Annotated in this window: 60 protein-coding genes (2 of these 60 cut by a window edge); 37 read left to right on the top strand and 23 right to left on the bottom strand. The window is 58.3% G+C overall.

All coding sequences use genetic code 11. The features are described from left to right. The 4 genes in view from EO133_RS15815 to dnaQ are tightly spaced (at most 4 nt apart) and all read left to right on the top strand, a layout consistent with a single transcriptional unit that may run on beyond the window. Positions 1–580, top strand: partial view of a Maf family protein gene (locus EO133_RS15815; RefSeq protein ID WP_127073599.1) — the 3' portion only. The gene continues 50 nt to the left of window position 1, outside the view; the window shows 580 of its 630 coding nt (coding positions 51–630); its start codon lies off the left edge, out of view; it ends in the stop codon at positions 578–580. Then, entirely contained in the window at positions 577–1,404 is an 828-nt protein-coding gene (locus tag EO133_RS15810; protein ID WP_127073598.1) for a shikimate dehydrogenase, read from the top strand. The genes EO133_RS15815 and EO133_RS15810 overlap by 4 nt, the downstream gene beginning before the upstream one ends. Before the next feature lie 4 nt (positions 1,405–1,408). After that, positions 1,409–2,008, top strand: coding sequence for a dephospho-CoA kinase (gene coaE / locus EO133_RS15805; protein ID WP_127073597.1), 600 nt, complete (start codon positions 1,409–1,411; stop codon positions 2,006–2,008). Next, a complete protein-coding gene (gene dnaQ / locus EO133_RS15800; RefSeq protein WP_127073596.1) occupies positions 2,005–2,697 on the top strand; it encodes a DNA polymerase III subunit epsilon in 693 nt (230 codons plus the stop codon). The genes coaE and dnaQ overlap by 4 nt, the downstream gene beginning before the upstream one ends. A 58-nt stretch (positions 2,698–2,755) precedes the next feature. Here dnaQ and secB read toward each other — a convergent pair whose 3' ends face one another. Together secB and EO133_RS15790 are read right to left on the bottom strand one after the other, a co-directional pair. Next, entirely contained in the window at positions 2,756–3,319 is a 564-nt protein-coding gene (secB, locus tag EO133_RS15795) for a protein-export chaperone SecB (RefSeq protein WP_127073595.1), read from the bottom strand. 177 nt (positions 3,320–3,496) lie between these two features. Beyond that, positions 3,497–3,940, bottom strand: a complete 444-nt coding sequence (locus EO133_RS15790) for an FxsA family protein (protein ID WP_127073594.1) — start codon at positions 3,938–3,940, stop codon at positions 3,497–3,499. A 170-nt stretch (positions 3,941–4,110) separates the two neighbouring features. On the opposite strand from EO133_RS15790, the gene EO133_RS15785 reads away from it, so the two are divergent. From EO133_RS15785 to EO133_RS15775, 3 genes are read left to right on the top strand one after another with little or no spacing between them, the layout of a single operon-like run. After that, complete coding sequence (locus EO133_RS15785; RefSeq protein WP_127073593.1) at positions 4,111–4,830, top strand: Tim44/TimA family putative adaptor protein; 720 nt, start codon at positions 4,111–4,113, stop codon at positions 4,828–4,830. A 30-nt stretch (positions 4,831–4,860) separates the two neighbouring features. Beyond that, entirely contained in the window at positions 4,861–5,484 is a 624-nt protein-coding gene (locus EO133_RS15780) for a Smr/MutS family protein (RefSeq protein ID WP_127073592.1), read from the top strand. Positions 5,485–5,500: 16 nt separating this feature from the next. Further along, on the top strand, positions 5,501–5,872 hold the full coding sequence (locus tag EO133_RS15775) for a helix-turn-helix domain-containing protein (protein ID WP_127073591.1): 372 nt from the start codon (positions 5,501–5,503) through the stop codon (positions 5,870–5,872). Positions 5,873–6,046: 174 nt separating this feature from the next. Here the strand turns inward: EO133_RS15775 and hslU are convergent, their stop codons facing one another. Genes hslU through hslV form a run of 3 tightly spaced genes read right to left on the bottom strand, consistent with a single transcriptional unit; the run spans position 6,047 to position 8,396 of the window. Beyond that, on the bottom strand, positions 6,047–7,360 hold the full coding sequence (gene hslU / locus EO133_RS15770) for an ATP-dependent protease ATPase subunit HslU (RefSeq protein WP_127073590.1): 1,314 nt from the start codon (positions 7,358–7,360) through the stop codon (positions 6,047–6,049). Continuing rightward, positions 7,357–7,872 (bottom strand): GNAT family N-acetyltransferase, encoded by a 516-nt coding sequence (locus EO133_RS15765; RefSeq protein WP_127073589.1) that lies wholly within the window; start codon positions 7,870–7,872, stop codon positions 7,357–7,359. The genes hslU and EO133_RS15765 overlap by 4 nt, the downstream gene beginning before the upstream one ends. Then, positions 7,869–8,396, bottom strand: a complete 528-nt coding sequence (gene hslV, locus EO133_RS15760) for an ATP-dependent protease subunit HslV (protein ID WP_127073588.1) — start codon at positions 8,394–8,396, stop codon at positions 7,869–7,871. Before hslV ends, EO133_RS15765 begins: the two co-directional genes overlap by 4 nt. 157 nt (positions 8,397–8,553) lie before the next feature. Here hslV and hisB point away from each other — a divergent pair, with 157 nt between their 5' ends. The 8 genes from hisB to coaA are packed head-to-tail and all read left to right on the top strand — an operon-like array spanning position 8,554 to position 13,208. Further along, positions 8,554–9,141: an imidazoleglycerol-phosphate dehydratase HisB gene (gene hisB, locus EO133_RS15755; RefSeq protein ID WP_127073587.1), complete on the top strand. Its 588-nt coding sequence runs from the start codon at positions 8,554–8,556 to the stop codon at positions 9,139–9,141. A 29-nt stretch (positions 9,142–9,170) separates the two neighbouring features. Next, complete coding sequence (locus tag EO133_RS15750) at positions 9,171–9,539, top strand: DUF2628 domain-containing protein (protein ID WP_127073586.1); 369 nt, start codon at positions 9,171–9,173, stop codon at positions 9,537–9,539. Then, positions 9,536–10,183 (top strand): imidazole glycerol phosphate synthase subunit HisH, encoded by a 648-nt coding sequence (hisH, locus tag EO133_RS15745; RefSeq protein WP_127073585.1) that lies wholly within the window; start codon positions 9,536–9,538, stop codon positions 10,181–10,183. The genes EO133_RS15750 and hisH overlap by 4 nt, the downstream gene beginning before the upstream one ends. Continuing rightward, complete coding sequence (gene hisA, locus EO133_RS15740; RefSeq protein WP_127073584.1) at positions 10,180–10,914, top strand: 1-(5-phosphoribosyl)-5-[(5-phosphoribosylamino)methylideneamino]imidazole-4-carboxamide isomerase; 735 nt, start codon at positions 10,180–10,182, stop codon at positions 10,912–10,914. The genes hisH and hisA overlap by 4 nt, the downstream gene beginning before the upstream one ends. 8 nt (positions 10,915–10,922) lie before the next feature. Then, positions 10,923–11,147 carry a hypothetical protein gene (locus EO133_RS15735; protein WP_127073583.1) on the top strand — a complete coding sequence of 75 codons (225 nt, stop codon included), beginning with the start codon at positions 10,923–10,925 and terminating at the stop codon, positions 11,145–11,147. Beyond that, positions 11,144–11,908, top strand: a complete 765-nt coding sequence (gene hisF, locus EO133_RS15730; RefSeq protein WP_127073582.1) for an imidazole glycerol phosphate synthase subunit HisF — start codon at positions 11,144–11,146, stop codon at positions 11,906–11,908. Before EO133_RS15735 ends, hisF begins: the two co-directional genes overlap by 4 nt. Before the next feature lie 29 nt (positions 11,909–11,937). Further along, positions 11,938–12,261, top strand: a complete 324-nt coding sequence (locus tag EO133_RS15725) for a phosphoribosyl-ATP diphosphatase (RefSeq protein ID WP_127073581.1) — start codon at positions 11,938–11,940, stop codon at positions 12,259–12,261. Continuing rightward, positions 12,261–13,208, top strand: coding sequence for a type I pantothenate kinase (gene coaA, locus EO133_RS15720; RefSeq protein ID WP_127073580.1), 948 nt, complete (start codon positions 12,261–12,263; stop codon positions 13,206–13,208). The genes EO133_RS15725 and coaA overlap by 1 nt, the downstream gene beginning before the upstream one ends. 10 nt (positions 13,209–13,218) lie before the next feature. Here coaA and EO133_RS15715 read toward each other — a convergent pair whose 3' ends face one another. Continuing rightward, positions 13,219–14,220, bottom strand: coding sequence for an adenosine kinase (locus EO133_RS15715; RefSeq protein ID WP_127073579.1), 1,002 nt, complete (start codon positions 14,218–14,220; stop codon positions 13,219–13,221). Positions 14,221–14,311: 91 nt separating this feature from the next. Beyond that, positions 14,312–14,995: an endonuclease III gene (gene nth / locus EO133_RS15710; protein WP_127073578.1), complete on the bottom strand. Its 684-nt coding sequence runs from the start codon at positions 14,993–14,995 to the stop codon at positions 14,312–14,314. 80 nt (positions 14,996–15,075) lie between these two features. Between nth and EO133_RS15705 the strand changes: the two genes are divergently transcribed. The 3 genes from EO133_RS15705 (at position 15,076) to EO133_RS15695 (ending at position 17,620) form a co-directional block, all read left to right on the top strand. Further along, positions 15,076–15,561: a DUF2244 domain-containing protein gene (locus tag EO133_RS15705; RefSeq protein ID WP_127073577.1), complete on the top strand. Its 486-nt coding sequence runs from the start codon at positions 15,076–15,078 to the stop codon at positions 15,559–15,561. Between the two features lie 49 nt (positions 15,562–15,610). Continuing rightward, positions 15,611–16,525, top strand: a complete 915-nt coding sequence (locus EO133_RS15700) for a methylated-DNA--[protein]-cysteine S-methyltransferase (RefSeq protein ID WP_244640569.1) — start codon at positions 15,611–15,613, stop codon at positions 16,523–16,525. Between the two features lie 78 nt (positions 16,526–16,603). Then, on the top strand, positions 16,604–17,620 hold the full coding sequence (locus EO133_RS15695; protein ID WP_127073576.1) for an AI-2E family transporter: 1,017 nt from the start codon (positions 16,604–16,606) through the stop codon (positions 17,618–17,620). Between the two features lie 14 nt (positions 17,621–17,634). Here EO133_RS15695 and EO133_RS15690 read toward each other — a convergent pair whose 3' ends face one another. From EO133_RS15690 to dnaK, 6 genes are all read right to left on the bottom strand, one after another. Further along, positions 17,635–18,249, bottom strand: a complete 615-nt coding sequence (locus EO133_RS15690) for a 2,3-bisphosphoglycerate-dependent phosphoglycerate mutase (protein WP_127073575.1) — start codon at positions 18,247–18,249, stop codon at positions 17,635–17,637. Positions 18,250–18,288: 39 nt separating this feature from the next. Beyond that, positions 18,289–19,104 carry a 4-hydroxy-tetrahydrodipicolinate reductase gene (dapB, locus tag EO133_RS15685; RefSeq protein WP_127073574.1) on the bottom strand — a complete coding sequence of 272 codons (816 nt, stop codon included), beginning with the start codon at positions 19,102–19,104 and terminating at the stop codon, positions 18,289–18,291. Between the two features lie 14 nt (positions 19,105–19,118). Beyond that, positions 19,119–19,805, bottom strand: coding sequence for an orotidine-5'-phosphate decarboxylase (gene pyrF, locus EO133_RS15680; RefSeq protein WP_127073573.1), 687 nt, complete (start codon positions 19,803–19,805; stop codon positions 19,119–19,121). A gap of 71 nt (positions 19,806–19,876) precedes the next feature. Beyond that, complete coding sequence (locus EO133_RS15675; protein WP_127073572.1) at positions 19,877–20,428, bottom strand: NADPH-dependent FMN reductase; 552 nt, start codon at positions 20,426–20,428, stop codon at positions 19,877–19,879. Between the two features lie 20 nt (positions 20,429–20,448). Beyond that, positions 20,449–21,573 carry a molecular chaperone DnaJ gene (dnaJ, locus tag EO133_RS15670; RefSeq protein ID WP_127073571.1) on the bottom strand — a complete coding sequence of 375 codons (1,125 nt, stop codon included), beginning with the start codon at positions 21,571–21,573 and terminating at the stop codon, positions 20,449–20,451. A gap of 428 nt (positions 21,574–22,001) precedes the next feature. After that, positions 22,002–23,921 (bottom strand): molecular chaperone DnaK, encoded by a 1,920-nt coding sequence (gene dnaK, locus EO133_RS15665; protein WP_127073570.1) that lies wholly within the window; start codon positions 23,919–23,921, stop codon positions 22,002–22,004. 313 nt (positions 23,922–24,234) lie between these two features. On the opposite strand from dnaK, the gene EO133_RS15660 reads away from it, so the two are divergent. After that, complete coding sequence (locus EO133_RS15660) at positions 24,235–24,591, top strand: hypothetical protein (RefSeq protein ID WP_127073569.1); 357 nt, start codon at positions 24,235–24,237, stop codon at positions 24,589–24,591. A gap of 56 nt (positions 24,592–24,647) precedes the next feature. On the opposite strand, the gene grpE is transcribed toward EO133_RS15660, so the two are convergent. Together grpE and hrcA are read right to left on the bottom strand one after the other, a co-directional pair. After that, positions 24,648–25,310 carry a nucleotide exchange factor GrpE gene (gene grpE / locus EO133_RS15655; RefSeq protein WP_127073568.1) on the bottom strand — a complete coding sequence of 221 codons (663 nt, stop codon included), beginning with the start codon at positions 25,308–25,310 and terminating at the stop codon, positions 24,648–24,650. Between the two features lie 103 nt (positions 25,311–25,413). Continuing rightward, the gene (gene hrcA, locus EO133_RS15650) at positions 25,414–26,496 is read right to left on the bottom strand and encodes a heat-inducible transcriptional repressor HrcA (RefSeq protein ID WP_127073567.1); all 1,083 of its coding nucleotides are present in this window, start codon (positions 26,494–26,496) and stop codon (positions 25,414–25,416) included. A 151-nt stretch (positions 26,497–26,647) separates the two neighbouring features. Between hrcA and rph the strand changes: the two genes are divergently transcribed. The 7 genes from rph to EO133_RS15615 all read left to right on the top strand — a co-directional run bounded on the left by rph (position 26,648) and on the right by EO133_RS15615 (position 32,174). Next, positions 26,648–27,370, top strand: a complete 723-nt coding sequence (gene rph / locus EO133_RS15645) for a ribonuclease PH (RefSeq protein ID WP_127073566.1) — start codon at positions 26,648–26,650, stop codon at positions 27,368–27,370. After that, on the top strand, positions 27,367–28,002 hold the full coding sequence (gene rdgB, locus EO133_RS15640; RefSeq protein ID WP_127073565.1) for an RdgB/HAM1 family non-canonical purine NTP pyrophosphatase: 636 nt from the start codon (positions 27,367–27,369) through the stop codon (positions 28,000–28,002). The genes rph and rdgB overlap by 4 nt, the downstream gene beginning before the upstream one ends. Continuing rightward, complete coding sequence (gene hemW, locus EO133_RS15635) at positions 27,999–29,150, top strand: radical SAM family heme chaperone HemW (RefSeq protein WP_127073564.1); 1,152 nt, start codon at positions 27,999–28,001, stop codon at positions 29,148–29,150. Before rdgB ends, hemW begins: the two co-directional genes overlap by 4 nt. Before the next feature lie 37 nt (positions 29,151–29,187). After that, the gene (gene rsmI / locus EO133_RS15630) at positions 29,188–30,114 is read left to right on the top strand and encodes a 16S rRNA (cytidine(1402)-2'-O)-methyltransferase (RefSeq protein WP_244640571.1); all 927 of its coding nucleotides are present in this window, start codon (positions 29,188–29,190) and stop codon (positions 30,112–30,114) included. Next, positions 30,080–30,466 carry a YraN family protein gene (locus tag EO133_RS15625; RefSeq protein WP_164735041.1) on the top strand — a complete coding sequence of 129 codons (387 nt, stop codon included), beginning with the start codon at positions 30,080–30,082 and terminating at the stop codon, positions 30,464–30,466. The genes rsmI and EO133_RS15625 overlap by 35 nt, the downstream gene beginning before the upstream one ends. Positions 30,467–30,488: 22 nt before the next feature. Next, entirely contained in the window at positions 30,489–31,430 is a 942-nt protein-coding gene (gene gshB / locus EO133_RS15620; RefSeq protein ID WP_127073562.1) for a glutathione synthase, read from the top strand. Positions 31,431–31,547: 117 nt separating this feature from the next. Then, complete coding sequence (locus EO133_RS15615; RefSeq protein WP_127073561.1) at positions 31,548–32,174, top strand: MarC family protein; 627 nt, start codon at positions 31,548–31,550, stop codon at positions 32,172–32,174. Positions 32,175–32,212: 38 nt separating this feature from the next. Here the strand turns inward: EO133_RS15615 and EO133_RS15610 are convergent, their stop codons facing one another. Then, entirely contained in the window at positions 32,213–33,061 is an 849-nt protein-coding gene (locus EO133_RS15610; RefSeq protein WP_127073560.1) for a glycoside hydrolase family 25 protein, read from the bottom strand. 214 nt (positions 33,062–33,275) lie between these two features. Between EO133_RS15610 and EO133_RS15605 the strand changes: the two genes are divergently transcribed. The 4 genes from EO133_RS15605 to EO133_RS15590 all read left to right on the top strand — a co-directional run bounded on the left by EO133_RS15605 (position 33,276) and on the right by EO133_RS15590 (position 36,836). Next, positions 33,276–34,796 carry a YifB family Mg chelatase-like AAA ATPase gene (locus tag EO133_RS15605; RefSeq protein ID WP_127073559.1) on the top strand — a complete coding sequence of 507 codons (1,521 nt, stop codon included), beginning with the start codon at positions 33,276–33,278 and terminating at the stop codon, positions 34,794–34,796. A 1-nt stretch (position 34,797) separates the two neighbouring features. Continuing rightward, positions 34,798–35,214: a GNAT family N-acetyltransferase gene (locus EO133_RS15600; RefSeq protein ID WP_127073558.1), complete on the top strand. Its 417-nt coding sequence runs from the start codon at positions 34,798–34,800 to the stop codon at positions 35,212–35,214. Then, the gene (locus EO133_RS15595) at positions 35,211–35,774 is read left to right on the top strand and encodes a DinB family protein (RefSeq protein ID WP_127073557.1); all 564 of its coding nucleotides are present in this window, start codon (positions 35,211–35,213) and stop codon (positions 35,772–35,774) included. The genes EO133_RS15600 and EO133_RS15595 overlap by 4 nt, the downstream gene beginning before the upstream one ends. A 147-nt stretch (positions 35,775–35,921) precedes the next feature. After that, on the top strand, positions 35,922–36,836 hold the full coding sequence (locus EO133_RS15590) for a phosphotriesterase family protein (protein WP_127073556.1): 915 nt from the start codon (positions 35,922–35,924) through the stop codon (positions 36,834–36,836). A gap of 43 nt (positions 36,837–36,879) precedes the next feature. Here the strand turns inward: EO133_RS15590 and EO133_RS15585 are convergent, their stop codons facing one another. Further along, positions 36,880–38,559 carry a peptide chain release factor 3 gene (locus EO133_RS15585; protein ID WP_127073555.1) on the bottom strand — a complete coding sequence of 560 codons (1,680 nt, stop codon included), beginning with the start codon at positions 38,557–38,559 and terminating at the stop codon, positions 36,880–36,882. A gap of 69 nt (positions 38,560–38,628) precedes the next feature. On the opposite strand from EO133_RS15585, the gene EO133_RS15580 reads away from it, so the two are divergent. Beyond that, on the top strand, positions 38,629–40,044 hold the full coding sequence (locus EO133_RS15580; protein ID WP_127073554.1) for an MFS transporter: 1,416 nt from the start codon (positions 38,629–38,631) through the stop codon (positions 40,042–40,044). A 55-nt stretch (positions 40,045–40,099) separates the two neighbouring features. Here the strand turns inward: EO133_RS15580 and aceA are convergent, their stop codons facing one another. Next, entirely contained in the window at positions 40,100–41,395 is a 1,296-nt protein-coding gene (aceA, locus tag EO133_RS15575) for an isocitrate lyase (RefSeq protein ID WP_127073553.1), read from the bottom strand. A gap of 42 nt (positions 41,396–41,437) precedes the next feature. Beyond that, positions 41,438–41,659 (bottom strand): hypothetical protein, encoded by a 222-nt coding sequence (locus tag EO133_RS15570; protein ID WP_127073552.1) that lies wholly within the window; start codon positions 41,657–41,659, stop codon positions 41,438–41,440. A 174-nt stretch (positions 41,660–41,833) separates the two neighbouring features. Between EO133_RS15570 and EO133_RS15565 the strand changes: the two genes are divergently transcribed. Further along, positions 41,834–43,231, top strand: coding sequence for a helix-turn-helix domain-containing protein (locus tag EO133_RS15565; protein WP_127073551.1), 1,398 nt, complete (start codon positions 41,834–41,836; stop codon positions 43,229–43,231). Positions 43,232–43,314: 83 nt separating this feature from the next. Further along, positions 43,315–43,746 carry an organic hydroperoxide resistance protein gene (locus tag EO133_RS15560; RefSeq protein WP_127073550.1) on the top strand — a complete coding sequence of 144 codons (432 nt, stop codon included), beginning with the start codon at positions 43,315–43,317 and terminating at the stop codon, positions 43,744–43,746. 60 nt (positions 43,747–43,806) lie between these two features. On the opposite strand, the gene EO133_RS15555 is transcribed toward EO133_RS15560, so the two are convergent. The 4 genes from EO133_RS15555 to EO133_RS15540 all read right to left on the bottom strand — a co-directional run bounded on the left by EO133_RS15555 (position 43,807) and on the right by EO133_RS15540 (position 49,423). Beyond that, complete coding sequence (locus EO133_RS15555; protein WP_127073549.1) at positions 43,807–45,411, bottom strand: glycoside hydrolase family 43 protein; 1,605 nt, start codon at positions 45,409–45,411, stop codon at positions 43,807–43,809. Between the two features lie 98 nt (positions 45,412–45,509). Next, complete coding sequence (gene xylA / locus EO133_RS15550) at positions 45,510–46,817, bottom strand: xylose isomerase (RefSeq protein WP_127073548.1); 1,308 nt, start codon at positions 46,815–46,817, stop codon at positions 45,510–45,512. Further along, positions 46,814–48,277 carry a xylulokinase gene (gene xylB / locus EO133_RS15545; protein ID WP_127073547.1) on the bottom strand — a complete coding sequence of 488 codons (1,464 nt, stop codon included), beginning with the start codon at positions 48,275–48,277 and terminating at the stop codon, positions 46,814–46,816. Before xylB ends, xylA begins: the two co-directional genes overlap by 4 nt. 108 nt (positions 48,278–48,385) lie before the next feature. Next, complete coding sequence (locus EO133_RS15540) at positions 48,386–49,423, bottom strand: LacI family DNA-binding transcriptional regulator (RefSeq protein ID WP_164735040.1); 1,038 nt, start codon at positions 49,421–49,423, stop codon at positions 48,386–48,388. A 100-nt stretch (positions 49,424–49,523) separates the two neighbouring features. On the opposite strand from EO133_RS15540, the gene EO133_RS15535 reads away from it, so the two are divergent. The 4 genes from EO133_RS15535 to EO133_RS15520 all read left to right on the top strand — a co-directional run. Further along, a complete protein-coding gene (locus tag EO133_RS15535) occupies positions 49,524–50,534 on the top strand; it encodes an aldose epimerase family protein (RefSeq protein WP_127073545.1) in 1,011 nt (336 codons plus the stop codon). A 108-nt stretch (positions 50,535–50,642) separates the two neighbouring features. Further along, on the top strand, positions 50,643–51,509 hold the full coding sequence (locus tag EO133_RS15530) for a GNAT family N-acetyltransferase (RefSeq protein WP_164735039.1): 867 nt from the start codon (positions 50,643–50,645) through the stop codon (positions 51,507–51,509). 108 nt (positions 51,510–51,617) lie between these two features. Further along, entirely contained in the window at positions 51,618–54,326 is a 2,709-nt protein-coding gene (mutS, locus tag EO133_RS15525) for a DNA mismatch repair protein MutS (protein WP_248298009.1), read from the top strand. Further along, positions 54,307–54,905, top strand: the 5' end (the start) of a protein-coding gene (locus EO133_RS15520) for a [protein-PII] uridylyltransferase (RefSeq protein ID WP_127073543.1). It continues 2,197 nt past the right edge of the window; 599 of the gene's 2,796 nt are visible here — the first part of the coding sequence; its start codon is at positions 54,307–54,309; the stop codon falls past the right edge of the window. Before mutS ends, EO133_RS15520 begins: the two co-directional genes overlap by 20 nt.

Below are 54,905 nucleotides of genomic sequence, written 5' to 3'. Positions count from 1 at the left end.
TGTGGGATTGAATTTTCTGTGCCAGACCGCTTCGGTCGATGAGCGCGCGCTGGAATCGGAAACAAGAGCAACCGGTGGCGGCCCAAAAGAGGTGGCAATCGCCCTTTCGGTGGCAAAGGCAATGGCGGTAAGTACCTCAAATCCTGAGGCTTTTGTCATAGGGGCCGATCAGACCCTGCAATGCGGCACGCTTGAAATTCACAAGCCTTCAACACTTGCCGACGCAGCGCGCCAGCTTGAGGCCCTTTCGGGCAAGCCACATCAGCTGCATTCTGGTGTTGCATTGGTCAAAAACGGCGTTCCGCTTTTCCAGCATCTCGATTCGGCTGACCTTGAGCTCAAGCCCTATAGCAAGGAAAGGATTGAAGCCGTGCTTGCGCTTGAAGGCGATGCGGTTCTGTCGTCTGTCGGCGGTTATCGGCTGGAAGGACCATCGGCGCGCCTATTTCAGTCGGTCAAGGGCGATTACTTCACAATCCTGGGGCTACCGTTGCTTCCGCTCATCGAGGCACTGGAAATCCATGCGCCGCAGGTCTTCGGTCAAAAATCGATACAGGGTCAGGCAATGGGGAACCAATGAAAAAGGCTTTTGTTATCGGCCATCCGATTGCCCATTCGCTTTCCCCAAAGATCCATTCCTATTGGCTCGATCACTATGGAATAGCAGGCTCATACGAGGCAATCGATGTTGCACCCGATGAACTCGCGGCCTTTCTCGATAGGCTAAGGCTTGGCCAGTTCGTTGGCGGCAATGTCACGATCCCTCACAAGGAAGCGGTTATGTCGCTTTGCGACGTTGTCGATCCGCGTGCCGCGACCATCGGCGCGGTCAATACCCTGGTTGTAGGCGAAAGCGGCATTTCAGGCTCCAACACCGATGAACCTGGCTTTCTGGCTAATCTCGATCAGAATGCGCCAGGTTGGGATAGACATCTGGAGGTCGCTTTGGTTCTGGGCGCAGGCGGTGCCGCCCGCGCCATTATCGCTGGCCTTCATGTCCGCGGTGCCAGGCATATTCATGTTCTTAACCGGTCCCCGGAGCGTGCCGAGGCGCTGCGCGCGGAAATGGGGGATTTTATTGTCCCTGGCGCGCTCTCATCGTTCAATCTGTTGGCGCCTAGCGCCCAGATCGTTGTCAATACAAGCGCGGTCGGCATGAAAGGCAGTCGCTTTGACGGTCTCGACCTGACGAGACTGGAAAAATCGACACTGGTAACCGATGCGGTTTATACCCCGCTTATGACGCCGCTTCTTGCTGACGCGCAGGCAATAGGGCTTCACATTGTCGATGGGCTGGGTATGCTGCTTCATCAGGCGGTACCTGGATTTGAAGCCTGGTTCGGACATCGCCCGCAGGTTTCGCCTGCGCTGCGCAATCATATTCTCAGGGCTATGGGACAATAACCCGATGTTACGGATTGGATTGACCGGCTCGATGGCGACCGGAAAAACGACGGTTCTCAATCAATGCGCAAATATGGGTGTGCCGACCTATTCTGCCGACGAAGCCGTGCATGAGCTTTACCGGGGCGAAGCGGTTCCAATGGTTGAGGCGATGTTTCCCGGCACAGTCAGAGACGGCAAGGTCGACCGCCAGGCGCTTAGCGCGCAATTAGCCGAAAATCCTGAACGTATAAGCGAACTCGAAACGCTCATTCATCCCTTGGTATGGGAAAAAACTCTTGAATTTTTGGACGAGGCGCAGGCTCGCGGGATGGCCGTTGCAGTGGTGGAAATCCCTCTGCTCTTTGAAACCGGTGCCAATTATCCGCTCGATTGCATTATCGTGACCCATTGCAGCGACGAGATTCAGCGCCAGCGCGCACTCAAGCGCGCGGGCATGGATCCTGAGCGCCTCGATATGCTGCTTTCGCGCCAGATGAGTCAGGAGGAAAAAAAACAACGTGGTGATTTTCTGATCGATACATCGGGTGCGATCGAACAAACAAGGGCACGTACCGAAGAGATCATAAAAGAGCTTTGGGTCGAGCCGGAGAAGTGCGAATGACGCGCGAAATCGTTCTTGATACCGAAACCACAGGCCTGTCTCCGGCAGAAGGGCACAGACTTGTCGAAATTGGCTGTGTTGAGTTGATCAATCACATTCCGACCGGTGCGCATCACCATATCTATTTGAATCCAGAACGCGACATGCCTGAAGAAGCGTTCAAAGTTCACGGTCTTTCGGACGAGTTTTTGCGCGACAAACCGCTTTTCGCCCAATGTTTTCAGGGTTTTCTTGATTTTATTGGCGATGCGACGCTTGTGATTCATAATGCGCCATTCGATATGGGGTTCCTCAATGCGGAGCTTGAATGGGTTGGCCAGCCAGCGCTTTCCAACAGGGTGATCGATACGGTGGCGCTGGCGCGAAAGGTCCATCCTGGAGCGCGCGTCAGCCTTGATGCGCTTTGCCGCCATTACGGCATAGACAATTCCCGGCGCACGCTGCACGGAGCGCTACTCGACAGCGAAATTCTCGCCGAGGTCTATCTTGAACTGATCGGCGGTCGTCAGGTGGCACTGGCGCTCTCCGCTCAGGCGGAAAAAGAAGCCATGGAGGGCCAAAGAGAGCGGCCCACCGCCCGTATGCGCCCCAATGCTTTGGCCTCGAGATTGACCCAGGATGAACAGAAGGCCCATGACAGCTTTGTTGCGTCCATGGGTGAAAAGGCGCTCTGGTCGCAATACCAATAAAAAACCCCTCCAGCCGGAAAGGACTGGAAGGGGCTTTATGGCTGTAACGCCTAACTGCTTAGTTGACGGTCGAATTGGCAGGCGTTTCGCCTTCACCAGCAGAGGCCTGGGCCTGCTTTTGCTTTTCGGCCGCGGCAGCAAGATTGCGCCGGTAAAGGGCCAGGAAATCGACCGGTTCGAGCATCAGAGGCGCAAAACCGCCCGATTGTATGGTTGCGGCAAGAACCTGACGTGCAAAGGGGAAGATAAGCCGTGGTGCTTCGACCATCAGCAGCGCACCAAGCTGGTTTTCCGGAATGTTTTTTGCGCGAAACAGACCACCATAGACGAGTTCGACGGCATAAAGGACCTTGCTGTCGCGCTCGGTCTTGACCGTCAGGCCCAGTTCGACCGCGTAAACGTCATCGGCCTGTTTTTTGACCTGAACATTGATATTGACATTGGAGCCCGGCGCGCCCGATCCGGTTGCAGCCGCGCCGATGAGCGAGGCCGGAGCGTTTGGATTTTCAAAGCTGAGATCGCGAATATATTGGCCTACGATCCCGAATGCCGGAGCATTCTGCGGATCGGCTGCGGCCGCGTTGGCCTCGGGAGCGGTCTTGTTTTCGGTATCCTCAGCCATGATGGCGATCTTCCCTTTTCTCTGTGTTTTTTGCGTGTCTAAAGCCCAAGAAGCATAGCTGCGAGTTTCTTGGTCTGATGATGTTCAGCTTACCGGAAAGGCAGCCGGAAAATTCATTTTCGGGCCGCTGGCTAGCATTTTTGTGGCCTACCGGCAAGGCAAAGGCGGGTTTTGGCGCTAATCCTTGCGATATTCATCCGGATCCAGATCAATTGCCCGTGGGCTGGTCTCTGGCGCTCGTTGGTATCCTGGCTCATAATTTGTGACCACCACCATGCTCCGGCTCATGTGCTTGAAGATAAGGCTACGGACTGGCGGTATTAGAAGAATAAATCCTATGGCATCGCCTACAAAACCGGGAAGAATCAGGCAAAGGCCGGCAAAGGCGAGCATCATGGCTTCGGCAAACTGTTTTGCTGGTACTTCGCCGCGCGCCATCATGGCGCGGGAATCCATCAGCAGTCCCAATCCCTGCCAACGCAGAAGAATAAGCCCGATCAGAGCGGTGGCAATGGTTGCGGCAAGCGTGGAAAATATGCCGATATGGCCACCGACCCAGATAAAGACGGCAATTTCGATAAAGGGCGCCAAAAGCACCGCAACAAGGATCAAACGCCCCATGGATGTGCCATCCTTTGTTGATATGATCACATTGAGTTCAGCATTAACGCACGTGAGGTGGTTTGCACGAGGCGTTTGCTTATATATAGGTCATCATACATGCGGTTGCGAGGCAAAGAGCGCTTTGATCGCCGTCGATCACAGGTTGTTTCCGGAGGATACGGACACTCATGGGTGAATTTTTGGACTTCCCCACACTCATCGTCATCGTGGTAGCTGTCGTTGTGCTGCTGCGTCTGCGCTCGGTGCTTGGCACTCGAACAGGCAATGAGCGTCCGCCTAGTCCCCGATATGAAAATATTTCGCGCACAAAATCCGACAACGACGATACCGTTGTGCAGCTGCCGACCCGCAAGCCGCAGGTCAATGATGAAGAGGCCGAGCGTGCCCAGCGCAAGCTTGAGGCCGAGATCGAAAAACTCGCCAAGGGCAACAGTGAGATCGAACAGGGTCTACGCGATATCGTGGAAGCTGATGGTGGTTTCTCGCCCAAGCAATTTATCGAAGGCGCCAAGTCCGCTTACGAAATGATCGTTACGGCTTTTGCCGCCGGAGATCGCAAGACGCTCAAGATGCTGCTGGACAAGGATGTCTATGACAGTTTCGAGGCTGCCATTGCCGAACGCGAGAGCCAGGGCCAGACGGTCGATTTCACTTTTGTCGGTCTTTCCAACATCGAATTTGTCGAAGCCGAAATGGATCGTCGCAATGCTGTGCTGACCCTGCGGATCGATGCGGAAGTGGTTTCCGTTACGCGCGACAGCGCTGGTGAAGCCGTCGAAGGCACGCCAGGCCAGGTTGTTGCCATTGCTGACGAGTGGACATTTCTGCGCAATACCCGCTCGCGCGACCCCAACTGGAAGCTGGTTGCGACAAACGATCTCGAATAGTCCGCTCCGGGCAGCGGACGAGGTTGTGGCATGGGCAAAAAGGGTCCCGACAAACGGAAAAGGCCGGGACCCGTGCGCGATTGGGATTTGTGGCGAGAGGTCGGACGGACGATCGATCCCATCCTGAAACGCAAGAGCGCAGACCCCAAAGCCATGTTGGAGGCGCTCGAAGCTCAAGCGAGAAATGCCGAATCCGTGCCCGACAAGGCGGGTCGATCGTCCGGGCATTTTTCGACCCCTGCCATGCCGTCAAGTCGGCCGGTTATTGCTGCTGCAAATCGGAGCTCCGCCCAAAAGCCGAAAGAGACCCCGATTGAACCCGGTCTCAAAAGGCGCCTTGAACGCGGTCATGTTCCAATCGATGGCACACTCGATCTGCACGGGCTGACACAGGAACAGGCTTTTGCCGCCCTTAAGCGTTTTATTCCGGCCCGCGCAGCACGTGGTGACAGGACGGTCCTTGTCATTACCGGCAAGGGCTTGAAAAAGACCGGCTACCTGCAAATCGAACAGAAGGGCATCCTGCGCGCCATGCTGCCCTTATGGCTGGCAGACCGGGACGTTAAGCCTTTTGTTGCGGGTATCGATCAGGCCCATCAGAGTCATGGCGGTGAAGGTGCATTTTATGTCCGTCTCAAAAGGATACGGCCATGACAAATGAGAAGACCCGATGACTCCCTTAGGTGCGAAACTGCGCAAGATGCGTGCCGATCGCAATATCGCGCTCAAGGACATGGCCAGGGCGCTCAACGTTTCAAGCGCCTACTTGTCGGCGCTTGAACACGGAAAACGTGGCAAGCCGACCTGGTATATGGTTCAGCGTATAATCGCCTTTTTCAACGTCATCTGGGACGAAGCCGAGGAAATTCAAAGGCTCGCGGAAATATCGGATCCCAAAATTTCAATCGATACAGCGGGCCTGCCCCCTGAAGCGACCGAGCTGACAAATGTGCTTGCCCGGGAAATCAAGCGGCTGAGCCCCAACGAGATGCGCGAAATCCGCGACGAGATCATGCGGCGCGCCGTTCGGCAGAAAAGTTGAGGTACCGATGGCATTGCATCGGTACCTCGATCGATCAGCCAGGCATCCTAGAGCGTGTCCAGCAAAAGCATGCTCTTGGACCTGATCCGAGGGTGAAAACGGTTTTGCGGTTCGGACACACGACAAAACAAGGACTTAGAGCCAAGGATTTGATTCAATCAATCCTGAACGGCCCTAAAGGACATAACGGCTCAGGTCCGCATCGCCAGCCAGGCCGGCAACGGTCTTGCGGACAAATTCGCCATCGATTTCAAGGCGTGTGCCGGTCTTGTCCGGCGCTTCAAAGGAAATGTCTTCGACAAGTTTTTCCATCACCGTTTGCAATCGCCGTGCGCCGATATTTTCCACCGACCCGTTCACAGACACCGCAATATCGGCAATGGCCTCGATCGCATCGTGGGTAAAGGACAGGTCCACGTTTTCGGTGCCCATAAGGGCAACATATTGCCGGATCAGCGAATACTCGGTGTCCGAAAGAATCTTGATGAAATCCTCACGCGTCAGCGCCCGCAATTCCACCCGGATCGGTAAGCGTCCCTGCAGTTCGGGCAACAGGTCTGAAGGCTTGGCCACATGGAAGGCGCCCGATGCGATAAACAGGATATGGTCGGTTTTGACCGGCCCATATTTGGTCGCAACGGTTGTGCCTTCGATCAAGGGCAAAAGATCGCGCTGTACGCCTTCACGCGAAACGTCGCCCCCGCCACGGCCTTCACGCAGGCAGATCTTGTCGATCTCATCGAGAAAGACGATACCGTGATTTTCGACAAGTTCGATGGCCTCGGCCGTCAGTTTGTCCTGATCGAGCAGTTTGTCCGCCTCCTCGGTGATCAGAATATCGTAGCTGTCCTTGACCTTGACAGTTCGCTTCTGGCCCTTGCCCGAAAAAGCCTTGCCCAGCATATCGGAAAGATTGATCATGCCGGCGCCGCCGCCAGGCATGCCGGGGATCTCGAACATGGGAAATCCACCAGGCCCGCCGGTGACTTCGATCTCGATTTCCTTGTCGTCGAGCTCGTTATCCCGTAGCTTTTTGCGGAAGGCGTCGCGGGTCGATGGCGTGGCGGAATGGCCAACCAGCGCATCGATAACGCGCTCTTCCGCGTTCAAATGGGCCTTGGCCTTGACTTCCGCGCGCCGTTTTTCCTTCAACAGGGAAAGCCCCGATTCAACCAGATCGCGAATGATCTGTTCGACATCGCGGCCCACATAGCCCACTTCGGTAAACTTGGTGGCTTCGACCTTGATGAAGGGCGCCTGGGCCAGCCGCGCCAGCCGGCGCGAGATTTCGGTTTTGCCCACCCCGGTCGGTCCGATCATCAGGATGTTCTTGGGTGAAACTTCACGCCGCATTTCTTCGGGCAATTGCTGGCGCCGCCAGCGGTTGCGCAAGGCTATCGCCACAGCCCGTTTGGCGCCGGACTGCCCGACGATATAGCGGTCGAGCTCGGAAACGATCTCACGGGGCGAAAAACTTCTCTCACTCATAACTTTTCTTCTTTTTTATCAAGAAAGCGCACCATCAGGTGCTCGTCGATATCGGTGTTTTCGATATGAAGCGCGCGCGGTTCGGTGCCATAAACGGAAAATCCTGCACGCCTATAAAGCCGGATCGCAGCTTCGTTATAGGTTCCAACCCCAAGATGGAGTTGGCGTAGGCCCTGTGCTCGTGCGTGGCCGACAAGCGTTTCGAGCAGCAAGGCACCAAGGCCTGTTCCTCGCGCATTCTCATCGACCAGCATGCCCCAGACATGTCCGCGATGGGCCATGGAGCTTTGCCGGGGTATGCCATATCCGACTATCCCTTTAAGTCTGGTGCCCTCGAAAGCGCCGAAAACATGATTTTGCTCCAACCGCTGGCGGAAATAATCTGGATCGCGGCTGGCTTCGGTCGCGTAGTCGCTGGCAAAGGCCCGAGGATCGTTCTTAAGGCCCGAAAGGCGCAAGGCGGCATAGGCCCTGGCATCCTCCTTGCCCAGAAGACGGACATCTATGCTCAATTGTCCGTCTCAAGCGTTTCCAGTGTGATGTCCGAATTGGTATAGACGCAGATGTCGGCGGCAATTTCCATGGCCTTGCGGGCGATCTCCTCGGCGTTTTTGTCGCTATCGGCTAGCGCCCGTGCAGCGGCGAGCGCATAATTGCCGCCCGAACCAATAGCGGTAATGCCGTCTTCAGGGGTTAAAACGTCGCCTGTGCCGGTCAGGACAAGAGAATCGGTTTTATCGACAACGATCATCATCGCTTCGAGCCGGCGCAGATAGCGGTCGGTGCGCCAGTCCTTTGCCAATTCCACACAAGCCCGCATCAATTGCCCAGGATACTGCTCCAGCTTTGCCTCAAGACGCTCGGAAAGGGTGAAGGCGTCTGCGGTCGCACCGGCAAAACCGGCAATAACCGAACCATTGGCAAGCAGGCGAACCTTTTTGGCGCCGTGTTTCATGACTGTCTGGCCCAGGGAAACCTGTCCGTCACCGGCAACCACCACCTTATTGCCCTTGCGTACCGATACGATTGTCGTCATGTGCGCAGCCAGCTCCAGTTTTGTTAATCCAGTTCTGCCCTTATTTAGGCGCGAGCCCAGCAATTGCAATGGCGCATGGCCCTGCCGGGCTTTTCGTTCGCCTCACAAGCTGTTAGAGCAACATCACCTGGGGCTTTTGAAAAAGGGTAATGACCCGATGCGTAGCGCAAAGCTGGACCGCAAGACCAATGAAACCGAGATTTCGGTGTCCATCAATCTCGATGGCACGGGCGCGCGCACTATCGCGACCGGAATTGGATTTTTTGATCATATGCTGGACCAGCTTTCGCGCCATTCCCTGATCGATATGGACATCAAGGCCAAGGGCGATCTTCATATCGACGATCACCACACGGTCGAGGATGTGGGGATAGCAATCGGCACTGCACTCAGGACCGCCCTTGCAGACAAGAAGGGCATCAACCGGTACGGTTCGTGCGATCTGCCTATGGATGGCACTCTTTCACGCGTTGCGCTCGATGTTTCTGGACGCGCATTTCTTGTCTGGAGGGTGGATTTTACGGCGCCCAAGATAGGAACATTCGATACAGAGCTGGTCCGTGAGTTTTTCCAGGCCCTGGCCATCAACGCCGGCATAACGCTCCATGCGGAATGCTTTTATGGTGACAACAATCACCATATTGCCGAAAGCCTTTTCAAGGCCTTGGCGCGGGCATTGCGGCAGGCAGTCGAAATCGATCCGCGTTCCGGTGATGCTATTCCCTCGACGAAAGGCACGCTTTAAGTGCTGATAATCATGCGAAAAGGTTCGCCATGACCCTTTTTGGACTTTATTCCAAACCTGAAAACGGTCCCGAAGCGATTGAAGCGGTATCGGAAAAATTCCGCTGGACTGCGTTTTTCTTCTCCCCGCTTTGGGCGCTCTCCAAGGGGCTCTGGCTCTATCTGGCCCTGTGGCTCGCAATCGCGGCAGCCCTTGGGATGGGCCAGCAGTTCATGGGCGCCGACGCGGCAGTCGCGCTGTACGGGCTGTTTGCGCTTTGGACCGGCTTTGCCGCGGGCGCGATCGAGGGCCGGGCGCTTAAGGCCAGGGGCTGGATCGATCACGGCGATATCGCAGCTTTCGATCGCACGCAGGCAGAAAACCTGTGGCTCAAAAAGCATTATGGAGCCCGCCCATGATCCAGACCGTTGCCATCATCGATTATGGGGCGGGCAATCTCAAATCCGCGCAAAAGGCCTTCGCGTGGGCGGCTGGTACTGACGCTGAGATTATCGTTACTGCGGACGCAGAGCGGGTCGGCAAAGCCGATCGCATCGTTTTGCCCGGCGTTGGCGCCTATGCCGATTGCATGGCCGGGCTCCGGGCTGTGCCCGGCATGGTCGAAACGCTGCAAGAGCAGGTCATTGTCGGGGGCAAGCCCTTTCTCGGCATCTGCGTTGGTATGCAGTTGCTCTCGTCAGTCGGTCGCGAAAAGATCGAAACGCGCGGGCTGGGCTGGATCAGGGGCGCGGTGGAAAAGATCGCCCCTTCCGATCCCGGTCTCAAGGTTCCCCATATGGGCTGGAACACCGTAACGCTTTCAAACACGCACCCGCTTTTTGAAGGCATCAAGACCGGTGCCGATGGCCTGCATGCCTATTTCGTCCACTCCTATCATATGGCCGTCGACGATCCCGGCGAGGTCATCGCCACTGCCGATTATGGCGGTCCGATCACGGCGGCGGTGGGCCGGGACAATATTTTCGGCACCCAGTTCCATCCCGAAAAAAGCCAGAGCCTCGGCCTGACCCTGATCGCCAATTTCTTGAAGTGGCAACCATGATTCTTTTTCCAGCAATCGACCTCAAGGACGGGCAATGCGTTCGTCTCAAACTCGGCGATATGGACCAGGCAACGGTTTTTAACGACGACCCCGCCGCCCAGGCCAAGAGCTTTGAAGACCAGGGGTTTGAGTATCTCCATGTGGTCGATCTCAATGGTGCCTTTGCCGGCGAAAGCGTCAATGGCGCGGCCGTTGACGCCATCCTCGAGGCCGTCAATTTCCCCGTCCAGCTTGGTGGTGGCATCCGCACATTGGCCCATATTGAAGCCTGGCTCGACAAGGGCCTGGCAAGGGTGATCCTTGGCACTGTTGCGGTTCGTGATCCCGAGTTGGTGAAATCGGCCTGCAAGGCCTTTCCCGGTCGGGTCGCAGTGGGGATCGATGCGCGCGGCGGCAAGGTTGCGGTCGAGGGCTGGGCGGAAACCTCCGAACTCTCCGCTATCGAACTTGCTCAGCGCTTTGAGGGCGCTGGTGTTGCTGCGATCATTTATACCGATATCGACCGCGACGGCGTTCTGGCCGGGATCAACTGGCCCTCGACCCTCGAACTTGCCAAGGCAACGTCGATCCCGGTTATTGCTTCGGGCGGTCTGGCTTCTATTGCGGATATCGAGCGTATGATCGAGCCCGATGCCCGCGTGCTTGAAGGCGCGATATCGGGCCGCGCCCTTTATGATGGACGCATTGATTCACGTGAAGCATTGGCGCTTTTGAAAAAGGCTGCAGGATAGGCGACGCCATGGCAAAACGTGTGCCGCTGATCGATGAACTTCCTAACCCGGCCCGGCTGGCGCTGATCTATGGGCTGGCGCTTGCCGTGATCGGTGTCCTTGTTTATGCCGGTCTGGCTTTTGAAAATATCGGGCTATTGATCGCCGGGGTCTTTGGCGCAAGTTTCTGGCTCTTTTCCTTCGGCTTTGCGATCTACGCCCTTATGCGCCCCAAAAAGGAAAAGCGGCAATGACCCTCAAGACCCGCATCATACCCTGCCTCGACGTCAAGGATGGACGCGTCGTAAAGGGCGTCAATTTTGTCGATCTGCGCGACGCTGGCGATCCGGTCGAAGCTGCTATTGCCTATGACGCGGCCGGTGCCGATGAATTGTGCTTTCTCGATATCGCCGCCAGCCATGAAGGCCGCGATACGATCTTTGACGTCGTGGCACGCACCGCCGAACATTGTTTCATGCCGGTGACGGTTGGTGGTGGTGTCAGGACCAATGACGACATCCGCAAGCTGTTGCTTTCGGGCGCAGACAAGGTTTCGATCAATTCCGCTGCGGTGGCCGATCCCGATTTCGTGGCCAGAGCGGCGGACAAGTTCGGCAATCAGTGTATCGTCGTATCCGTTGACGCCAAGCGCGGCGACTCCGGCACATGGGAAATTTTCACCCATGGTGGTCGCAAACCCACCGGCATCAATGCGCTCGAATTCGCCATAGGTGCGGTGGAACGCGGTGCCGGAGAATTGCTCGTGACCTCCATGGACCGCGACGGCACCAAGGCAGGCTTTGACCTTGAATTGACCCGGGCTATCGCCGATGCGGTGGAAGTGCCCGTTATTGCCTCGGGCGGTGTCGGGACGCTGGACCACCTCGTCGATGGCGTCAAAAAAGGCCATGCCAGCGCGGTTCTTGCCGCGTCCATCTTTCACTTCGGCACCTATACGATTGGCGAGGCCAAGGCTCATATGGCCGATGCCGGGATCGCCATGCGTTTGGTCTGAACCGGCCATCGGCCCACAAGGGGGAGCACATGTCATTGACGATTGAAGCGCTGGATGAGCGCCTTACCGGCCGGGCGTCGGAAAGCCCCGACCGCTCCTATACGGCAAGGCTTTTAAGCCGCGGCACATCCAAATGCGCCCAGAAGCTCGGTGAAGAAGCTGTCGAAACCATTATTGCCGCCATGAGCGGTGATCGGGATGAACTGGTCAAGGAAAGCGCCGATCTCATCTATCACTGGCTTGTTCTGTTGCGCAGCGCCGGGGTTGAGCTTTCCGATGTCATGGTTGAACTGGACCGGCGCACTGCGCAATCGGGCCTTGAAGAAAAAGCCAGCCGAGAGCCCAATAGCTGATGCCCAGTCGAACGACGATCGATCCCTATCTTTCCTTTACCATGGCCGAATGGGCAAGGTTGCGCGCCGACGAGCCCATGACCCTTGATGCCGACGATATCGAGCATTTGCGCGCGCTCAACGATCCCATTTCTCTGGCTGAAGCCGAACAGGTCTATCTGCCCTTGACCCGGCTCTTGTCCTTTTATGTCGAAGCGATTCAGGGCATCCATTTTGCTTCGACCCGGTTTCTGGGCCATAACGGGGCCAAAGTGCCTTTCATCATCGGGGTGGCCGGATCGGTCGCCGTGGGCAAATCGACGACAGCGCGTATCCTGCGTGCGCTTTTGCGCCGTTGGCCTTCGTCCCCCAAGGTCGATCTGATAACCACCGATGGATTTCTTCATCCCAACGCGGTTCTGGCCGAACGCGGGTTGATGGAACGCAAGGGCTTTCCCGAAAGCTATAACCGGGCGGCCTTTGTCGAATTTCTTGCGGCCATAAAGTCGGGCAAGCGCAGCGTTGCCGCCCCGACCTATTCCCACCTTGTCTATGACGTTTTGCAAGACGAGCAGGTGGTGATCGACAATCCCGATATTCTGATTGTCGAAGGGCTCAATATTCTCCAGCCCGGCGATTTGCCCAGAACCGGCAAGCCCATCGTCTTTGCCTCCGATTTCATCGACTTTTCAGTCTATATCGATGCCGACGAGGACGTGCTGCTCGACTGGTATGTCGATCGTTTCATGAAGCTGCGCGAAACCGCATTCCGCGATCCCAAGAGCTTTTTCCGCCGGTTTTCCGAACTGAGCGAACAAGAAGCGGCGGAGATGGCGACGCGTATCTGGAACACGATCAACCTGCCCAATCTCATGGAAAATATCCTGCCGACGCGCGGGCGCGCTGACCTGATCTTGAAAAAAGGTGCCGATCACGCCATTCACGAAGTGGCGCTGCGCAAGGTCTAGCGCGTGTGACTTAGACGGCAATCCCCTCGCCTTTGGCCAATTCCCTCAGATTGGCGACCGGCCGCGCGCCGATATGGGAAATGACCTCGGACGCGGCAAGGCATCCCAGCCGCAGCGCTTCGCTCATGCCCTGTCCGCGCGCATTGGCCAGCAGAAAGCCCGAGGCGAAAAGATCGCCGGCGCCGGTCACATCAACCACGTTCTCGACCGGAAAGGCTGGAACCGAAACCACTTCCCCATGGGCGATGGCCATGGCGCCGCGGGCGCCCATGGTCACCGCTGCCACTTCCGCATCCTGAGCGATTTGCTGGACGGCTTCATGCAGGTCGTCGGTCTGATAAAGCGATTTCAATTCCTCGATATTGGCAAAGACATAATCCATCGTTTTCGAGCGGATCAGATCGAGAAACTCATTACGGAAGCGGTTGACGCAAAAAGGGTCGGAAAGCGTGATGGCCGCGGCCCGCTCGGCCTTGTGGGCAAAGTGGGCAGCCTTGACAAAGGCCCGCTTGGCCAGCGGGGGATCCCACAGATAGCCTTCCATATAGGTGATCGCCGCCGCTGCAATCGTATCTTCAACGATATCGTCTTCGGTCAATTGCTGGCAGGCACCCAGATAGGTGTTCATTGTCCTTTCGCCGTCATCGGTCAAAAGGATCATCGAGCGCGCCGTAGCCGGTCCATCGTTGAGAAGCCCGGTTTCATAAAAGATACCCGCTTTCTCCAGATCGGACGAGAAGACCTGGCCCAATTCGTCGTTGGCAACCTTGCCGACAAAAGCGGCGCGCCCACCCAGCGCAGCAACTCCGGCAGCCGTGTTGGCCGCGGATCCGCCCGAAATCATGGCCTTATGCTCTGGCATCTTGGCGTAAAGATCTGCCGAGCGTTCGGCATCGACAAGGTGCATGATCGATTTTGTCATGCCCTCATCGACAAGGAATTCTTCGTTGACGGGGGCAATCACATCGACAATCGCGTTGCCGATCGTTAAGGCATCGAACCGGGTTGTCATCAGGTCTCCGGGTTTTTCAGGAAAAGGCGTCGGTTTCGCTTAAGCCAATGCGCATGGACGCGCAACCATTGGTAGCGATTTGAACCAGATGTCAGCCAGGCGATTTCGGCCCGGCCGTCTTGGGTTCATAGCGGCACCATTGGCTTATGATGCAATGATAGCATTCGGGCTTTCGCGCCTTGCAGATATAGCGGCCATGCAGGATCAGCCAGTGATGGGCATGGAGCAGGTGACGTTTCGGCACGCGTTTGAGGAGGCTGAGCTCGACCGCTAGCGGCGTCTTGCCCGGCGCTATACCTGTCCGGTTGCCGACCCGGAACAGATGGGTGTCCACGGCAATGGTGGGCTGTCCAAACCCGATATTGAGCACAACATTGGCAGTCTTGCGCCCCACCCCTGGCAGCTTTTCGAGCGCCTCGCGGCTATCGGGCACCGCGCTATTGTGGTCTGCAATCAGGGCCTTGCTAAGCAGGAAGACGTTTTTTGCCTTGTTGCGGTAAAGCCCGATCGTCTTGATATGCTCGCGAATGCCGTCTTCTCCAAGCGCCACCATCTTTTCGGGCGTGTCGGCAATGGCAAAAAGCGCCTTTGTCGCCTTGTTGACGCCAACGTCGGTGGCTTGAGCGCTCAGCACGACTGCCACCAGAAGCGTGAAAAGATTCACATAGTCCAACTCGCCCTTGGGCTCGGGATCATGGGCAGAAAAAGCGTCGAAAATGGCTTCAATCTCGGCTTTGGTCGGGCTGCGGCGTTTTGCGGGCAAGGGATTACTCATAGTTGAGTTGATTTTTCGGCCAGACGCTTTTCTATTGAAGCCAGTTGCACATTACAAATGCCAATAGGCAGTTGACCGCGATGAACCCAGGAAGCCCAAGCCGGAACAAGCCGCTTTTTGCGGCACTGCTGACCCCCCATCGTGCCATGAATCAGCGTGCGATCCGCTGGTTTATTGCCTTTGCCGCCATTATGGCTTCGGTGCCGGGTCTCATTTTTTTTGCCATGGGGGCTTGGCCCATTGTCGGGTTCTTGGGGCTTGACGTTCTTCTGCTCTATTGGGCGCTATCCGCATCGCGCAAGTCGGGCAAGGCATTTGAGGAAATAACGCTTTGGCCCGATACATTGGAATTGCGGCAGGTCTCCTCGCAGGGCCGCGACCGGACGATTTCCTTCAACCCTTTTTTTGTACGTTTCACCGCCGCTCGCGACAGCGAAGACAGGATCGTCGCCCTGCACCTGGTCTCGCGAGATCGGCGAACCGAAATCGGCCGCTTCCTTAATGCCGACGACAAGGCACGGTTTGCCAGCCTTTTTGCTCCGGCGTTGAACCGTGCAAAAGCCTGACGTCAAAAACGGGTCGTCATCGGGCTTTAATGGTCCTAAGCTTGCTGTCATGAACGCAAACGCTCCCATATCCATTTCGCACCCGGCGCTTGCCGGTCAGCAGACAACGCCTTTGGCGATGAGTGATGCGCAGACCTACAGGACCATCGCCAAGGCCATCGAGTATCTTTCGACCCCTGGGCCGGAAGCTGGAGACATTGCCGGGCTTGCCCACGCGCTATCGATGAGTGAGCGCGCGCTTGTCGATCTTTTTCGCCACTGGTGTGGATTGACACCCAAGACTTTCGCTCAAGCCGTTGCGCTCGATCATGCCCGCAGATTGCTGCGCGAGAACATGACGGTACTCGATGCGACCTTTGAGGTGGGGCTTTCCGGACCATCGCGGCTCCACGATCTGTTCGTCACCTATGATGCCGTTCCGCCTGGCATTTACCGGGCCAAGGGCGCTGGCCTTGAAATGGAATGGGGCTATGCTCCCTCTCCATTCGGCGAGGTCTGTCTGATGATCACTCAATACGGGGTGGCGGGGATATCTTTTGCCGACGAGGGAAAGCGCGATCACGCCTTTGACGATCTGGCCCGCCGTTGGCCCAATGCCAGCTTCAGGCGCAATGACAAGGCGGTGGCACCCCTTGCCCGGCGCATATTCGACCCCGCACACTGGAACCCAGAACAGCCGGTGCGACTGGTGATGATCGGGTCCGAGTTCGAGGTCAAGGTCTGGGAAACCCTCCTCAAGGTGCCAACCGGTTCAGCGTCCACCTATGGCGATATCGCGCGTGCGCTGGGGAAACCGAAATCGGCTCGGGCCATTGGCCGGGCGGTGGGCCGAAATCCGATTTCCTTTGTCGTGCCCTGCCACCGGATCGTCGGTTCGACCGGTGCTCTGACGGGCTATCACTGGGGCATAATCCGAAAACGCGCCATTCTGGGATGGGAAGCGGGGCTGCTGGCTTCCTCCTGAGCTACCGCAAATGGAACGGTTTTGCCCCTTTGCGACTTGTTATCTCCATAGGGCGATAACAGGAAGGGCGCATTTCCAGTGACACGGCCGGTACTAGCCGGGCTGGCCATATTTATTGGCTTGGCCTTGCTGGTCTTTTTCGCAGACATGGCCTTGCTGATTTTTGCGGCGATTCTTGTTGCCGCGGTCCTTGATTCCTGCATCCTCCTGCTGCGCCGCATTCTTCCGATACCGCGCGTCATGGCCCTCGCCATCACGATGGTTTTCGTAACCACGGCCGCAGTCGCCATGGTGGTCGCCGGCGGCATAAACCTGCCCGGACAGATCGAATCCCTTCTTGAAATACTTGGCGAAGCCTGGCGTATCGTAGCCAAGCAGCTCAATATGTGGGGCGTGCAGGTATCCCAGGAAATCGGGCTTGGGGATGTGATCGAAAGTCTACCCGAGCCCCAGACCATGTTCGGGGGCGCCGGGGCGGTTCTGGGCACGGGGCTGGGCTTTCTGTCCAATATCGTGATCGTCATGCTCATGGGCGTCTTCATGGCGGCCGACCCGGCCCGCTACCGCGACGGCCTTGCGCTCTTGGTCCCCGTTGCCTGGCGCGAGCGGCTTGTTGCCGTACTCAACCGGATAGGCTGGACCTTGCAGCGCTGGATCGTGGGCCAGTTGATCATCATGGTCTTTGTCGGCGGAGCCACGCTGATTCTGCTGATGGCAATCGGTATAGAATACGCGCTGCCTCTTGCCCTGATCGTAACGCTACTCAACTTCATACCCTTCGTCGGGCCGATCCTGGGATTCGTGCCCATTGGCCTGACCATGATCGGCCAGGACTGGACGACGGCGCTTCTCGTGCTTGGTGGCTATACAGTGATCCAGCAGATCGACGCCAATATCCTCTCGCCGCTGATCCAGGACCGCGTGGTCAATCTCGCGCCGGCGCTGACAATTGCGTTCCTGCTTTTTATGGGCGTTGCCTTCGGCCCGATCGGGATCGCTCTTGCCACCCCGATCCTGGCCGCTTTACGCGTTGCACTGCTCGAACTTTATGTCGGCAATTTTCTGGGCGACACCGAGCAGATAAAAGCGGCCTGATTGGCTGGTGCCGATCAGAGCTCCTGGGTCGAAACGCGCTTTCCCGCTTGATCGATGCCGTAAATGATCGGAGCGCCGGTTGCGATCTCGCGCTTTAGGATGGCGTCTTCATCGAGCCCTTCAAGCACCATGACCAGCGCGCGCAGTGAATTGCCATGCGCGGCGACAAGAACAGTTTCGCCAGCCTTCACACGCGGTTCGATCTCAGCGCGATAATAGGGCAAAACCCGCGCGGCTGTATCTTTTAGGCTCTCCCCGCCCGGCGGTGGCACATCATAGGAGCGGCGCCAGATGTGAACCTGCTCCTCACCCCATTTTTCCCGTGCATCGTCTTTGTTGAGTCCGGCGAGGTCGCCATAGTCGCGTTCATTGAGCGCCTGGTTGCGTACGATCACGACATTGTCGATGCCCATTTCCTCAAGCATCAGATCCAGCGTGCGCTGGGCGCGGGAAAGCGCGGAAGTATAATAGGCGTCGGGCTGATAGCCCTTGGCCTTGAGCGCCTGGCCCGCCTTGCGCGCTTCCTCGATCCCCTGGTCGGTAAGGCCTGGATTTTTCCAGCCGGTGAAAAGGTTCTTGAGGTTCCATTCGCTCTGGCCGTGGCGCACGAGAATGAGAGTGCCGGTCATGTTCGCTCCTGCTTGGAAGAAATTGTGTCCGTTGGTAGGTCAGTCATCTAGGTCGAGAACGTCGGCCATGGAATAAAGCCCTGCAGGCTTGCCTTGTGCCCAAAGTGCAGCCTTGAGCGCACCATTGGCAAAAAGCGAGCGGTCCTGTGCCGAGTGGGACAGTGTAATGGTTTCTGCCGGTCCCGAAAGCAGGACCGAATGTTCCCCGATCACCGATCCGCCGCGCAGGGTTGCAAAACCGATTGTGCCTTCCGTGCGCGCGCCTGTATGCCCGTCGCGCACCCGGACCGCGTGATCGGCAAGATCGATATTGCGCCCTTGTGCCGCCGCTTCGCCCAAAAGCAGAGCGGTGCCCGACGGTGCGTCGACCTTGTGGCGGTGGTGCATTTCGAGGATTTCGATATCGAATTCAGGTCCAAGGCTCGCGGCTGCCTTTTTGACAAGCGCTGCCAGCAAATTGACCCCCAGGCTCATATTGCCCGATTTGACGATAATCGCGCCGGCCTGTGCCGCCGCCGCGATGGCCTGATCGTCCTCGGCCAAACATCCCGTCGTTCCGATAATATGGATCAGCCCGCGCGCCGCAATCATTTGTGCCAGTGCAACCGAAGTCGCTGGAGCCGTGAAATCGATCACCGCGTCGGCCTTGGCAAGCCCTGCGGCGATGTCGCTGCCAATGGCGATGTTCAATGGTTCGAGCCCTGCATGGCTGCCCGCATCCTTGCCGATTGCCGCGCTGGTGTCCCGGTCGATCGCTGCCACAAGCTCGGCTGCATCGCTTTTGGCAATGGCGGCGATATTGGCAGCGCCCATTCGGCCTCCGGCCCCAACAACGGCAATTTTCAATCGGCTCATCCCGGAATGGTCCTTTACGCCTTGCCCATCTGGGCCAGAATATCCTGCGCGGCTGCCTTGGGGTCTGTTACTGCAACGATTGGGCGGCCGACAACCAGATGGGTTGCGCCTGTGGCAACTGCTTGAGCCGGGGTCATCACACGCTTCTGATCGCCATGTTCTGCGCCTTGCGGCCTGATGCCTGGTGTAACGATGGCCATCTCCGGCCCAACGATTTTGCGAATTCTTTCCGCTTCAAATGCAGAGGCGACAATGCCCCCGATCCCGGTCTCGCGCGCCAGCAGACTGCGCTTTGCCACAAGCGCCGGAATTTTGATGTCATAACCGGCTTCGCTCAGACCATCCTGATCGAGCGAGGTCAGCACCGTCACACCAAGCACGCAAAGTGAACTGCCCGCGGCCCCTTTTACCGCAGCCTTCATGGCATGGGGATAAGCATGAACGGTCAGCATGGTCGCGCCGGTTTGCGCAATCGCAGCAACGCCCTTTTCAACCGTGTTGTCGATGTCGAGAAGTTTGAGGTCGAAAAAGACGCGCTTTTTTGCCGCCAGAAGCGCCTTGCCCAGCGCCAGGCCGTCGCCGCCATAAAAAAGCTGATAGCCGATCTTGAAAAAATCCGCGGTTCCATCGAGGGCCTCGACGATTCTTTCGGCCTCAGTGCGAGAGGCAACGTCGAGCCCCACAATAAGTTCTGCGCTCATCGCCTCGTCTCCCTGCCCGATCCATGGAAAGATCGATTGCCATGATTGGCCTGCAAGCGCAAGGCCCGTGGCTAAATCCCGCCGCGGGAGAAATGGGTGAGCTGGTTGATCATCTGGTCGATCTTTTTGCCCGCGCCCTCATCGATCAGCTTGTCCTCGCTGTCAAAAACCTCGCTGGCGGGACCAAGCCCCAAAAGCGTCGGGACAACGAGCGTTCCGATTTTCGAGAGTGAATCGCGCAAATGCGACTGCGCCCAGATCGTTCCATATTTGCCCGAGGACACCCCGCCAATGCCGAAAACCGCGTTGCGGAAAGGAAAGGGTTTTTGCCGTGACAACCACGCGATGGCGTTGACCAGCAGTGGCGGCAGCCCGCCATTATATTCCGGCGTTGCGATGAAAACGATGTCATGGCTGCGAAGCAACTCGGCCAGTTTCTCCGCCGCTTTCGGCACATGATCGGGTTCGAGATCTTCATTGAAGATCGGCATGTCATAGTCGCTCAGCGAAATTGCATTGACGCTGACCCCGGCGGCCTCGAGCCGTGCGCCGACTTCGCGCTGCAGCTTGACATTTTCCGATCCCTTGCGGATCGAACCCGAAAGCGTCAGGGCCTTGAGCATGGCAGTGTTCCTTACTGACCCTAGACCTCAAACATCTTCTTGAGCTTGCCGAAAAAGCCATCCGAAACAGGCGAGGTATCGCTGTTGGAAATTGATTCGAATTCTTCGAGCAACTCGCGCTGCCGCCTTGTGAGCTTTTGCGGGGTTTCCACATCGAGCTGCACATAAAGATCGCCCACCTGCTGGCTTCTGAGCACCGGCATCCCCTTGCCCTTGAGCCGGACGCGCTGGCCAGGTTGGGTACCTTCATTGACCTTGACCTTGGCGCGGGTGCCTTCAAGGGTCGGCACCTCGAACTCGCCACCAAGCGCTGCTGTGATCATGGAAATAGGCACACGGGCGTAAAGGTCGGCGCCGTCGCGCTGGAACAATTGGTGGGGTTTGACAGACACGAAAATGTAGAGATCGCCGGCCGGCCCGCCGCGCAGGCCTGCTTCGCCCTCACCGCCCAGCCGGATACGGGTGCCGTCTTCGATGCCCTTGGGAATATCCACCGACAGCGTACGGCTCGTTTGCTTGCGGCCCTGGCCATGACAATCTGTGCAGGGCTGGTCCATGGTTTCGCCGCGGCCATGGCATTGCGGGCAGGTCCGTTCAATGGTGAAAAAGCCCTGTGCCGCGCGCACCTTGCCATGCCCGTTACAGGTCCGGCAGGTGGAAAAGCCGGTGCCAGGCTTGGCGCCCGATCCATCGCAGGTATCGCAATGGGACAGCGTGGGGACATCAATATCGACGGTTGTGCCCGAAAAGGCGTCTTCAAGGGAGACTTCCAGATTGTAGCGCAGGTCCGAACCGCGCATGCGCGTATCGCGCTGGCGCTGGCGTGCGGCACCGCCCATGAACTCGCCGAAAATGTCTTCGAAAATGTCGCTCATCGAGGACGAGAAGTCCGGACCGAACCCGTTGGCTCCGCCCCCGCCATTAAAGGCAGCATGTCCGAACCGGTCATAAGCCGCCCGCTTTTGTGGATCCTTGAGCGTGTCGTAGGCTTCGGAAACTTCCTTGAACTTGTGTTCGGCTTCCGTATTGCCCGGATTGCGGTCGGGGTGAAACTGCATCGCGAGCTTGCGATAGGCGGACTTGAGCACCTTCTCGTCACAGCCGCGCTCAACCCCGAGGACCGAATAGAAATCTGCCTTGGACATTTATAGGCTCCCTCCGAACGGGAAAGCCTGGAAAGGAAAAGACGGTTTCAAGATCATCTCTTGTGCCAAAATCAACCTGTCTTGCGTCATGCGTAAAAACTGTCTGGTCTGCTGCCTGTTTCGGGCGCAGATCGCTTCTTGTGCGCCTAGGTAAGCATTGTTGCCGCCTGTTACCATAGGCAGGGATAAAAATGCCAGCCTCAGAACAGGATCACATTTTTGAAATAGCGTTCATCCCTTGTCCTGATGTTTTTACACAACAGCGCTGATTCACGTGAAACCGAAAAATGGTGCCGCTTTGCTTGTTTATCTGCCTCACGCGGGCTCTCCGTGCTTCACGGCGCGTACCACTGCGGGCATGACGCGTGCGCCCAGCAAAAAAGCCGCCCCGAAGGGCGGCTTTCGCAATCCATATCAGCTTGAAAAAATCAGGCTGACTTCTGGTTGTTGTCGTCGTCGTCCTTGACCTCTTCAAAGTCGGCGTCAACCACATCGTCCTCAGCGGCGGCGTCAGCTTCTGCATCGGCAGATGCCGCTTCTTCCTGCTGGGCCTTGTACATGGCTTCGCCAAGCTTCATCGAGGCCTGGGCCAGAATGCCAGCCTTTTCCTTGATCGCTTCGGGATCCTCGCCTTCAAGCGCGGACTTGGTGTCGGCAATAGCGGTTTCGATTTCCGATTTCACATCGTCGGAAACCTTGTCGCCATGCTCGGCCAGAGACTTTTCGGTCGAATGAACGAGGCTTTCAGCCTGATTCTTGGCTTCGACAACCTCGCGGCGCTTCTTGTCCGCTTCCGCATTGGCTTCGGCATCCTTGACCATCTTTTCGATGTCTTCGTCCGAAAGGCCGCCCGACGCCTGGATGCGGATCTGCTGCTCCTTGCCCGTGCCCTTGTCCTTGGCCGAAACATTGACGATGCCGTTGGCATCGATGTCAAAGGTCACTTCAATCTGCGGGACGCCACGCGGCGCGGGCGGAATGCCCACAAGATCGAACTGGCCAAGCATCTTGTTGTCTGCCGCCATTTCGCGCTCGCCCTGTGCGACCCGAATGGTCACTGCCGACTGGTTGTCTTCGGCGGTCGAGAACACCTGGCTCTTTTTGGTCGGGATCGTGGTGTTGCGATCGATAAGGCGGGTAAAGACGCCGCCAAGCGTCTCGATACCCAGCGAAAGCGGAGTCACGTCGAGCAAAAGCACGTCCTTGACGTCGCCCTGCAAAACGCCGGCCTGAATGGCAGCGCCAAGTGCAACCACTTCGTCCGGGTTCACGCCCTTATGCGGCTCTTTGCCGAAAAAGGCCTTAACCTCTTCCTGAACCTTGGGCATGCGGGTCATGCCGCCCACAAGAACGACTTCATCGATTTCACCGGCGCGCATGCCGGCATCTTTCAGCGCAGCCTTCAAGGGCTCGATGGTGCGCTTGATGAGATCTTCGACAAGCTGCTCGAACTTGGCGCGGGTGAGCTTGAGTTGCAGGTGCTTGGGACCAGAGGCGTCAGCCGTGATAAAGGGCAGGTTCACTTCGGTCTGGCTTGCGGAGGACAGCTCGATCTTTGCCTTTTCCGCAGCTTCCTTCAAACGCTGCAGCGCCAGCTTGTCGCCGCGCAGATCGATGCCCTGCTCTTTCTTGAATTCGTCGGCAAGGTAATCGACAAGCCGCATGTCGAAATCTTCACCGCCAAGAAAGGTATCGCCATTGGTCGATTTGACTTCAAAAACGCCGTCGCCGATTTCCAGAATCGAGATATCGAAGGTGCCACCGCCAAGGTCATAAACGGCGATCGTGCCCGCTTCGCGCTTTTCAAGCCCGTAGGCGAGCGCGGCGGCGGTCGGTTCGTTGATGATGCGCAAAACTTCGAGCCCGGCGATCTTGCCTGCATCCTTGGTGGCCTGACGCTGGCTGTCGTTGAAATACGCCGGAACCGTGATAACGGCTTGGGTGACGGGCTCGCCCAGATAGGATTCGGCGGTTTCCTTCATCTTGGTGAGGATCATGGCCGAGATTTCCGATGGAGAGGCCTTCTTGCCATCATACTGGACCCAGGCATCGCCATTGTCGGCCTTGACGATCTTGTAGGGGACAAGGCCCTTGTCCTTTGTGACCATCGGGTCTTCGTAGCGGCGCCCGATCAGCCGCTTGACGGCAAACAGCGTGCCTTCGGGATTAGTGACCGCCTGGCGCTTGGCCGGCTGTCCGACAAGGCGCTCGCCATCGCTGGAGAACGCAACCATCGAAGGCGTGGTGCGTGCGCCTTCGGCATTCTCGATGACTTTAGGATTTTTGCCGTCCATTACGGCGACACACGAATTGGTCGTGCCCAGATCGATACCGATTACTTTTCCCATCACTAAACCTCTTTTTGCGAGCGAACCCTGACTTTAAGACTGACCGACCGGCATGATACGCCCTGGATTATCTGTGGCATCGCATCACGATGGTATGGCCGGGGCCCCTCTGGGGATGAGCTGGTTACAAAGATATGCCCGTTGCCGGGCTTGGCTGGCTATATAAGGAGGTGCATTGCCTGCTTCAAGCATCGTCTCTCGTTGCCTCCGAGATTTATTTCTGCCGCTTTTGGGAGTCAGTCGGTGTTTATCCGGCTTATGCCAACGGTCCCAAGGCGCGCCATAAACGCCAACTCGAAAAGGAAATCGCCCGATGACCAACCCTGTTCGCCATTTGGCAGCTCCCGCTTTTGCGCTTGTTCTGGCGTTTGGCAGTGCCGCCCCAGCCATCGCATTCAATGACATTCCCGATGAGGCGGACTTCCTGCTCTGGTGCGCCAGCGCCTTTCACCTGATGGGGATTGTGACCGAAAACAATACCGAATCGGAAAATTTCCTCATTGCGTCCGAAGTGCTGCTCGATATGGCGGCCAACGAACTGATCGCTGCCGATATTGCCGAAGAAGAAATTATCGGGCTCGTCGGCATCTATGACGAGCGGCTGGTCGCAGAATTTGAGGCCGGCGCCGACCTCTCCTACACTGCCGATGAATGCCTTGCCGCGTTTTAAGAAAAGGGCCAGCCCCGGTTTACGCAGGGCTGGCCCTGACCTTTGAGCCTTGAGGCTCAAACGCTCTTGTCGATCCCTTCAACGCCTTCCGGGCCGGGTTCGGGCCTTTCGGTAGCGGGTGTGTCCGATGGCTTGCCGTTTCTTGGCCCACCCTTTGCAACGCCCACCATGGCCGGGCGCAAGACGCGTTCGCCGATGGCATAGCCTGCCTGAACAACCTGCACCACTGTGCCTTCGGCAACCGAGGGGTCGGGCACTTCAAACATGGCCTGATGGCGATGGGGATCGAATTTCTCCCCCTCGGCCAAGATCGGGCTGACCCCGTTCTTTTGCAAGAGCCGCTGCATTTCACGCTCGGTCATCTCGATCCCCTCGATCAGGGATTTGAGCGTACCATCGGCGGTTTCGCGCGCTTCCGCGGGAATAACCATCAGGGCACGGGAAAGATTATCGGTTGCGACCAGCATGTCGCGCGCAAAGCCGGCGATCGCGTAGGTGCGGGTGTCGACCACTTCGCGTTCTGTACGCTTACGCAGGTTTTCCATCTCCGCCACCGTGCGCAGAACCTTGTCGCGCAGTTCAGAGTTTTCCGCTTCCAGCTTTGCGATAAGCTCGTAGGGGTCGGTTTCGGCCACTTCATTGCCGGCCTGAACTTCCGCCTCTTGTTCGGGCGCATTGCCGTTTGCGGACTCTGGCGTCGTGTTCTCGTCGCTCGTCATGGTTTGTCTGTCACCGCTTCATGGGGAAATTTTCAATGTGACCGCCATATCGGCCAAGGTGGCCAAGATTTCAAGCCCGATCCACTTGCGCGGGCACCAAAGTCTAGCCTTTCTTGCCGATCAGGCGGGAAACGACATGGGCGGTATAATCGACCACCGGCACGATACGCGCATAATTTAATCGGGTCGGTCCGATAACGCCGAGCACCCCGATCACCTTGTCATTGGCATCTTTATAGGGCGAAAGCACGACCGAGGACCCCGAGAGCGAAAACAGCTTGTTTTCCGAACCGATGAAGATGCGCACCCCTTGCGCGGTCTCCGCATCGTTCAAAAGTTCGATCAATCCTTTTTTCGATTCGATTTCATCGAAAAGCTGGCGTACGCGCGCCAGATCTTCGGACGCCATCGTATCATCGATCAGATTGGCGCGCCCGCGCACGATCAATGTCGGCGTTCCTGATTCGGCATCGATCATCGAGGCAAGACCGGAATCGACAAGCCGTTGGGTGATCTCGTCGAGTTCGATCCGCTGTTTTTCGCTCTGGTTGCGGATCGCGTCGCGCGCCTGCTTGAGCGTTTTACCGGCAATATGGTGAGCGAGAAAGTTCGACGCCTGGGTCAAGGCGCTCGGCGTCAGCCCCGGCGGCAACGCAATGATGCGGTTTTCAACCTGCCCGTCAGCACCCACAAGAATGGCCATGGCCCGTTCGGGATCGAGCCGGACAAATTCGATATGGCGCAACACCATGTCGGACTTGGCCGCGATCACCATGCCCGCGCCCTGGCTCAGCCCGGAAAGCAGCACGCTGGCTTCGTTCAAAAGATCTTCGAGCTTTCCGCCCTGTCCCGCACCGCCCGAAATATTGCGGGCAATCTGGTTGCGCTCGACCTCATCGACCGCGCCGATCTCAAGCATGGCATCGACGAAAAAGCGCAGGCCTTCCTGGGTCGGCGCACGGCCGGCTGACGTATGGGGTGCAGCAATCAGGCCCAGTTCTTCAAGGTCGGCCATGACATTGCGCACCGATGCAGGGGAAAGCTGCATATCGAGCATTTTGGAGATCGCGCGCGATCCGACAGGTTCGCCGGTTTCGATATAGCGCTCGACCAGCCTTCGGAAAATATCCTGGCTGCGCGCTGAAAGCGTTTCGAGAAATTCCTGACTACGCAGTGTGGGGTCCATGCTCATATTCACCATTTAAGGCGAAAGAGTTGTGACGCCAAGAGCCCAGCGCTTGTTCACGCCTCATTGAAAGGTTAAGAGGCGGTAAACACGTTTTCGCAACCGCTTCGGACCGGCTGCATTTGATGAAAAATAAAGAGGAATAGATCATATGCGGCCAAGCGGACGGGCACCCGATCAGATGCGCGATGTCGGCCTTGAAAAAGGCGTTGCCCCGCAAGCCGAAGGCTCCTGCCTTGTAAGCTTCGGGCGGACCCGCGTTTTGTGTACCGCAAGCGTTGAAACCTCGCTTCCTTCCTGGCGGCGTGGGCAGGGGGTGGGCTGGGTCACGGCCGAATATGGCATGCTGCCGCGCGCCACCGGCACCCGCACACGCCGGGAGGCGGCCTCGGGCAAGCAATCGGGCCGAACCCAGGAAATCCAGCGCCTGATCGGGCGCTCGCTTCGGGCGATTGTCGATATGACTGCGCTTGGCGAAAATCAGATCATTCTCGATTGCGATGTGCTTGAAGCCGATGGCGGCACCCGCACTGCGTCGATCACCGGCGCGTTCGTTGCCATGAGCGAGGCCATTGGCTGGATGAAGGAACGCGCTTTGCTAAAGGGCGATCCGATCCGCGATCATGTGGCGGCGGTCTCGTGCGGGGTCTATCGCGGCACGCCTTTGCTCGATCTCGATTATCTTGAAGATTCCGAGGCGGAAACCGATGCCAATTTTGTTCTGACCGGTGCAGGCAAATTCGTTGAAATTCAGGGCACGGCAGAAGGTGAGCCGTTTTCCACCGAAGAATTGACCAGCCTGATCGGGCTGGCCAAGAAAGGTATTTCCGAACTGGTCGACCTCCAGCGCGCAGCTTTGGAGGCTTCCCGATGAGCGGGTTCAAACTCCAGCGCGGCGACCGGCTGGTGCTGGCCACCCACAACAAGGGCAAGCTCGACGAGTTTCGCGATATGCTCGCCGATTTCGGCCTTGATATCGTTTCCGCCGGTGAGCTTGGCCTGCCCGAGCCGGAGGAAACCGGCACCAGCTTTGTCGAAAACGCCCGATTGAAGGCCCACGCCGTCGCCAAGGCGACCGGGCAGATCGCGCTTTCAGACGATTCGGGGATCGCGGTCGATGCACTCGATGGTGCGCCTGGCGTTTATACGGCCGACTGGGCCGGTGTCCCGCGCAATTTCCAGATGGCAATGCAAAAGGTGCAGGACCTGCTGATTGAGAAAGGTGCCACCGCGCCTGACCAGCGCAAGGCACAGTTCAATGCCGTGCTCTGTCTTGCCCGCCCCGATGGCACTGACATGATTTTCGAGGGCATCTCGCCGGGCACGCTGGTCTGGCCGCCCGTTGGCGAGCGCGGGCACGGCTACGATCCGATGTTCATGCCCGACGGCCATCAAAAAACCTTCGGTCAGATGAGCGCCGAGGAAAAACACGCCTGGGCACCGGGCCGCGAAGGTCTATCGCACCGCGCGCGTGCTTTCTCAAAATTTGTTAGGGACGTTCTTTGAGCACCAATTCCGCATTCGGGGTCTATATTCATTGGCCATTCTGCGCGGCCAAATGCCCCTATTGCGACTTCAATTCCCACGTCCATCGCGGCGCGTTTGACGAGGACAGCTTTGTCACCGCCTATGTCAAGGAAATCGAAACCACCGCCAAACGCGCGCCGGGCCGGCTTGTCGATGCGATCTTTTTTGGCGGTGGCACCCCATCGCTTATGAAACCGGACTCGGTTGGGACCATTCTCGATGCTATTGGGAAACACTGGCAGGTGTCCGATTCGGTGGAAGTGACCCTTGAAGCCAATCCCACTTCGGTCGAAGCCGAACGGTTTCGCGGCTATCGCTATGCGGGGGTCAACCGGGTTTCGCTGGGCGTTCAGTCCCTGAGACCAGAACCGCTCGCCCAGCTTGGCCGGCTCCATTCGGTTGCCGATGCCATTGCGGCCGTGAGGCTGGCACAAAAAACCTTTGAGCGCTCGAGTTTTGATATTATCTATGCCCGCCCCGGCCAGTCACTTGCCGATTGGGACGAAGAGCTGACAGAGGCGCTGGCGCTGTCGGACGGGCATTTGTCGCTCTACCAGCTCACCATCGAGCAGGGCACACGCTATTTCGACCTCTTCCAGGCCGGAAAGCTCAAGATGCCGTCGGAAGATTTGTCTGCCGATATGTTTGCGCTCACCCAGGATCTGACCGCATCATACGGTCTGCCAGCCTATGAGATTTCCAACCATGCCCGGCCCGGTCAGGAAAGCCGGCATAATCTGATTTACTGGCGCTATGGCGAATATGCCGGGATCGGTCCGGGCGCCCATGGACGTCTGGTGATCGGGGGTGAGCGCCACGCCACCGCCACCGAGCGCATGCCATTCAAATGGTGGGAAAAGGTGATTGAAACCGGCGACGGCCTTATAACCGATGACCGGCTGAGCTGGGATGAAGAGGGCGACGAATATCTCGTTATGGGGCTGCGCCTGCGCGAGGGGATCGATCCGGCCCGCTATCAGTCTCTGGCCCGCCGCGCCCTGACCCACACACAGATCGATTTTCTCAAATCCATCGGCTTTATCGAAACCCTGCCCAACGGGTATTTGCGGGTGACTGACAAGGGCTGGCCGGTGCTTGATGCAGTGGTCGCCGATCTCGCAGCTTAAGTCCTGGAGTTTCATGCCCTTTCCAATCTGTTCCTGAGTGCTAAAACAGGAGCCGGGCAGCAGCGGGGAAAAAACAATCACACAGGCGCAATATTTCATTTCCAATCAGGCCGTAACCCCCGAGCGCCCGGCGCCGGGGCTTTATCTGGTTGCGACCCCCATCGGCAATCTGCGCGACATAACCTTGCGCGCGCTCGATATTCTGGCCGCTGCCGATCTGGTCTTATGTGAAGACACCCGCCATTCGGCCAAACTGTTCGATGCTTACGGTATAAGAACCCCGCGCACCGCGTTTCACGAACATAACGAGCGCGCAAGAATCGAAGCTATTCTCGACAGGCTGCGCGAAGGCGCGGTGATCGCGCTGGTTTCCGACGCCGGGACCCCGCTTCTGTCCGATCCGGGTTTTCCGCTGGTGCGCGCCGCGCGTGATGCCGACCTGCCTGTTTTTCCCGTTCCCGGCCCCTCGGCCTTGCTTGCCGCACTCACCGGCGCAGGCCTGCCGACCGATGCCTTTTTGTTTGCAGGCTTTTTGCCGCCGAAAACCGGGCAGCGCAAAAATGCGCTATCTGGGTTCCAGAGACAGGCCCAAACACTAATTTTCTATGAATCCCCGCGACGGCTGGCGGCAAGTCTGGCCGATATGGCCGAGGTTTTTGGCGGCGCGCGCAAAGCCGTTGTGGCTCTGGAACTGACCAAAAAATTCGAGCGCTTTGCTTCCGGCACACTTGAGGCGCTTGCAGCGCAATTCGATGAGGGTGAAACAAAAGGCGAGGCCGTAATCGTTGTGGCGGGTGATGACGGGACGGGTGCCGCCGATCCGGCCCAATGGCAAGACGAACTCGAACGGCTGATGGAAACCATGGCGCTGCGCGAGGCGGTCGATGCAATTGCGCAAGCTCACGGACTCAAGCGTAAGCAGGTCTATAATGAAGCCCTCGCGCTCAAAGCCCGGAACGGCTGATCGCCGCCGCGCCGAGCGCGCGGGGCGGTGGGCTGAAACGCTGGCGGGTCTTTATCTTCAGCTATGCTTTTACACAATTGTTGCCAGACGGTTTAAAACCCCGGTGGGTGAAATCGATCTGATCGTCCGGCGCGGCCGCACGCTTGTCTTTGTCGAGGTCAAGCAAAGAGCGGGAATTGAGGCGCGCGACATGGCGCTTGGTGCGGTCAATATGGGCCGGATCAGCCGTGCCGCCCAATGGTATCTGGCGCGCAATCGCAAATTTGCCTCTTTCGATTGCCGTTTCGATGTGCTCTTGCTTGCACCCTGGCGCTGGCCGCACCATTTGAAAAACATCTTTCCTGCCCAATGAGCTTTATCCGGAGCATCAGACCATGACCCTTTCCGTCGCCGTTCAGATGGACCCCATCGATTCGATCAACCCGCTCGGCGATTCCAGCTTTGCCCTGATGCTCGAAGCCCAGGCCCGCGGCCATACGCTTTCCTATTATACGCCCTCTTCGCTTGCCCAGCGCGGCAATACGGTCACTGCCCGCGTGCATCGGGTGACGGTCGACGACAAGGAAAAGGGCCTCCATTTCACGCTCGACGATTGGCACAAGACCGATCTGGCCAGTTTCGATGTGGTGCTGCTCAGGCAGGACCCGCCCTTTGACATGAACTACATCACCACGACCCATATGCTTGAGCGGGTTCACCCCAAAACGCTTGTGGTCAACCATCCCGCCGAAGTGCGAAACGCGCCGGAAAAAATTCTGGTGATGCAGTTTCCCGAGTTGATGCCCGAAACGCTGATCACCCGTGACGAGCAGGAAATTCGTGCCTTTCGGGCCGAGTTTGGCGATATCGTTTTAAAGCCATTGTTTGGCAATGGCGGTGCCGGGGTGTTCCGCATCACCCCAAACGATGAAAATCTCGGCTCACTGCTGGAGATGTTTGAGGCCAATTTCCGCGAGCCCTTCATGGTGCAGCGCTACCTGCCCGATGTGCGCCAGGGCGACAAGCGCATCATCCTTGTCGATGGCGAGCCGGTGGCCGGGCTCAACCGGGTGCCCCAGGAGGGCGAAGCGCGCTCCAACATGCATGCGGGCGGGCGGCCAGAATTGTCCGATCTGACCGCGCGCGAGCGCGAAATTTGCGAGATTATTGCGCCCGAACTCAAAAAGCGCGACCTGATCTTTGTCGGCATCGACGTGATCGGGGGTTATCTGACCGAGATCAACGTCACATCCCCGACCGGCATTCGCGAGGTCAAGCGCTTTGGTGGCCCCGATATTGCGCCGCTTGTCTGGGATGCGATCGAAAAGCGGCGCTGATCCAGCGCCGGTCGCGCGATCTGTGAGACGCAAAAGGATTCACGTGGAACAGTGGTTGACACGGCGCGGCGCTTCGGCCTTGGCTTGCCGTGAACAAAAGCCGGGTTTGGGGCAAAAATGACAGCGACATTTCTTGTGGCCTTCGCCACCTTTTTTGCAACGGTTGGCGTTGCCGATATCGCCTTTATCTTTGCCGCGCTGACCCGCGACAATACCGGGCGTGAGCGCTTCATATTCGCAACGCGCGGCGTTTTGGTTGCCGCAGGCATTCTGCTGTTCTTCGGATTTGTCGGCAATGCCATTCTCGATCTTTTCGGCATCACCCTGCCCGCGCTGCGGGTTGCTGGTGGCGTGCTATTGCTGCTGATTGCCATCGACATGGTGTTCGCCCGCCATACCGGTGGCACCGGCACCACAAGCGAAGAGGAAGAGGAAGGCCATAAGCGCGCCGATATTTCGGTTTTCCCGCTTGCCATGCCGCTTCTGGCCGGGCCGGGCGCGATTTCCGCGGTTATCCTTTTGACCACCAGCGCCCGCACGGACCTTGAATATTGGGTGGTGCTGGCAGCGCTTGTCGCAACGCTGTTTGTGGCGTGGCTGACCTTGCTCGTCGCGATCCCGATCCAGCGGTTGCTTGGTTTGACCGGGCTTTCGGTGATGTCGCGGGTTGTGGGCATATTGCTGACCGCGCTTGCCGTTCAGTTCATCTTCGATGGCATACGCGACAGCGGCCTGCTGGGATAAAAGAAAAAGGCCCCTTGCGAGGGGCCCTTTTGTATCGGCTATTTGGGCGGTCGACACCGGCCTTGGGCGGCAAGCGCCTGATACTGGCGCTGCGTGCAGCCGGTCATTAAAAAGAAGATCCATTCGCTTTCCGCGCCGAACCAGGCATTGCGGTCCACCCCGCCCCTTATGCCGGGCACCTTGCCGGTCTGGGTATATTGCCAGAACGTCCAGGGGCGATTGTTATAGCGCTCATGGGGCTGGGCAGCGACAGAACGCAGCCACATGGGATTGTCGAGCCGCACGCCTTCTAAAATGTCGCGGTGGAAATTGATATCGGTATAGATGATGGGCACTTTGCCGGTATGGCGCTCGAGCCCGTCGAGCATGATTGCGATCTTGCGGAGCACTTCCTCGCGGCTCAGATTGGGGCGGCAGGCCGAATGGTTGTTCCACTCAAGATCGAGCACCGGGGGCAGCGCATCGGGCTCGTTGGGAACGTTTTGCATGAACCATGCGACCTGTTCTTCCGCCGGGCGGCACCAGTAAACGAAGTGATAGGCTCCGCGCGGAATGCCCGCGGCGCGTGCGCCTTGCCAGTTTTCCCGAAAGCGCCGGTCCAGATGATCTCCGCCTTCGGTCGCCTTTATAAAAGCAAAGCGCGTGCCAGCCCGCGCTACCGCGCGCCAGTCGATCTCGCCTTGATGATGGGAAACGTCAATGCCGTGAATGGGCAGGCTATGGGCGCGCGCGACACCGGGATGGGGTTTGCTATCGCCCTTCATGGGATAGTAATTGGTGGCACAGGAAGCAAGAATACCGGCGACCCCGAGCCCCAGGGCAATGCTCGCGGCTTTCCGGATTACGCTTGTCAAATCGAACCGTTTGGCAAACAGAGCGAAGGGCATCTTTCGTGGCACACTCGTCTAAAATTTGAGGAAAATTCTTTTCATCTTTCTGTGCCCGATTTCTCCTTAAAGAAGCGCTCATAAACAGGGTTAACAGGATATGAAGCGGGATCGGTGTTGCGCCAATACGCCGAATCTTGTTCCCTTAATGTTCTTGATCGGGCTTTAACTCTCTGTTAGCTTTTGCTCAAGGTTGAGGACTGGGCGGGGCGCCATGACAACGCGGATAACCACTGTGGCCTTTCAGGGCATCGAGGCCGTGCCGGTGGATGTGCAGGTGCAGATTTCGCCGGGCCTGCCCAAATTCAATATCGTTGGACTGCCCGATAAAGCGGTGGGCGAAAGCCGCGAACGGGTGCGCGGCGCGCTGATTGCATCGGGGCTGGCGCTGCCCGCCAAGCATATTTCGGTCAATCTCGCCCCGGCCGATCTGCCCAAGGAAGGCTCGCATTACGATTTGCCCATCGCACTGGGGCTCATGGCGGCCATGGGGGCCATACCGGGCGACATGCTCGAGCGCTTCATGGTTTTGGGTGAACTTGGCCTTGATGGACGGCTGGCGGCGATAAATGGCATTTTGCCAGCGGCGATTGCCGCCAATGCGCGTGGGCTCGGTATCATTTGCCCGGCGGCAAGCGGTGCCGAGGCGGCCTGGGCGGGTGATGACATCGACATTGTTGCTCCCGCTTCGCTGTTCGGGCTGGTCAATCATCTGGCTGGACGGCAGATTCTCGGGCGGCCAAAGCCCAATGTTTTTTTGCCCAATACGAGCACGCCGGACCTTGCTGATCTGCGCGGACAGGATGTAGCGCGGCGCGCGCTCGAGGTTGCTGCCGCCGGTGGGCATAATTTTCTGATGATCGGGCCGCCGGGCGCGGGGAAATCCATGCTGGCCCAGCGCCTGCCTTCGATCCTACCCCCGCTCGACCCGCGCGAATTGCTCGATGTTTCCATGATCGCCTCGATTGCCGGTGAAGTTAAAAATGGCGCGCTGTCAGACAAGCGCCCCTTTCGCGCACCCCATCATTCGGCCTCGATGGCAGCGCTTGTGGGCGGCGGCCTGAAGGTCCGGCCCGGCGAGGTATCTCTTGCCCATAACGGGGTCCTGTTTCTCGATGAATTGCCCGAATTCCAGCCCCAGGTGCTCGACAGTCTGCGCCAGCCGCTCGAAAGCGGCGAAACCGTTATTGCCCGTGCCAATGCAAGGGTCACCTATCCTTCGCGTTTCCAGCTTGTGGCCGCAATGAACCCTTGCAAATGTGGGATGGCCGGAACGCCCGGCCATACGTGCCGGCGCGGCGACAAATGCGCGGGCGATTATCAGGGGCGTGTTTCCGGGCCGTTTCTCGACCGCATCGATATAAGGATCGACGTTCCTGCCGTTTCGGCAGCCGACATGATCGGTGCGGCACAGGGCGAATCGAGCGCGACTGTCGCCCGGCGTGTGGCGCGCGCGCGCGAAATCCAGCGGCGGCGCTATTGCGATATGGGGTTTGAAAACATTCACACCAATGCGGCGGCAAGTGCCAATATAATCGAACAGATCGTGGCGCCGGACGGCGAAAGCCGGGACCTGCTGTTAAAGGCCGCCGAGGCGTTTTCGCTTTCGGCGCGGGCCTATCATCGGGTCCTAAAAGTGGCGCGCACGTTGGCCGATCTGGCCGGCAGCGACAAGGTAGCCCGGCCCCATATTGCCGAAGCGCTTAGCTATCGCATCAATCTGGCTGGAGCGTGACTTGGATTACGAGATTGTTGACCGCATACCTGATGTTGAAACCTTTGCGCATCTGCGCGCGGTATCCGGGCTTTCGCCTCGCAGCCGGGCGGGCATGGAAAAGGGCTTGCCCAATTCGCTTTATGCCGTTCTGGTTCTGCATGAAGACCGGCCCATTGGCATGGGCCGCATCATCGGCGATGGTGGTACGGCCTATCAGATCACCGATATCGCTGTCGATCCGGCCCATCAGGGCAAGGGGTTGGGCAAGGCCATTATGGCCGAACTGACCGGCTGGCTTGAACGCGAGGCGCCGAAGGATGCCTATGTTTCGCTGATTGCCGATGGCGATGCGCGGCATCTATATCAAAAATTCGGCTTTGATCCGGTCATGCCCGCCTCTATCGGCATGGCACGCGTCATGCGAAATTTGTCATGATAGAACCCACCCTGCGTATGATCGCGAAGCTGGCTATCAACAATGCCTTGGCCAATTACCGGCTGGCCAAGGCCGTAGCGCGGTTGTCGCAGGCCGAGTTTGAGGCGCCGCGCACAGGCTTTTTCCCCTCGCTCAAGGCAACGCTCAACCATATCCTTGTGATCGACTGGTTCTATATCGACGCCCTCAGGGGCGGAGCGCTCGGCCCCAAGGCCTGGGAAAACGAAATGCCTTTTGATACCGTCGATGCACTTTATGCCGCCCAGCGGACAAGCGATCTCGATCTGGTTGCCTTTTGTAAAGGGCTGGTGCCAGAAGCGCTGGCGGCGCCTGTTGCCATTCATCGCCAGAACCGCGTTCAAACCGAACGCTGCGATGACGTTTTGAGCCATCTGTTTGCTCATCAGATCCATCATCGTGGACAGGCTCACACACTGTTGGCCGGAACCAGCGTGCCGCCACCACAGCTTGATGAGTTCATCGTGGCCGACGACGCGGGCTTTCGCAACCAAGAGCTTGCCGCGTTCGGCTGGGACGAGACAATGCTTCAAGACGTTTAGAGCGGCGTCTGGCAAAAGCATGCCCTCGGACTCCATCCGGGGGGGTGAAAACTGTTTTGCAGCTCGGACGCTTGGCACCGGTCAAGACAAGGGGGCTGGGAAAAGGGTGCGGAATGGGTATGATCGCTGCTGGAGGGGACGAACGTAATGGCCAGATTGATTACCACACTTGGAGACTATGAGCGGGAGGATCTGGCAATGATCTTGCCGCACGAACATGTCTTTGTTGACCTGCGAACGCCCGATCAGCCGGGCTATGCCGAGGCTGAGCCGCATGCTGTGGTCGCGCTGATGGCGCCCCGGATCGAGGAAATCAAGGCTTTGGGCGTAACCGCTCTGGTCGAGTGCTCGACCGGTGGCGTGGGCCTACGTGTCGATATCGACCTCGCCGTTTCAAAAGCAACCGATTTTCCCATTGTCGTGCCGACCGGCAATTATCGCGAACCCTGGATTCCCCAATGGGTCCGTGAGGCGGACGATGCCGAACTGGAAGCCTATATGCTTGGCCATCTGACCGAGGGAGTCGGGGATACCGGCGTTAAAGCAGCCTGGATCAAACTGTCGGCGGGCGACGACGGCATGACGGCGCTCGAGCAGCATATTCTGAAAGCGGCAGCCCGCGCGGGCAAGGCAACGGGCGCCCTGATTGGCAGTCATACGATCAAGGGGCGCGTTGCGCTCGATCAGATCGCGGTGATCGAGGAGCAAGGCTACAGCGCAAACCGCTATCTCTGGATCCACACTCAGGAAGAGCCCGACTTCGCGCTGCATCGCGAGGTCGCCGAGCGCGGTGCATGGATCGAATATGATTGCGCAGGCCGATGGGACGACGAAAAGGTGGTCGATCTCATCTTGCGTGCGCTTGAGGCCGGTCTGGGGGAACGGCTGCTTTTGAGCCACGATCTGGGGTGGTTCGATCCGGCCAAACAAGGAGGCGGCACGCCAAAACCCTATACAAGGCTCTCGAGCCATATTTTGCCCATGCTGCGCGCAAAGGGCCTCGGTGAGGAGACGTTGACACGCCTGACCCACACCAATCCGTTCAATGCCTTTGCGCGCTAGGGCCGGTCAGCGATTATGTTGAGCGCCGGACAGCATCGGGCGCTTATGCCGCGATGCCGCGATCCTTGGTTGCCATAAAGGTCAGTTCTGGGAAATCCTTGGCGCAGCGGTCGATTTCCCATTGGCTGGGCGCCAGAAAGACCGGATCGCCATAGCGGTCCTGGGCGATATTGAGCCGGTGCAGCGCCGCAAACTTCTCGAATGCCTTTTCGTCACCCACCTTGACCCAGCGCGCGGTGACATATTGGGCAGGTTCGATCCGGATCGGCACACCATATTCGGCCTGCGCCCGGCTGGTCAGCACTTCAAGCTGGAGCGGCCCGACAGCTCCCACATAATATCCTGCGCCAATCGAAGGCTTGAACACCTGGATCACGCCCTCCTCGGCGAGATCGGACAGCGCTTTGGCCAATTGCTTGGTTTTCGAGGTATCGGAAAGATGCACGCGCCGCAGCAATTCGGGCGCGAAATTGGGGATGCCGGTAACGGTGATGTCGGCGCCCTCGGTCAACGTGTCGCCAACACTGAGCGTGCCGTGATTGGGGATACCGACAACATCGCCGGCCACTGCGCTATCGGCAAGTTCGCGCTCGCGCGCGAAAAAGAACATCGGGTTATTGACCTTGATCTCCTTGCCCGAGCGCACGTTCTTGAGTTTCATGCCGCGGCTCATAGTGCCGGCGGCCAACCGCACGAAGGCCACGCGGTCGCGGTGATTGGGGTCCATGTTGGCCTGCACCTTGAAAACAAAGCCCGTGCATTTTGCCCCTGCCGGATCGACCGGTTCGGGCCGGGCGGGCTGGATGCGCGGGCTGGGCGCGAACCGGCATACCGCTTCGAGCAATTCCCGTACCCCGATCGATTTAAGCGCCGAGCCGAAATAGACGGGAGTAAGATGGCCTTCCCGATAGGCCTCGAGATCGAATTTGGGCAGCGACTCGCGGGCAAGTTCGAGCCCTTCCATGGCTGCGGCAATGGTCTGGTTCTGCGTGGTCGCGAACCGGCTCGCGATGGCAGTGACCCCTGGCGCATCGGCTTCCGGCGTGCCGTCGGGATTGACGAACCGGCCCTGCTCGAGATCGATCAGCCCTGAAAAATCCACCCCCGCGCCAACCGGCCACATCATGGGTGCGGTATCGAGGGCCAGCGTTTCCATGATTTCGTCGAGAATTTCCAGCGTATCGCGGGCTTCCCGGTCGATCTTGTTGACAAAGGTGATGATGGGAATGTCGCGCAGACGGCAGACCTCGAAGAGCTTCAGGGTCTGGGCTTCAATACCCTTGGCTGCGTCGATCACCATGATGGCGGAATCCACCGCTGTAAGCGTGCGGTAGGTATCCTCAGAAAAGTCGGCGTGGCCCGGCGTATCCAGCAGGTTGAGTGTCAGCCCGTCATGCTCGAATGTCATCACGCTCGAAGTGATCGAAATGCCGCGCTTTTGTTCGATTTCCATCCAGTCCGACCGCGTGCGGCGGCGTTCGCCGCGCTCGGCGACCTGCCCGGCCAGATGGATGGCGCCCGAATTGAGCAGCAGTTTTTCGGTCAGCGTGGTCTTGCCCGCGTCAGGGTGCGAGATGATGGCAAAGGTGCGGCGGGTCTGATGACCATTGGAAGTGGCACTCACGGCGAGGGTCGGCTCCGGCTTCTGGGCTGATCGGATCTTGGTGAGGCTTCCTACAGCAAAAGCCTGGCCCGAAAAAGGCCTTCCACCTTGCCACTGCATTTTCCGGCTTGCCGAAACGCGCGAACGATAATAAACCAAGTATCATCTTGTTTTATTGAGAGCAGAGCAATGTCTCTTTCCACATCCGGCTGGGCGCAGATTTTAGGCCCACGCTATCTGGGCGCGACCGTTACCCTTTGCCTGGGGGTTGCGCTTCTGGCATTCAACAGTTTTCTGGCGGCTATTGCCCTGCCCTCGGCGGTTGCCGAGCTTGGCGGATTGCCGCTTTTGTCCTGGGGCACGACCCTGTTTCTGGTTTTCGCCATCATGGGGGGCGCTGCGGCGGCAAATTTCAAGGTACGGCTGGGTGCGCGCCGGGCATTGCTCGTTGCTGCGTCGATCTTCATCATTGGATCGCTGATTGCGGGCCTTGCACAATCCATGCCCGAATTGCTGGTCGGTCGCGCACTGCAGGGCTTGGGAGAGGGCATTGTCGCGGCCATCTGCTACGCGCTGATCCCGGAGCTGTTCCCCTCAATCCTCGTGCCCAAGGTTTTTGGCGCTGAAGCTGTTGTCTGGGCCTTGGCCGCATTTGGGGGACCGGTACTGGCAGGGTTTCTGACCGAAACTCTATCCTGGCGGGCAGCCTTTCTTGTTAATCTGCCCATTGGACTTATTTTCATGGCGCTGACGCTGCTTGTGGTGCCAAAAGCCGAGGCACCTCGTCACAAATCCGAGCGCCTGCCCTATATTCGCCTCATGCTGATCGGTGCCGCCATTATGGCCGTGTCGGTGGGCGGCGTTCTCGCCAGTCCTGGCCTGACCGCGCTGTGCCTTGGTGTCGCAGCTGTCGCGCTTTACGCAATTGTGCGCCGGGATGAAACGGCACGCGAGAAGCTGTTTCCCTCACGCGCCTTTGCGCTCGATGACATTGTCGGCGCCGGGCTCTGGGTCATCCTGCTCATGCCGGTCGCCCAAGCGGCAACCGCAGTTTATCTGATCTTCGCGCTGCAGGCGCTGTGGGGGTTAGGGCCGCTGCTGGCCGGTCTCGTCAGCGCGGTCATGGCAGTCTTCTGGAGCCTGACGGCCATCGCGGTTGCGGGCGTGCAAAGCCCGCAAGGGCGTATGCGTCTGATCATTGCCGGCCCGGCACTGCTGGTTTCCGGCCTTACAATCGTGGCGACCGGTTTCGGACTCGATAGTCTCTGGGCGATCATCGTCGGGCAGGTGCTGATCGGCATAGGGTTTGGCGCGTCCTGGGCCTATCTCAGCCAGACCATCATGGAAGCGGCCCGCCCCGGTGAGCGCGACAGGGCTTCGGCCCTGCTGCCGACAATCCAGTCAGCGGGCTATGGCATCGGAGCGGCGATTGCCGGGCTCGTCGCCAATTCATTCGGGTTGGCCGGAACCGCATCGGGCCTCGATGTCAAGAGCGCCATTGTGGCGGTGGTTATTGCTGGCGCGGGACTGGGTGTGCTCGGGCTGTTCGCGGCTCTGGCCATGACACGGCAGATGCGGCTTGCAGCCGATCCGGCCCGGATATGAAAAAGGATTCACGTGAAGCAAGTGCTTCACGTGAATCATTATTCTGTGGGAAACTTTAGTGAAATTGCGCCGTTTCCGTTGACCCGGCCATGGCCGTGGTCGCGCTTTGACCCTTGGAAACCGCTGTCGCGACGGCATCGAAATAGCTGGTGCCCACTTCGCGCTGATGCCGGGTGGCCGAAAAGCCGTGGGTTTCAGCGGCAAATTCGGCCTGCTGGAGTTCCGAATAGGCTGCCATGCCGCGCGCCTTGTAATTCCGCGCCAGGTTGAAGGTCGTGTAGGACAGGTTATGGAAACCAGCCAGCGTGATGAACTGGTATTTGTAGCCCATGGCGCCGAGTTCACGCTGAAAGGCGGCCATTTCCGCCTCGCCCATATATTTCGCCCAGTTAAACGAGGGCGAGCAATTGTACGCCAGCATCTGATCGGGATATTGCTTGCGGATCGCTTCGGCAAAGCGCTTGGCATCCTCAAGACTGGGTGTCGAGGTCTCGCACCAGATCAGATCCGCATAAGGGGCATAGGCCAGCCCGCGCGCAATGGCGGCGTCGAACCCGCCCTTAAGGCGGTAAAAGCCTTCCTCCGTTCGCTCACCCGTGATGAAAGGCGCATCATATTCATCGACATCCGACGTGATCAATTGCGCCGCTTCCGCATCGGTGCGCGCCATAATCAGCGTAGGCACACCCATGACGTCTGCGGCCAGCCTTGCCGCGTTGAGCGTACGGACAAAAGTGCGCGTGGGAACCAGCACTTTGCCGCCAAGATGGCCGCATTTTTTCTCCGAGGCCAATTGATCCTCGAAATGGACGGCCGCAGCCCCGGCCTCGATCATGGCCTTCATAAGCTCGAACACGTTGAGTGCGCCGCCAAAACCCGCTTCGGCATCGGCGATTATGGGCACGAAATAATCGGTTTGGGCGTCGGACTTGCCTTCGAGCCGCTCCATCGTCTGGATCTGGTCGGCACGCTGGAGTGCCTTGTTGATGCGCTTGACGATCGCAGGCACCGAATCGGCGGGGTAAAGCGACTGATCGGGATACATATTGCCAGAAGTGTTGGCGTCGGCAGCAACCTGCCAGCCGGAGAGATAGATCGCTTTAAGCCCCGCTTTGACCTGCTGGACGGCCTGGTTGCCGGTAAAAGTGCCCAGGGTCGGTACGAAATCTTCCGTGTGCAGCAATTCCCAGAGCTTTTGGGCGCCGTTTTCGGCCAGCGAATGGCGAATGGGCAATGAGCCGGTCAGTCTTTCGACATCGGCGGGGCTATAATCCCGCGCAATATTGCGCCAGCGGTCCGGTGCCCATTGCGGAGCCGGAAAACTTTGGGGCGTGGTGGGCTTATCGAGCATTGTTTCTCCTCCTTTTAAGAATGCGATGCGGATTAGGTTCGGTCAGGCGCTGGCGCGCCGGGCAAAGGTGGCGGCAATCATGGGCTCACCGTCAAAAAGCGGCTGACCACCGGCAAGGGTGAAGCTGTGCTTTCCGGCACGATGAACGATTGCGTATTGGCGTGCGGCAAGGCCTTGCGCCTTAAAACTCTCCATAACCTCCGCCATGGTCGGCGCGATGATGGTGATAAAGTCTTCCGGGATATGCTGAGTGGAATGTTCCATCGTCGATACTCCTCAAATTGAATGCGAACGCTTTAACGCTCGCCTTGAGTAAAGAATTGACAAAATGGCTCGATGTGGCAAGATAAATAAGTAAATCAGCAAGTTAAGCTGTAAAGCCTTGCAAAGAAAAGGCGTCAAATCTGTAAATTTTGTAAAGGTCGGAGGCCGTATTTCATGGTGCATGAGGAGCTTCAGATCGGCGGGCGCATCAAGCGCTTGCGGCGCCAGAAAAAGCTGTCGCAGGCGCAATTGGCGCAGGCGCTGGAAATTTCGGCCAGCTATCTTAATCTCATCGAGCACAACAGGCGCCGGATCACGGTGCCGCTTTTATTTCGCATAGCCGGGCACTTTGGCGTTGAGCCCGGAGAGCTTGCCGAAAGCGACGATGGACGGTTGGCCGGGGATCTGATGGAATTGTTCGGCGACGATCTTTTCGTCGACAGCGACCTGACAAATCAGGATATTCGGGACCTTGCCACCAATCACGCTACGGTGGGGCGCGCGGTGCTCAAGCTTTTCGATCAACTCAAGCATTTGCGGCAAAAGGAAACGCGCGGGCAAGGCGAGAACCCGTCGGGCCACAATCTTGTTACCGAAGCCGTTTCCGATTTTCTGCAGGAAAACGCCAATTATTTTGAATCGCTCGAAGCGGCGGCAGGGCGCGTACGGCACGATATTGACGGGGCCGACGACACATTTGAGCAAGGGCTTAAAAGCTATCTCTTTAATGTCTTTGGCATCGAAACGCGGCTGGCCTCTCTGCCAAATGGCGTCATGCGCAGGCTTGAAGAGGGCGGGCGGGTTCTGGCGATTGCCGATACGCTCGAACCGGAATCGGCGCTTTTCGCAATGGCGCAGCAGGCGGCCCTTCTCTGCGCCGAAACCGAGATCATGGAGCAGATTGAAGCCAGCACGCTCCCCCAACCCGAGGCAACAGGGCTGGCCCGCAACGTTCTGGCGTCCTATACGGCCGCCGCATTGATCATGCCCTACCAGCCCTTTCTTGAGGCCTGCCGTAATACCCGCTATGATATTGAGCGCATCGGGCGGCGGTTTCGCGCCAGTTTCGAGCAGGTTTGCCATCGCATGACAACATTGCAGCGACCCGGCGCAAGCGGCATACCGCTCCATCTCGTGCGCACCGATATAGCAGGCAATATTTCCAAGCGTTTTTCGCTTTCAGGCATTCACATTCCGCGCCATTCGGGCGCCTGCCCGCGCTGGAATGTCTATTCGGCCTTTCTCAATCCCGGCCAGATCAATGTCCAGCTTTCCCAAATGCCTGACGGGCAGCGTTATTTCTGCATTGCCAAAGCCATCGTCAAAGGCGGCTATGCCCATAATGCGCCGCGCCGTCATATGGCGATCGGGCTGGGCTGTGCCGTTTCCAGAGCGCAATCGATGATTTATGCCGATGGGATCGATCTCGATGCGCAAGGCGGCGCAACCCCGATCGGGGTGGGATGCCGGATTTGCCCGCGGCGCGATTGCGGCCAGCGCGCGCATCCGATGGCCGATCACCGCTTTGATGAAAGCGCCAGCCAGCGCATGGAAAACTTCTATATGGGCTGAAGAGTTCATTTCGGCGTTGAACTTGAACGCGCATGTCGACGTTCTATGTTAAACATTGACCATTCATGCAAGGGAGCCGATCAATGGAAATTATGTACACTGCACATGCCAGCGCCACAGGCGGCGGGCGCAATGAAGGACATTCGAAAACCGATGACGGCAAGCTGGACGTCAAGCTCTCAAGCCCTAAAGAAATGGGCGGCCCCGGTGGCGAGGGCACCAATCCCGAGCAGTTATTCGCAACCGGCTATGCGGCGTGCTATCTTGGTGCCTTGCGTGCTGCGGCCGGCAAGGATCATGTGAAATTGCCTGACGACACCAAGGTGACGGCGGACGTGGGCGTCGGTAAGCGCGACGACGGACAAGGGCTTGGCCTCAAGATCGGCCTTACCGCCTATGTGCCCGGCTACGATGCCGAAAAGGTCAAGGCATGGATGGACGCGGCCCATATCATCTGCCCCTACTCCCATGCCACGCGCGGCAATGTCGAGGTCAGCCTGACAGTCGGTGAATAGGAATAAAAAGAGAGCGATTCACGTGAAACCGCTCTCTTTTTGCGACGGCTTTGCCTGGCTTCAGTCCGATTTGAGAGGGCTGTAGCGGAAGTAAGAAAAATCGGCTGGTCTGCCCCCGCCATTGAGATCGTGGGCGGCCATGCCGACAAAGGCGCCGGTGAAACTGCCATGCTCGGCGTGACCGCCGCATTCGTCCGACAGGATCGAGGCATCGAGCACCGGCCCGGCCTTGTGCCAATTGCCATCGTCACCGGCCCAGAAAAATTGCAACCCGCTGTTTTCTATCCGCACCTTGAGACGCAATTTGCCGGTTTGCGGCAGCGCGATTGGATCATAAGGGAACGTCAGATCGCCATTGGGAAAACTGGCCAGAGAGCTTTTCAGCATCAACTCCCGCTTGCCGTTCTCATCCGCGGTTACGGCGCAATAGTGGAAATTATAGCGCCCGTAATAGCAGATCAGTCCGGCCATCTCGCGCTCGTCTTCAGGCAAGAAATCGATTTCAGTTTCCGCTTCATAGTCGAAATGCTGCTGCCGGCGTGCCACCAGTGCCTGCTCGAACCATGAGGCGATGGACTCGCGCCCGAACAGGCGCAGCCTGCCGTCTTCGAGTTTGAAAATCCGCTCGGTCTCGGGCGTCCTGAGCCATTGGAAATCGATGGGCAATTCCGAGAGCCTGGAGAAATCCGCGTGATGTTCGGCCCAATGGACGTCTTCGTTCCATATACCGGGCAGATCGACATCCAAAGCGGGCACATTGGTGCCGTGCTTGAGATAAAGCCAGTCGTCATCTTTCCAGACCGCTTCCTGTATCGCGGTTTCCCGGCCCAATACGCAGCGGCGTTTCTGGGTCGTCGGACGACCTGTCAGATGCACGATATAGGTGCGTCCCTCAGGGGTCTCGACAATATCGCCATGCCCGGCCCGCTGCAGCGGGTTGAGCGGGTCATCTTTGGCAGTGACCACGTATTTGTCCGGGTGTAACTCATAGGGCCCATCAATGCTGCGCGAGCGCGCCAGGGTGCAGGCATGTTCATAGCCCGTCCCGCCCTCGGCGGTAAGCAGGTAATACCAGCCATTGCGCTTATAAAGATGCGGACCTTCGACCAGGGCCAGATCGGTGCCGTGGAAGATATTCTTGCGGGGGCCGGTGAGCTTTCCAGCAACGGGGTCGAATTCCTGCAGCGCGATGCCGGTAAATTTGTGTCGCGCGCGGGCCGTATGGTCCCACATCATGTTGAGAAACCATTTCTTTCCATCATCGTCGTGAAACAGCGACGGATCGAACCCGGACGAATTGACAAAGATCGGATCGGACCACGGCCCCATGATATCGGGCGCGGTGACGATATAATTATGCGCGTCCTTGAAAGAGCCATCCTTGCGTTTGACGTCTGTATAGACCAGCCAGAATTGCTCCCCGTCATGGGTAAGGCAGGGCGCCCAGACGCCACAGGAATCGGGGTTGCCGCGCATATCGAGCTGGCTCTGGCGGGTTAGCGGCCGCGTGATCAGCTCCCAGTTAGCAAGATCTCTGGAATGATGGATCTGCACACCGGGGAACCATTCAAAGGTCGAGGTTGCGATATAGTAATCCTCCCCGACCCGGCAGATCGAGGGGTCAGGGTTAAATCCCGGCAGGATAGGGTTGGGGCGCGTGGGCATGTGGGTCTCCTCCCAAGAAAAAGCCCTCTCATCCAAGGCCCCTGCCTGTTCGGCAAAGGCTGCTGGCAGGCAGGATGAGAGGGCCGAGTCAGACGAAATCAGACGAAGCGGTTGATCAGGTTTTCCAGATATTCCTGACGGCCCGATTTGGGCTGCGGGTTGATATTGTCCCGCTCGACGCGCGCCGTGATGTCCTCAAGGCTGCGTTCACCCTTGAGCATGGCTTGGGCTTCCGCATCATTCCAGCCTGCGTAACGGTCCTCAAGGAAGGCATCGTAGCTGCCATCCTCAATAATCGCTGCCGCGGCCTTGAGACCGCGCGCGCAGGTATCCATGCCGCCGATATGGCCATAAAGCAGGTCCACCGGATCGATCGACTGGCGCCGGAGCTTGGCATCGAAATTGGTGCCGCCCGTCGCAAAGCCGCCGGCCTTGAGGATATGATAATAGGCCAGTGCGACTTCGGGCACATTGTTGGGGAACTGGTCGGTATCCCAGCCGGACTGATAATCGTTCCGGTTCATGTCGATAGACCCCAAAATCCCGTGGGTTGCCGCCATGGCCACTTCATGCTCGAATGTGTGCCCTGCCAGAATGGCATGGCCGACTTCGATATTGACCTTGACCTCGTTTTCCAGCCCGTACTTTTTCAAAAAGCCGTAAACGGTCGAAACGTCGAAATCGTATTGGTGCTTTGTGGGTTCCTGCGGCTTGGGCTCAAGCAGGATCGTGCCTTTGAACCCCATCTTGTGCTTATAGTCGACAACCAGAGAGAGCATACGGCCAAGCTGGTCGAGTTCCTTGTCGAGCTTGGTGTTCAGCAGGGTTTCATAGCCCTCGCGACCGCCCCAAAGGACATAGTTTTCACCCTTGAGCCGCATGGTGACATCCATATTGGCCTTGATGGTCGCTGCCGCATAGGCAAAGACATCCGGATCGGGATTGGTGGCTGCGCCGCCCATGAAACGCCGGTTTGAAAACAGGTTGGCCGTGCCCCACAACAGCTTGGTGCCGGTCTGGGCCATCTTTTCTTCAAAGATATCGGCAATCGCGTTCAGCTTTTTCGTCGATTCCGCGTAAGTTTCCCCTTCCGGGCGCACATCGGCATCGTGGAAGCAGAAATAGGGAACGCCCAACAGCTCGAACAATTCAAAGGCGACTTCCGCCTTGAGTTTGGCGCCTTCCATTTCGCTATCGAACCAGGGACGCTCGAAGGTGCGGCCGCCGAACGGGTCGCCACCTTCCCACGCAAAGGAATGCCAATAGGCCAGTGCAAAGCGCAAATGCTCGTCCATGCGCTTGCCCAGGACGATCTCCTCGGGATTGTAGTAGCGATAGGCCAGCGGATTGGTGCTTTCAGGCCCTTCGTAGCGAACCTTGTCGATGCCTTTGAAAAAATCACTCATTGATTGCGGGCCTCCTCGATTGCCCCATAAAGAGCGCGGAAGCGCTCATATTGCTCGTCATAGGCCGATTTCAGATCGGCCCGTGGTGAAATGGTTTTCTTGATTTTCGGCATGGTGCAGACGCTGGCGGGTTCTGCCCCGGTCGCTGCGATCAGCCCAAGCCTGGCCGCGCCAAAGGCGCCACCGAAATCCCCGTCCTGGGGTATGGCGATCTCCATGCCCAGATTGGTCGCGATCATTTCCAGCCAAAGCTCGGACCGCGACCCGCCGCCGACCGCCAGAAGGGTCTTGATGTCGGTGCCGGCATCGGCCAGCACGCGCTGGCTGTCGCGCACGGCAAAGGCCACCCCTTCCATCACGGCCTGCGTCATGGTTTTTGCGTCCGATAGATGGGATAGCCCGGTAAAGGAGCCGCGCGCTTTGGCATTGTTATGCGGTGTGCGTTCGCCCGAAAGATAGGGCAGGAAAATCTCTTCCCCCGGTCCTGAAAAGCCCTCGGCCACTTGGCTGGTCAGGGCCGCAGCTTCCGCGCCAAGCAACTTTGCCAGCCAGTTCAGGCTGTCGGTGGCGGACAAAAATACGCCCATCTGATGCCAGGTATCGGGGACCGCATGGCAAAAGGCATGCACTGCGCCACCGGTATTGGGGGAGAATTTTTCGTTGGAAACGAAAACCACCCCCGATGTGCCAAGCGAGACAAAGCCTTCCCCCGGATTGATCGCGCCGATCCCGCAAGCTGAGGCGGCATTGTCACCCCCGCCCCCGGCGACGACGGGTTGGCCTTCGATCCCCCAGCGCTGGCACAGCTCCTTTTTGAGCGTGCCCGAAACCTCCGACCCTTCGACAAGGCCGGGCATATGGCTCTTATCAAGCCCGGTTGCGCCCAAAAGCGCCTCAGACCAGTCGCGCTTGGCGACATCGAGCCAGAGCGTTCCGGCAGCGTCCGACATCTCCGAGACATAGCGCCCGGTCAAAAGCAGACGCACATAGTCTTTCGGCAGCAAGACCTTGGCGATGCGCGAAAAATTCTCCGGCTCGTGCTTTTTGACCCAGAGGATTTTCGGTGCGGTAAAGCCAGGCATGGCGATATTGCCCGAAATTTCGCGTGATGTCGGTAACGCCGCTTCCAGCTCCCGGCATTCGGCGTCCGAACGCACATCGTTCCACAAAATGGCCGGACGAATGATTGCGTCATTTCCATCGAGCAGCGTGGCCCCGTGCATCTGGCCCGAGAGCCCGATGCCCTTTATAGCGGCGACCTCATTTGGGTGCTTGCCTTTCAACAGATCGATCGCATCGGTGACCGCCTGCCACCAGTCCGCCGGGTTCTGTTCGGACCAGCCGGACTTCGGGCGCGAAACGTTGAGTGTGGTCGTGGCATCGCCAATGACCGCACCTTGCCCGTCGATCAGAAGCGCTTTTACGCCCGATGTTCCAATATCAAGACCGAGATAGGTCATAATGCACCTCGAAATGATGCACGTACCTCAAAACGCTCCACGACAAAAACTCCTCACTGCTCGCCCCTTTTTCGGGACCCGAATTTTTAGGATTGTGTATCCCGTTCTCTATCGCAAATTGTCGCGAAGGAAAACCTTAATTTCGATACGATGCGGCGGGTCTGCGGCATCGGCGCCCAGAACCAGCCGCTTGATGCTGGTCCAGACGGCTCGCAATTCGGCCTCCGGGTCCTGATCCAGAACCAGATCGATGGCGCCCGATTCAAGCCCGGCGCGTGTCGGGCCGGTCAATTCATGGGCAATGACGCGCAATTTGCCCGCAAGGCCCAATTCATTGACCGCCATGATCAGACCGGCATTACCTGCGCCCACATTATAGAGCCCACCAAGGTCGGGATGGGCTTTGAGAAAGGCGAGCACCGTTTCGTAAGTGAGCGAGAAGGCGTCCTGCCCCTCGACCGGCCCGGCGATTTGGAGGCTGGGAAACTCGGCATCGATCACCTCGCGGAAACCGGCAATGCGCTGGCTGTGATCGATCAGCCCCAGAGAACCGGCAACCAGCCCGACCCTGGCACCATCCGGTAGAAACCGCCCCATAAGCGAGGCTGCGGTGCGCCCGGCCGCAAGATTGTCGATGCCGATGAACGCCTGCCGGTCCGAACCGGGAAGATCGGAAACAAGGGTAATGAGTTTCAGGCCCCGTTTGTGGGCACGGGTAACGGCGGCATGAATTTCCGGCTTGTCGATGGCGACAAAAACGACGCAATCGGCGGTCTCGGGATTGATGGCGTCGAGCCCGGCGGCAAGCGCCCTTGCATCCATGGCCTTGATGCGCTCGATCTCGAAAAGTCCGCGCTCGGCCCGCGCCAAACGGCCAAGGTTCTGTGCGGCATCGGCCAGCTTGCCCATGAATTGGTTGGTGCCGTCGGGGAGCAGGAAATGGGCGCGCAAATCGCGTCCACGCGCCAGCATCGAGGCGGTCATGTCGCGCCGAAAGCCGATCCTTTCGATTGCCATTTCCACTTTTTCGGCCGTTGCGGGTCTGACGCCAGAGCGTCCATTGAGAACGCGATCGACCGTTGCAAGGGAAACGCCTGCTGCCCTTGCGAGATCGTGAACCGTTACCCGTCCTGCGCGCTCATCCATGAAAAGGTCCGCTCGATATGGCCAGTGAGGTACGATAGTCATTGCAGCCTTGCGGCGAATCCGTCAAGTCTGGTGAAATGTGTGGGAGGTGCAAAAAGCCATGGCCATAAAAATCGAAAACTTCGGACGGTTCGACGGCAAAAGCGTCGAACAAGCCTGGCTTGAAGGCGAAGATGGCATCAAGGTCGCGCTGATCAACTGGGGCGTAACCGTGCGCGATTGGCGTGTTCCGGTCGCTGGCACCCCGCGCTCGATTGTGCTGGGCTTTGAAACGTTTGACCCTTACCCCGCCCACAGTCCGCATTTTGGATCGCTCGCCGGTCGGGTGGCCAACCGCATTGCGGGCGCCACATTCACGCTTGATGGCAAGACCTACGCGGTTTCGGCCAATGAGGCGGGGTCCTGCCTGCATGGCGGGACCGAGGGACTGGGCCGCCAAGTCTGGGAGATGGAGCCCGACAGCGCAACCAACAGTGTCAAATTCAGCCATTTTTCACCGGACGGCCATATGGGGTTTCCCGGCAATGTGACGTTTGAAGCCATCTACCGGCTCGAGGGCCGGACGTTATCGCTCGAACTCTCCGCCATGCCGGATCGGCCAACGCCGGTGAGCCTCGTCCAGCATCAATATTTCAATCTCGGCACCACAGACGATGTGCTCGGCCATAAGGTGCAAATCGATGCGTCGGCCTATAGTGCCGTCGATGACAATTTGCTGCCGACCGGGGCGTTGCTGCCGGTGTCCGGCACGCAATATGATCTGCGAGAAGCCCGGACCCTGCGCGATGAAAACGGCGAGGCAATCGATTATGACATCAATCTCGCGCTGGAGACGGGACGCGATCTCGATAGGCCGGTGGCGAAGGTCACAAGCCCAGAGAATGATCTGACGCTGAAGCTGTTTACCGACCGGCCCGGCGTTCAACTCTATAACGGAGTGTGGACAGATTGCCCGGTGCCCGGACTTGGCGGCAAGCGATATGGCAAGCATTCCGGGCTTTGTCTTGAAGATCAGATGTTCCCCGGCGCCCTGGCTCATGCCCATTTCCCGTCGATCGTGGTTACGCCCGATCGCCCGTATCGGCATTTCAGCGCCTTTGAACTGGAATAGGGGCCAACCCACGCCGATTTGAGTCCGAATACGCTTTACGCTGGTGCATCGTCTGCTTAGAAAATGGCCCATGATCGGCGCGGTGCCGCGCGAAGAACCGGTGGGGCGATGACCCTTTTGCCAGAGGCTAGATCCGTTTCGTTTGACGCTCCGGCCAGAGATATTCTGGCCCGGATCGGCACGCTTGAGGTGCGTCTTGCAACCAGCCCGGCCCAGATACGGGCGGCGCTGGCATTACGCTATCGCGTTTTCTGCGAGGAAATGGGCGCGCGCCCCACTGGCGTTCTCGACCAGTACCGGCTTGAAACCGACAGCTTCGACGCTCAATGCGACCACATCATCGTTTGCGATAAGGCATTGACCGGGCTTGACGGGCAGCCTCTGGTGGTCGGCACCTATAGGGCGCTGCGCCCCGAAAAGGCAATCAACGGCCATTATGCCCAATCGGGCTTTGACGTGGCGCCGCTCCTCGCTCGCCACGCGCATTTGCGCTTTTGCGAGCTTGGCCGCTCCTGCGTGGCCAAAAGCCATCGTGGCAAATCCACGCTTGATGTCCTTTGGTGCGGGCTTTGGGCCTATGCCTGTCTTTACCGGATCGATGTCTTTTTCGGCTCGGCGAGCTTTCCAGGCAGCGATGGCGCGCGTCACAGGTTGTCGCTTGGCCTGCTGCATAATCTTGCTGTGCAAAAAGATTGGGAGGTTTACGCGCATAAAGAAACCGAAATGCCCATGAACCAAACCGTGCCCCGAAAGGCAGACACCCGTGCGGCCCTGCGCGCAATGCCGCCGCTGATTCGCGGCTATCTCAAGGTCAATGCAATTTTCGGGCGGTCCGCGCACACGGATACGGCCTTTGATACCACCGATGTGATGGTCATTACCCGGCTTAATGCCATCCCGGCCCCGTTCCGGCGCCGCTTTATAGCGGTGACGGGGCGCGACCTTGTCTCAGCCCAAGCAGTGAAAGAGCCATGAATGTTATCTGCGGTGCTGTTGGAATTGGCATCGATATCGATTAGCTTCTGATCCCCTGACCCTCCGGTTCACCAGCAATCCCAAAAGGTTTGAGTGTAAGCGCCAAACATGACCCACGCCGCGCAGCAAGAACAGTATAGCGCACCGGCCCCGGCCCCAGCGGGACTGACGCCCATGATGGCGCAGTTTTTCGAGATCAAGGGCATCAATCCCGGCTATCTGCTGTTTTACCGCATGGGCGATTTCTACGAGCTCTTTTTTGAAGATGCCGAAATCGCGGCAGCAGCGCTTGGCATTACGCTGACCAAGCGCGGCAAGCATCTCGATCAGGATATCCCCATGTGCGGCGTGCCGGTTCACGCCGCGCAGGATTATCTCAAAAAGCTCATTGCGCTGGGCCACAGGGTTGCGGTGTGCGAGCAGGTGGAAGACCCCGCCGAAGCGAAAAAGCGCGGCTCGAAATCGGTGGTCAAACGTGATGTCGTACGGCTGGTAACACCCGGCACGTTGACCGAAGACGATCTCTTGCCCAAGGGTGCGAACAATTTCCTCGCCAGCCTTGCAGTTCTGCGGCATGGGGAGAACGAATATGCGCTTGCCTGGGCCGATATTTCGACCGGCGAACTCAGGTCAGCCGATATCAAGGCTGAAGCGCTTGCCGATGAACTTGCCCGTATCGATCCGGCCGAATTGATCCTGACCGGGCAAACGCTCGATCAGCTCAACCAGACCCATCGATTGCCGCCGAACCTGAAATCGCGCGCAACCCTGCGCGATGGCGAACATTTCGACTCCGAGATGGGTGCTCAAGCCTTGCGCGAAACCTTCGCCGATGGCTCGGTCGATCCAACCGCCTTTTCCCGTCCGGCCCGTGCAGCCCTTGGCGCCCTGATCGGCTATATCGGGGAAACCCAGAAAGCTGCGGGCGTATTCTTGCGGGCGCCTGAAGTTGAGACGACCTCCGCCCATATGCGGATCGATCTGGCGACCCGCCATTCGCTTGAACTGCTGACCACCAACAGGGGTGAAACCAAAGGTGCGCTGCGCCACACCATCGATATGACCGTCACCGCCCCCGGCGCAAGGCTTCTGACCCACAGGCTTGCCGCCCCGCTTGTCGATGCAGGGGCGATCAACGACAGGCTCGATGCGGTTAGCGCGCTTCTCGATCATTCCCTTGAGCGCACGATTTTGCGCGCGGGACTCAAATCAACCCCCGATCTGGCGCGCGCGTTGACGCGGCTTTCGCTTGAACGGGGTGGCCCGCGCGATCTTCTGGCCATTGGCAAAGCGGTGGCCTGCGCCCATCAACTGGCCGGAGAACTTGAAAAAATAGCGCTTTTGCCGCCCAATCTCCAGAACCTTGCTGGTGAACTTGCCGCCTCTCCTGCCGATCTCGCGCAACTGCTGGAAACCGCATTGCGCGATGAGGTGCCGCTTTTGATCCGCGATGGCGGGTTCGTGCGCGAAGGCTATGACACAGAACTCGACACCCAGCGGCAGCTTGGCAGCGAAAGCCGCAAGGTGATTGCGCAATTGCAGGCCGATCTGATCGAGGCGACTGGCGTGCGCGCGCTCAAGATCAAGCACAACAATGTGCTGGGCTTTTTCGTCGAGGTGCCAGCGGCCCATGGCGCCACGCTTTTGGAAGAACCCCACAAGCAGGTTTTCATTCACCGCCAGACCCTGGCCAATGCCATGCGGTTTACGACCGGAGAGCTTGCCGATCTTGAAGGCAAGATTGCGCGGGCCAACGATGTTGCAACCGAAATCGAACTGGCGGTGTTCGCGCTTTTGCGCCAAAAAGTGCTCGATGCGGCAGAGCCTTTGCAAAAGGCAGCCGATGGGCTGGCCGAACTCGATCTTTATTGCGCGCTCGCCCACCTTGCTGCCGAACGCAATTTCTGCCGTCCGCGGATCGATGACGGCCTGGCTTTTGAAATCGATGGCGGACGCCATCCGGTGGTTGAAACCATGCTGTCCGATCAAGGCGCCAGCTTTGTCGCCAATGATTGCGATCTTTCACCGCCCCCTGAAAATGGCGGCGGCCAGCTTTGGCTCATCACTGGTCCCAATATGGGCGGTAAGTCGACCTTTCTGCGCCAGAACGCACTGATTGCGATCCTTGCGCAAATGGGCTCGTTTGTCCCTGCAAGCGCGGCCCATATCGGGGTGATCGACCGGGTATTCTCCCGCGTCGGGGCATCGGACGATATTGCGCAAGGCCGCTCGACCTTCATGGTCGAAATGGTGGAAACCGCTGCCATTCTCGAACGCGCCACGCGGCGTTCACTTGTGATCCTCGATGAAATCGGACGCGGCACCGCAACATTTGACGGGCTTTCCATTGCCTGGGCCTGTGTCGAGGCCCTGCATGAAACCACAGGCTGCCGGGCGCTTTTTGCCACCCATTACCACGAATTGACCGCGCTCAGTCAAAGTCTGGCCCGAGTGTCCAATCACACTATGAAGGTGCGGGAATATAAAGGCGATGTGATTTTTCTCCATGAAGTCGGCCCTGGGGCGGCCGACCGTTCCTATGGTATTCAGGTGGCCCGGCTGGCAGGGCTGCCTGCGCCAGTGCTTGATCGGGCGCGTCAGGTGCTCGACCTGCTCGAAAAGAGCGGCCATGGCACAAAGGGGGCGGTGCTTGACGATCTGCCGCTTTTCGCCCACACCCCTGCCGCGCCTCAACTTCGTGCTAACCCAATCGATGATATGGTTGACGCCGTGCGTCCCGACGATATGACCCCTCGCGAGGCGCTTGAGTGGATTTACGCTTTGAAAAAGGCCGCCAATGCCGACAGCGCAAGCTGAATTGCCGACAAAAAAACGCAGCATCCAGCGCGGGTTAAGCGCCGTTGGGCTCGTTGAGGAGGTTTTTGAAGCGCTAGACGGCAAAAAGCCGGAAAGCCCGGAAGCGCGCGCCATTCTGCTCGATCGCGTACGAGCGGCCCTTAAAGCCGCCCGCAAGGCCGCTGAAGCCGAATTGATTGCAACCCATAAGGGCACGCGCTGTGCCGAGGCTCTTTGCGCTGCCGAAGACACGATCATTCAGGCGGTTCATCTATGGGCAACACGCTATGTTTTCCCACGCGAGAACCCATCGGAAGCCGAAGCGCTGGCGATTGCGGCTGTAGGTGGCTATGGCCGGGGCACGCTGGCGCCCGGCTCCGATATCGATCTTTTGTTCATCCTGCCCTACAAGCAGACCCCCTGGGGGGAATCAGTCACCGAATTCGTGCTCTACATTCTGTGGGATCTGGGCCAGAAAGTTGGTCATGCGGTGCGTTCGGTCGACGATTCCATCCGTATGGCCAAATCGGACATGACAATCCGCACCGCCACGCTCGAATCCCGGTTTCTCGTCGGGGACCAGCGCTTGTTCGATCAGAT

This window comes from Pelagibacterium lentulum, from assembly GCF_003992625.1.
GTDB lineage: Bacteria > Pseudomonadota > Alphaproteobacteria > Rhizobiales > Devosiaceae > Pelagibacterium > Pelagibacterium lentulum.
The sequence above is the reverse complement of the archived record's forward strand: the minus strand, read 5'-3'. Positions and strand labels throughout refer to the sequence as shown.

Excerpts from the sequence above, each read along its gene's own strand:
- EO133_RS15810 (WP_127073598.1), top strand. The coding sequence starts at position 577 with ATGAAAAAGGCTTTTGTTATCGGCCATCCGATTGCCCATTCGCTTTCC.
- coaE (WP_127073597.1), top strand. The coding sequence starts at position 1,409 with ATGTTACGGATTGGATTGACCGGCTCGATGGCGACCGGAAAAACGACG.
- dnaQ (WP_127073596.1), top strand. The coding sequence starts at position 2,005 with ATGACGCGCGAAATCGTTCTTGATACCGAAACCACAGGCCTGTCTCCG.
- secB (WP_127073595.1), bottom strand. The coding sequence starts at position 3,319 with ATGGCTGAGGATACCGAAAACAAGACCGCTCCCGAGGCCAACGCGGCC.
- EO133_RS15790 (WP_127073594.1), bottom strand. The coding sequence starts at position 3,940 with ATGGGGCGTTTGATCCTTGTTGCGGTGCTTTTGGCGCCCTTTATCGAA.
- EO133_RS15785 (WP_127073593.1), top strand. The coding sequence starts at position 4,111 with ATGGGTGAATTTTTGGACTTCCCCACACTCATCGTCATCGTGGTAGCT.
- EO133_RS15780 (WP_127073592.1), top strand. The coding sequence starts at position 4,861 with ATGGGCAAAAAGGGTCCCGACAAACGGAAAAGGCCGGGACCCGTGCGC.
- EO133_RS15775 (WP_127073591.1), top strand. The coding sequence starts at position 5,501 with ATGACTCCCTTAGGTGCGAAACTGCGCAAGATGCGTGCCGATCGCAAT.
- hslU (WP_127073590.1), bottom strand. The coding sequence starts at position 7,360 with ATGAGTGAGAGAAGTTTTTCGCCCCGTGAGATCGTTTCCGAGCTCGAC.
- hslV (WP_127073588.1), bottom strand. The coding sequence starts at position 8,396 with ATGACGACAATCGTATCGGTACGCAAGGGCAATAAGGTGGTGGTTGCC.
- hisB (WP_127073587.1), top strand. The coding sequence starts at position 8,554 with ATGCGTAGCGCAAAGCTGGACCGCAAGACCAATGAAACCGAGATTTCG.
- EO133_RS15750 (WP_127073586.1), top strand. The coding sequence starts at position 9,171 with ATGACCCTTTTTGGACTTTATTCCAAACCTGAAAACGGTCCCGAAGCG.
- hisH (WP_127073585.1), top strand. The coding sequence starts at position 9,536 with ATGATCCAGACCGTTGCCATCATCGATTATGGGGCGGGCAATCTCAAA.
- hisA (WP_127073584.1), top strand. The coding sequence starts at position 10,180 with ATGATTCTTTTTCCAGCAATCGACCTCAAGGACGGGCAATGCGTTCGT.
- EO133_RS15735 (WP_127073583.1), top strand. The coding sequence starts at position 10,923 with ATGGCAAAACGTGTGCCGCTGATCGATGAACTTCCTAACCCGGCCCGG.
- hisF (WP_127073582.1), top strand. The coding sequence starts at position 11,144 with ATGACCCTCAAGACCCGCATCATACCCTGCCTCGACGTCAAGGATGGA.
- EO133_RS15725 (WP_127073581.1), top strand. The coding sequence starts at position 11,938 with ATGTCATTGACGATTGAAGCGCTGGATGAGCGCCTTACCGGCCGGGCG.
- coaA (WP_127073580.1), top strand. The coding sequence starts at position 12,261 with ATGCCCAGTCGAACGACGATCGATCCCTATCTTTCCTTTACCATGGCC.
- EO133_RS15715 (WP_127073579.1), bottom strand. The coding sequence starts at position 14,220 with ATGACAACCCGGTTCGATGCCTTAACGATCGGCAACGCGATTGTCGAT.
- nth (WP_127073578.1), bottom strand. The coding sequence starts at position 14,995 with ATGAGTAATCCCTTGCCCGCAAAACGCCGCAGCCCGACCAAAGCCGAG.
- EO133_RS15705 (WP_127073577.1), top strand. The coding sequence starts at position 15,076 with ATGAACCCAGGAAGCCCAAGCCGGAACAAGCCGCTTTTTGCGGCACTG.
- EO133_RS15700 (WP_244640569.1), top strand. The coding sequence starts at position 15,611 with ATGAACGCAAACGCTCCCATATCCATTTCGCACCCGGCGCTTGCCGGT.
- EO133_RS15690 (WP_127073575.1), bottom strand. The coding sequence starts at position 18,249 with ATGACCGGCACTCTCATTCTCGTGCGCCACGGCCAGAGCGAATGGAAC.
- dapB (WP_127073574.1), bottom strand. The coding sequence starts at position 19,104 with ATGAGCCGATTGAAAATTGCCGTTGTTGGGGCCGGAGGCCGAATGGGC.
- pyrF (WP_127073573.1), bottom strand. The coding sequence starts at position 19,805 with ATGAGCGCAGAACTTATTGTGGGGCTCGACGTTGCCTCTCGCACTGAG.
- EO133_RS15675 (WP_127073572.1), bottom strand. The coding sequence starts at position 20,428 with ATGCTCAAGGCCCTGACGCTTTCGGGTTCGATCCGCAAGGGATCGGAA.
- dnaJ (WP_127073571.1), bottom strand. The coding sequence starts at position 21,573 with ATGTCCAAGGCAGATTTCTATTCGGTCCTCGGGGTTGAGCGCGGCTGT.
- dnaK (WP_127073570.1), bottom strand. The coding sequence starts at position 23,921 with ATGGGAAAAGTAATCGGTATCGATCTGGGCACGACCAATTCGTGTGTC.
- EO133_RS15660 (WP_127073569.1), top strand. The coding sequence starts at position 24,235 with ATGACCAACCCTGTTCGCCATTTGGCAGCTCCCGCTTTTGCGCTTGTT.
- grpE (WP_127073568.1), bottom strand. The coding sequence starts at position 25,310 with ATGACGAGCGACGAGAACACGACGCCAGAGTCCGCAAACGGCAATGCG.
- hrcA (WP_127073567.1), bottom strand. The coding sequence starts at position 26,496 with ATGGACCCCACACTGCGTAGTCAGGAATTTCTCGAAACGCTTTCAGCG.
- rph (WP_127073566.1), top strand. The coding sequence starts at position 26,648 with ATGCGGCCAAGCGGACGGGCACCCGATCAGATGCGCGATGTCGGCCTT.
- rdgB (WP_127073565.1), top strand. The coding sequence starts at position 27,367 with ATGAGCGGGTTCAAACTCCAGCGCGGCGACCGGCTGGTGCTGGCCACC.
- EO133_RS15625 (WP_164735041.1), top strand. The coding sequence starts at position 30,080 with ATGAAGCCCTCGCGCTCAAAGCCCGGAACGGCTGATCGCCGCCGCGCC.
- gshB (WP_127073562.1), top strand. The coding sequence starts at position 30,489 with ATGACCCTTTCCGTCGCCGTTCAGATGGACCCCATCGATTCGATCAAC.
- EO133_RS15615 (WP_127073561.1), top strand. The coding sequence starts at position 31,548 with ATGACAGCGACATTTCTTGTGGCCTTCGCCACCTTTTTTGCAACGGTT.
- EO133_RS15610 (WP_127073560.1), bottom strand. The coding sequence starts at position 33,061 with ATGCCCTTCGCTCTGTTTGCCAAACGGTTCGATTTGACAAGCGTAATC.
- EO133_RS15605 (WP_127073559.1), top strand. The coding sequence starts at position 33,276 with ATGACAACGCGGATAACCACTGTGGCCTTTCAGGGCATCGAGGCCGTG.
- EO133_RS15595 (WP_127073557.1), top strand. The coding sequence starts at position 35,211 with ATGATAGAACCCACCCTGCGTATGATCGCGAAGCTGGCTATCAACAAT.
- EO133_RS15590 (WP_127073556.1), top strand. The coding sequence starts at position 35,922 with ATGGCCAGATTGATTACCACACTTGGAGACTATGAGCGGGAGGATCTG.
- EO133_RS15585 (WP_127073555.1), bottom strand. The coding sequence starts at position 38,559 with ATGCAGTGGCAAGGTGGAAGGCCTTTTTCGGGCCAGGCTTTTGCTGTA.
- EO133_RS15580 (WP_127073554.1), top strand. The coding sequence starts at position 38,629 with ATGTCTCTTTCCACATCCGGCTGGGCGCAGATTTTAGGCCCACGCTAT.
- aceA (WP_127073553.1), bottom strand. The coding sequence starts at position 41,395 with ATGCTCGATAAGCCCACCACGCCCCAAAGTTTTCCGGCTCCGCAATGG.
- EO133_RS15570 (WP_127073552.1), bottom strand. The coding sequence starts at position 41,659 with ATGGAACATTCCACTCAGCATATCCCGGAAGACTTTATCACCATCATC.
- EO133_RS15565 (WP_127073551.1), top strand. The coding sequence starts at position 41,834 with ATGGTGCATGAGGAGCTTCAGATCGGCGGGCGCATCAAGCGCTTGCGG.
- EO133_RS15560 (WP_127073550.1), top strand. The coding sequence starts at position 43,315 with ATGGAAATTATGTACACTGCACATGCCAGCGCCACAGGCGGCGGGCGC.
- EO133_RS15555 (WP_127073549.1), bottom strand. The coding sequence starts at position 45,411 with ATGCCCACGCGCCCCAACCCTATCCTGCCGGGATTTAACCCTGACCCC.
- xylA (WP_127073548.1), bottom strand. The coding sequence starts at position 46,817 with ATGAGTGATTTTTTCAAAGGCATCGACAAGGTTCGCTACGAAGGGCCT.
- xylB (WP_127073547.1), bottom strand. The coding sequence starts at position 48,277 with ATGACCTATCTCGGTCTTGATATTGGAACATCGGGCGTAAAAGCGCTT.
- EO133_RS15540 (WP_164735040.1), bottom strand. The coding sequence starts at position 49,423 with ATGGATGAGCGCGCAGGACGGGTAACGGTTCACGATCTCGCAAGGGCA.
- EO133_RS15535 (WP_127073545.1), top strand. The coding sequence starts at position 49,524 with ATGGCCATAAAAATCGAAAACTTCGGACGGTTCGACGGCAAAAGCGTC.
- EO133_RS15530 (WP_164735039.1), top strand. The coding sequence starts at position 50,643 with ATGACCCTTTTGCCAGAGGCTAGATCCGTTTCGTTTGACGCTCCGGCC.
- mutS (WP_248298009.1), top strand. The coding sequence starts at position 51,618 with ATGACCCACGCCGCGCAGCAAGAACAGTATAGCGCACCGGCCCCGGCC.